The sequence below is a fragment of the Arenibacter flavimaris genome (assembly GCF_030291335.1).
In the GTDB taxonomy this organism is placed as follows: domain Bacteria; phylum Bacteroidota; class Bacteroidia; order Flavobacteriales; family Flavobacteriaceae; genus Arenibacter.
In genome coordinates this window covers 57,672-115,342 of record NZ_JASWIM010000014.1, presented here as the reverse complement: position 1 = coordinate 115,342, position 57,671 = coordinate 57,672, and the positions used below count along the sequence as shown (strand labels likewise).

General features: G+C 40.4%; 52 protein-coding genes and 1 tRNA gene (2 of these 53 cut by a window edge). 24 read left to right on the top strand and 29 right to left on the bottom strand.

Translation table 11 applies throughout. The features are described 5' to 3' along the window. On the bottom strand, positions 1-266 hold the beginning of the coding sequence (locus QSE00_RS12460) for a hypothetical protein (RefSeq protein ID WP_286106217.1). It extends 1,237 nt beyond the left edge of the window; the window shows 266 of its 1,503 coding nt (coding positions 1-266); the start codon lies at positions 264-266; its stop codon lies off the left edge, out of view. Positions 267-570: 304 nt separating this feature from the next. Further along, a tRNA-Leu gene (locus QSE00_RS12455) sits at positions 571-652 on the bottom strand. A gap of 185 nt (positions 653-837) precedes the next feature. Here QSE00_RS12455 and QSE00_RS12450 point away from each other — a divergent pair. The 4 genes from QSE00_RS12450 (at position 838) to QSE00_RS12435 (ending at position 7,454) form a co-directional block, all read left to right on the top strand. Beyond that, positions 838-2,226: a dipeptidase gene (locus tag QSE00_RS12450; protein WP_110356970.1), complete on the top strand. Its 1,389-nt coding sequence runs from the start codon at positions 838-840 to the stop codon at positions 2,224-2,226. 685 nt (positions 2,227-2,911) lie between these two features. Next, positions 2,912-3,277 (top strand): BlaI/MecI/CopY family transcriptional regulator, encoded by a 366-nt coding sequence (locus tag QSE00_RS12445; RefSeq protein ID WP_110356972.1) that lies wholly within the window; start codon positions 2,912-2,914, stop codon positions 3,275-3,277. A 2-nt stretch (positions 3,278-3,279) separates the two neighbouring features. Beyond that, positions 3,280-5,007: a M56 family metallopeptidase gene (locus tag QSE00_RS12440; RefSeq protein WP_286106216.1), complete on the top strand. Its 1,728-nt coding sequence runs from the start codon at positions 3,280-3,282 to the stop codon at positions 5,005-5,007. A 1,346-nt stretch (positions 5,008-6,353) separates the two neighbouring features. Further along, positions 6,354-7,454 (top strand): DUF4407 domain-containing protein, encoded by a 1,101-nt coding sequence (locus QSE00_RS12435; RefSeq protein WP_286106215.1) that lies wholly within the window; start codon positions 6,354-6,356, stop codon positions 7,452-7,454. 105 nt (positions 7,455-7,559) lie between these two features. Here QSE00_RS12435 and QSE00_RS12430 read toward each other — a convergent pair whose 3' ends face one another. The 15 genes from QSE00_RS12430 to QSE00_RS12360 form a co-directional block, all read right to left on the bottom strand. Next, positions 7,560-8,561 carry a metal-dependent hydrolase gene (locus QSE00_RS12430; protein ID WP_286106214.1) on the bottom strand — a complete coding sequence of 334 codons (1,002 nt, stop codon included), beginning with the start codon at positions 8,559-8,561 and terminating at the stop codon, positions 7,560-7,562. 49 nt (positions 8,562-8,610) lie between these two features. Next, positions 8,611-10,383, bottom strand: a complete 1,773-nt coding sequence (locus QSE00_RS12425) for a MutS-related protein (protein ID WP_286106213.1) — start codon at positions 10,381-10,383, stop codon at positions 8,611-8,613. Positions 10,384-10,417: 34 nt separating this feature from the next. After that, the gene (locus QSE00_RS12420; protein WP_110356979.1) at positions 10,418-10,777 is read right to left on the bottom strand and encodes an MmcQ/YjbR family DNA-binding protein; all 360 of its coding nucleotides are present in this window, start codon (positions 10,775-10,777) and stop codon (positions 10,418-10,420) included. An 18-nt stretch (positions 10,778-10,795) separates the two neighbouring features. Then, the gene (locus QSE00_RS12415) at positions 10,796-11,323 is read right to left on the bottom strand and encodes a GNAT family N-acetyltransferase (RefSeq protein WP_286106212.1); all 528 of its coding nucleotides are present in this window, start codon (positions 11,321-11,323) and stop codon (positions 10,796-10,798) included. 9 nt (positions 11,324-11,332) lie between these two features. Continuing rightward, complete coding sequence (locus QSE00_RS12410) at positions 11,333-11,656, bottom strand: Dabb family protein (RefSeq protein ID WP_286106211.1); 324 nt, start codon at positions 11,654-11,656, stop codon at positions 11,333-11,335. Between the two features lie 181 nt (positions 11,657-11,837). Beyond that, positions 11,838-12,461: a DUF4230 domain-containing protein gene (locus tag QSE00_RS12405; protein WP_286106210.1), complete on the bottom strand. Its 624-nt coding sequence runs from the start codon at positions 12,459-12,461 to the stop codon at positions 11,838-11,840. Next, positions 12,454-12,813 carry a DUF4260 domain-containing protein gene (locus QSE00_RS12400; protein WP_286106209.1) on the bottom strand — a complete coding sequence of 120 codons (360 nt, stop codon included), beginning with the start codon at positions 12,811-12,813 and terminating at the stop codon, positions 12,454-12,456. The genes QSE00_RS12405 and QSE00_RS12400 overlap by 8 nt, the downstream gene beginning before the upstream one ends. A gap of 11 nt (positions 12,814-12,824) precedes the next feature. Beyond that, positions 12,825-13,574 (bottom strand): cyclase family protein, encoded by a 750-nt coding sequence (locus QSE00_RS12395; RefSeq protein WP_286106208.1) that lies wholly within the window; start codon positions 13,572-13,574, stop codon positions 12,825-12,827. Positions 13,575-13,611: 37 nt separating this feature from the next. Beyond that, complete coding sequence (gene hemW, locus QSE00_RS12390) at positions 13,612-14,751, bottom strand: radical SAM family heme chaperone HemW (RefSeq protein WP_286106207.1); 1,140 nt, start codon at positions 14,749-14,751, stop codon at positions 13,612-13,614. 53 nt (positions 14,752-14,804) lie between these two features. Further along, a complete protein-coding gene (locus QSE00_RS12385; protein WP_110356986.1) occupies positions 14,805-15,170 on the bottom strand; it encodes a four helix bundle protein in 366 nt (121 codons plus the stop codon). A gap of 184 nt (positions 15,171-15,354) precedes the next feature. Then, entirely contained in the window at positions 15,355-15,912 is a 558-nt protein-coding gene (ruvC, locus tag QSE00_RS12380) for a crossover junction endodeoxyribonuclease RuvC (RefSeq protein ID WP_286106206.1), read from the bottom strand. A 26-nt stretch (positions 15,913-15,938) separates the two neighbouring features. Then, positions 15,939-16,415, bottom strand: a complete 477-nt coding sequence (locus QSE00_RS12375) for a hypothetical protein (protein ID WP_110356988.1) — start codon at positions 16,413-16,415, stop codon at positions 15,939-15,941. Positions 16,416-16,457: 42 nt separating this feature from the next. Beyond that, complete coding sequence (locus tag QSE00_RS12370) at positions 16,458-17,597, bottom strand: tetratricopeptide repeat protein (RefSeq protein WP_110356989.1); 1,140 nt, start codon at positions 17,595-17,597, stop codon at positions 16,458-16,460. Positions 17,598-17,601: 4 nt separating this feature from the next. Continuing rightward, complete coding sequence (locus tag QSE00_RS12365; RefSeq protein ID WP_286106205.1) at positions 17,602-19,245, bottom strand: M56 family metallopeptidase; 1,644 nt, start codon at positions 19,243-19,245, stop codon at positions 17,602-17,604. Continuing rightward, the gene (locus QSE00_RS12360) at positions 19,242-19,604 is read right to left on the bottom strand and encodes a BlaI/MecI/CopY family transcriptional regulator (RefSeq protein WP_110356990.1); all 363 of its coding nucleotides are present in this window, start codon (positions 19,602-19,604) and stop codon (positions 19,242-19,244) included. The genes QSE00_RS12365 and QSE00_RS12360 overlap by 4 nt, the downstream gene beginning before the upstream one ends. Before the next feature lie 773 nt (positions 19,605-20,377). Between QSE00_RS12360 and QSE00_RS12355 the strand changes: the two genes are divergently transcribed. Continuing rightward, entirely contained in the window at positions 20,378-20,893 is a 516-nt protein-coding gene (locus tag QSE00_RS12355) for a DUF456 domain-containing protein (RefSeq protein WP_286106204.1), read from the top strand. Between the two features lie 6 nt (positions 20,894-20,899). Here the strand turns inward: QSE00_RS12355 and QSE00_RS12350 are convergent, their stop codons facing one another. Further along, on the bottom strand, positions 20,900-21,454 hold the full coding sequence (locus QSE00_RS12350) for a nitroreductase family protein (protein WP_110356992.1): 555 nt from the start codon (positions 21,452-21,454) through the stop codon (positions 20,900-20,902). Between the two features lie 42 nt (positions 21,455-21,496). After that, entirely contained in the window at positions 21,497-22,390 is an 894-nt protein-coding gene (locus tag QSE00_RS12345) for a LysR family transcriptional regulator (protein ID WP_286106203.1), read from the bottom strand. A gap of 78 nt (positions 22,391-22,468) precedes the next feature. Between QSE00_RS12345 and hutH the strand changes: the two genes are divergently transcribed. The 7 genes from hutH (at position 22,469) to hutG (ending at position 33,052) form a co-directional block, all read left to right on the top strand. Further along, a complete protein-coding gene (hutH, locus tag QSE00_RS12340) occupies positions 22,469-24,049 on the top strand; it encodes a histidine ammonia-lyase (RefSeq protein ID WP_286106202.1) in 1,581 nt (526 codons plus the stop codon). A gap of 42 nt (positions 24,050-24,091) precedes the next feature. Then, a complete protein-coding gene (gene hutI / locus QSE00_RS12335) occupies positions 24,092-25,390 on the top strand; it encodes an imidazolonepropionase (RefSeq protein ID WP_286106201.1) in 1,299 nt (432 codons plus the stop codon). After that, positions 25,371-27,383, top strand: a complete 2,013-nt coding sequence (locus tag QSE00_RS12330) for a urocanate hydratase (RefSeq protein WP_286106200.1) — start codon at positions 25,371-25,373, stop codon at positions 27,381-27,383. The genes hutI and QSE00_RS12330 overlap by 20 nt, the downstream gene beginning before the upstream one ends. A 231-nt stretch (positions 27,384-27,614) precedes the next feature. Next, entirely contained in the window at positions 27,615-28,469 is an 855-nt protein-coding gene (locus tag QSE00_RS12325) for a class I SAM-dependent methyltransferase (RefSeq protein WP_286106199.1), read from the top strand. Between the two features lie 54 nt (positions 28,470-28,523). Further along, complete coding sequence (locus tag QSE00_RS12320) at positions 28,524-30,926, top strand: tetratricopeptide repeat protein (RefSeq protein WP_286106198.1); 2,403 nt, start codon at positions 28,524-28,526, stop codon at positions 30,924-30,926. A gap of 50 nt (positions 30,927-30,976) precedes the next feature. Further along, the gene (locus QSE00_RS12315; RefSeq protein WP_286106197.1) at positions 30,977-31,939 is read left to right on the top strand and encodes a glycosyltransferase family 2 protein; all 963 of its coding nucleotides are present in this window, start codon (positions 30,977-30,979) and stop codon (positions 31,937-31,939) included. Between the two features lie 141 nt (positions 31,940-32,080). Then, positions 32,081-33,052 carry a formimidoylglutamase gene (gene hutG / locus QSE00_RS12310; protein WP_286106196.1) on the top strand — a complete coding sequence of 324 codons (972 nt, stop codon included), beginning with the start codon at positions 32,081-32,083 and terminating at the stop codon, positions 33,050-33,052. Between the two features lie 48 nt (positions 33,053-33,100). Here hutG and QSE00_RS12305 read toward each other — a convergent pair whose 3' ends face one another. Together QSE00_RS12305 and QSE00_RS12300 are read right to left on the bottom strand one after the other, a co-directional pair. Continuing rightward, positions 33,101-34,258: a homogentisate 1,2-dioxygenase gene (locus QSE00_RS12305; RefSeq protein ID WP_286106195.1), complete on the bottom strand. Its 1,158-nt coding sequence runs from the start codon at positions 34,256-34,258 to the stop codon at positions 33,101-33,103. A gap of 547 nt (positions 34,259-34,805) precedes the next feature. Next, positions 34,806-35,501 (bottom strand): NUDIX hydrolase, encoded by a 696-nt coding sequence (locus QSE00_RS12300; RefSeq protein ID WP_110357003.1) that lies wholly within the window; start codon positions 35,499-35,501, stop codon positions 34,806-34,808. 228 nt (positions 35,502-35,729) lie between these two features. On the opposite strand from QSE00_RS12300, the gene QSE00_RS12295 reads away from it, so the two are divergent. Next, entirely contained in the window at positions 35,730-35,957 is a 228-nt protein-coding gene (locus QSE00_RS12295) for a hypothetical protein (RefSeq protein WP_110357004.1), read from the top strand. Here the strand turns inward: QSE00_RS12295 and QSE00_RS12290 are convergent. Next, positions 35,950-36,852 carry a universal stress protein gene (locus QSE00_RS12290; protein ID WP_110357005.1) on the bottom strand — a complete coding sequence of 301 codons (903 nt, stop codon included), beginning with the start codon at positions 36,850-36,852 and terminating at the stop codon, positions 35,950-35,952. The genes QSE00_RS12295 and QSE00_RS12290 overlap by 8 nt on opposite strands. Positions 36,853-37,119: 267 nt before the next feature. Further along, entirely contained in the window at positions 37,120-37,755 is a 636-nt protein-coding gene (locus QSE00_RS12285) for a Crp/Fnr family transcriptional regulator (RefSeq protein WP_110357006.1), read from the bottom strand. A gap of 173 nt (positions 37,756-37,928) precedes the next feature. On the opposite strand from QSE00_RS12285, the gene QSE00_RS12280 reads away from it, so the two are divergent. After that, on the top strand, positions 37,929-40,310 hold the full coding sequence (locus QSE00_RS12280; protein ID WP_286106194.1) for a heavy metal translocating P-type ATPase: 2,382 nt from the start codon (positions 37,929-37,931) through the stop codon (positions 40,308-40,310). A gap of 114 nt (positions 40,311-40,424) precedes the next feature. On the opposite strand, the gene QSE00_RS12275 is transcribed toward QSE00_RS12280, so the two are convergent. Beyond that, positions 40,425-43,034 (bottom strand): DUF7133 domain-containing protein, encoded by a 2,610-nt coding sequence (locus tag QSE00_RS12275; protein ID WP_286106193.1) that lies wholly within the window; start codon positions 43,032-43,034, stop codon positions 40,425-40,427. Positions 43,035-43,458: 424 nt separating this feature from the next. Between QSE00_RS12275 and ccoS the strand changes: the two genes are divergently transcribed. The 8 genes from ccoS (at position 43,459) to QSE00_RS12235 (ending at position 50,721) form a co-directional block, all read left to right on the top strand. Then, positions 43,459-43,665, top strand: coding sequence for a cbb3-type cytochrome oxidase assembly protein CcoS (gene ccoS / locus QSE00_RS12270; protein ID WP_110357008.1), 207 nt, complete (start codon positions 43,459-43,461; stop codon positions 43,663-43,665). A gap of 2 nt (positions 43,666-43,667) precedes the next feature. Then, positions 43,668-45,869: a cytochrome-c oxidase, cbb3-type subunit I gene (gene ccoN, locus QSE00_RS12265; RefSeq protein ID WP_286106192.1), complete on the top strand. Its 2,202-nt coding sequence runs from the start codon at positions 43,668-43,670 to the stop codon at positions 45,867-45,869. Positions 45,870-45,872: 3 nt separating this feature from the next. After that, positions 45,873-46,067 carry a CcoQ/FixQ family Cbb3-type cytochrome c oxidase assembly chaperone gene (locus QSE00_RS12260; protein ID WP_110357010.1) on the top strand — a complete coding sequence of 65 codons (195 nt, stop codon included), beginning with the start codon at positions 45,873-45,875 and terminating at the stop codon, positions 46,065-46,067. Continuing rightward, positions 46,064-46,942 carry a cbb3-type cytochrome c oxidase N-terminal domain-containing protein gene (locus QSE00_RS12255; RefSeq protein ID WP_110357011.1) on the top strand — a complete coding sequence of 293 codons (879 nt, stop codon included), beginning with the start codon at positions 46,064-46,066 and terminating at the stop codon, positions 46,940-46,942. Before QSE00_RS12260 ends, QSE00_RS12255 begins: the two co-directional genes overlap by 4 nt. Before the next feature lie 69 nt (positions 46,943-47,011). Next, positions 47,012-48,430, top strand: coding sequence for a cytochrome c oxidase accessory protein CcoG (gene ccoG, locus QSE00_RS12250; protein WP_110357012.1), 1,419 nt, complete (start codon positions 47,012-47,014; stop codon positions 48,428-48,430). A 79-nt stretch (positions 48,431-48,509) separates the two neighbouring features. Continuing rightward, positions 48,510-48,968 (top strand): FixH family protein, encoded by a 459-nt coding sequence (locus QSE00_RS12245; protein WP_286106191.1) that lies wholly within the window; start codon positions 48,510-48,512, stop codon positions 48,966-48,968. Positions 48,969-49,005: 37 nt separating this feature from the next. Further along, complete coding sequence (locus QSE00_RS12240; RefSeq protein WP_286106190.1) at positions 49,006-49,707, top strand: sulfite exporter TauE/SafE family protein; 702 nt, start codon at positions 49,006-49,008, stop codon at positions 49,705-49,707. 144 nt (positions 49,708-49,851) lie between these two features. Further along, a complete protein-coding gene (locus tag QSE00_RS12235) occupies positions 49,852-50,721 on the top strand; it encodes a PIG-L deacetylase family protein (protein WP_286106189.1) in 870 nt (289 codons plus the stop codon). A gap of 28 nt (positions 50,722-50,749) precedes the next feature. Here the strand turns inward: QSE00_RS12235 and QSE00_RS12230 are convergent, their stop codons facing one another. From QSE00_RS12230 to hemN, 3 genes are all read right to left on the bottom strand, one after another. Beyond that, on the bottom strand, positions 50,750-51,817 hold the full coding sequence (locus tag QSE00_RS12230) for an amidohydrolase family protein (RefSeq protein ID WP_110357015.1): 1,068 nt from the start codon (positions 51,815-51,817) through the stop codon (positions 50,750-50,752). Positions 51,818-51,962: 145 nt separating this feature from the next. After that, positions 51,963-52,784, bottom strand: coding sequence for a universal stress protein (locus tag QSE00_RS12225; protein ID WP_110357016.1), 822 nt, complete (start codon positions 52,782-52,784; stop codon positions 51,963-51,965). Between the two features lie 53 nt (positions 52,785-52,837). Then, the gene (gene hemN / locus QSE00_RS12220) at positions 52,838-54,199 is read right to left on the bottom strand and encodes an oxygen-independent coproporphyrinogen III oxidase (RefSeq protein ID WP_286106188.1); all 1,362 of its coding nucleotides are present in this window, start codon (positions 54,197-54,199) and stop codon (positions 52,838-52,840) included. A 258-nt stretch (positions 54,200-54,457) separates the two neighbouring features. On the opposite strand from hemN, the gene QSE00_RS12215 reads away from it, so the two are divergent. Together QSE00_RS12215 and QSE00_RS12210 are read left to right on the top strand one after the other, a co-directional pair. Then, positions 54,458-55,348: a nucleotidyltransferase family protein gene (locus QSE00_RS12215; protein ID WP_258364874.1), complete on the top strand. Its 891-nt coding sequence runs from the start codon at positions 54,458-54,460 to the stop codon at positions 55,346-55,348. A 12-nt stretch (positions 55,349-55,360) separates the two neighbouring features. Beyond that, positions 55,361-56,434 carry a phosphotransferase enzyme family protein gene (locus QSE00_RS12210; RefSeq protein ID WP_286106187.1) on the top strand — a complete coding sequence of 358 codons (1,074 nt, stop codon included), beginning with the start codon at positions 55,361-55,363 and terminating at the stop codon, positions 56,432-56,434. 23 nt (positions 56,435-56,457) lie between these two features. On the opposite strand, the gene QSE00_RS12205 is transcribed toward QSE00_RS12210, so the two are convergent. Continuing rightward, on the bottom strand, positions 56,458-57,474 hold the full coding sequence (locus QSE00_RS12205) for a LacI family DNA-binding transcriptional regulator (protein ID WP_110357020.1): 1,017 nt from the start codon (positions 57,472-57,474) through the stop codon (positions 56,458-56,460). A gap of 124 nt (positions 57,475-57,598) precedes the next feature. Further along, positions 57,599-57,671, bottom strand: the 3' portion of a protein-coding gene (gene xylA / locus QSE00_RS12200) for a xylose isomerase (protein WP_110357021.1). It continues 1,253 nt past the right edge of the window; the window shows 73 of its 1,326 coding nt (coding positions 1,254-1,326); the start codon falls outside the window, past its right edge; its stop codon occupies positions 57,599-57,601.

The following is a 57,671-nucleotide window of genomic DNA, read 5'->3' as shown; positions in this document are numbered from 1 at the left end:
TTACTGCCCTTTAGATACAGCGTGTGGTGCTCATTTACCAAATTGAAGGAATAAGAACGTTCAAACTGAATTTCTTTGTGCGTCTGCAAACCTTTGGGAATTATGGAAGTGGTTTCAAACTCATATTCGCCATCACCTTTGGTAATCGCAAGAGCTCTTCCATGTAAATGGTGCCCAGGTGCTTCAAAGACATAAGTGTGGTCTTCCGTAAGATTTTCGACTAAGTCTAAAGTCTGTTTGAAATATTTTGTTTTTAGGTTTTCCATCTTTATAACCCGTATCAATCCTTAAGAGTTGTTAAAACTATTTAATATAGTCTTTTTGTATAAGTATTTGACAAGTTTAATTTTGATGGCATTGCAACATAAGAATCTTAATTGAGGTTATGTATTCATTAACAATTATGAAAGAACTGAATAAATAATAGAACTTGATACCAAACGAAATCAAAAAGTTGGATTTATTATTCTCCCTCCAGAAAACCAAAAATGTTGTACCTATGTTGTACCCAAACAAAAAAACCTCTCAAAATTGAGAGGTTTTATGACTGCAAATTTGCAGTTGAAAAAGTGCGGGCGGGGAGACTCGAACTCCCACACCTCGCGGCACCAGATCCTAAGTCTGGCGTGTCTACCAATTCCACCACGCCCGCTTTTTCAATATTTTAAGAACTTTTATTTGGTTTAATCCTAAGTCTAGCGTGTCTACCAATTCCACCACGCCTGCATTTATCCCGATTATTATCGGGATGCAAATATAAAGTAATTTTTCAATTTTAAAATACTTAGCCAATAAAAAGTTCTTTTTTGTAAATTTAGCCTTCAATTAAACCAAAACATGCAAGATATTTCGGAGTACCTAGTTAAAAACAAAGAACGTTTTATCAATGAGTTGATCCACCTTTTAAAGATACCCTCAGTAAGCGCCGACCCAGCATATTCCCAGGATGTTATCAATGCTTCCGAAGCCGTTAAGGCTTCACTTTTGGAAGCTGGTTGCGACACAGCAGAAATATGTGAAACCAATGGTTATCCCATTGTCTACGGGGAAAAAATAATAAATCCGGAATTGCCCACCGTTTTGGTTTATGGCCATTATGACGTTCAACCAGCAGACCCCATAGACCTTTGGAACTCTCCTCCATTTGAGCCGGTTATCAAACCCACCGACGTACACCCTGAAGGAGCCATCTTTGCCAGAGGCGCCTGCGATGACAAGGGACAAATGTATATGCACGTAAAGGCTCTGGAATTTATGGTACAAACCAACCAATTGCCCTGTAACGTGAAATTTATGATAGAAGGGGAAGAGGAAGTGGGAAGTGAGAATTTGGGCACCTTTGTAGCGGAAAACAAAGAAAAACTAGCCAATGATATCATCTTAATTTCAGATACCGGCATGATAGCCAATAATGTACCTTCCATAACCACCGGCCTACGTGGACTCAGTTATGTGGAAGTTGAAGTTACCGGACCCAATAGGGATCTTCACTCAGGTCTATACGGTGGCGCAGTGGCTAATCCCATCAATGTTTTGACCAAAATGATTGCCTCACTCCACGACGAAAACAACCACATTACCATCCCCGGATTCTATGATAAGGTAGAAGAACTCTCCATGGAAGAACGTGCAGAAATGGCCAAGGCCCCTTTTAGCTTGGAAAACTACAAAAGAGCCCTGGACATAAAGGCTGTCTATGGAGAAAAAGGTTATACCACCAACGAACGTAACTCCATTAGACCTACCTTGGACGTTAACGGAATTTGGGGTGGCTATACCGGTGCGGGAGCCAAAACCGTTATCCCCAGTAAGGCGTACGCCAAAATTTCAATGCGCCTGGTGCCACACCAGGATTGGAAGGAAATAACCGAGTTGTTCAAAACCCATTTTGAAAGTCTGGCCCCGGACGGAGTCACCATTAAGGTTACTCCCCATCACGGTGGCCAAGGGTATGTAACACCTATAGACAACAATGCCTATAAAGCCGCTTCAAAAGCCTATGAAACCACTTTTGGCAAAACCCCCATACCCCAGCGTAGTGGTGGTAGCATCCCAATTGTATCCCTTTTCGAGAAGGAATTGAAAAGCAAGACCATTCTCATGGGCTTCGGTCTGGACAGCGACGCTATACATTCGCCCAACGAGCATTTTGGCGTTTGGAACTACCTAAAAGGTATAGAGACCATTCCATATTTCTATCAATATTTTGCGGAATTATCAGAATAAACTGGATTTTTCTTTGCTCGGCGTTCCCCTACGGGTCGCTCTTTCCGCTATATCTTTTTTGGCCACATCCGGACATGGCAAACGGATACCTACAAGGTTTTGGAAACCTTGCAGGATTCAAGCCAAAAAAGGATGCCGCTGCAATAGCTAACGCAAAAATCAATTAACGATAACGCCCTGTTTCTCCAACACTTAAATAGAGTAGGTTGTTTCTCGAATATTAGGGGCACCAATTCTATTTAATGTACTATTAAAAATGGCTCCCCACCCTGGACAGGGAGGGGTGGATTCTTTACCGACAACGAGGCGGGAAAGAAGACGGGGCGGGTAGAGAGCGATTAATACTAATGGGAGACTAAATAGCCACATCACAATAGCGTCTGGATACACACTACCCCTTCCACCACCCCCTACATGGGGAAGGAGCTTCCCTGCCCAACACATCATTAGGCAGTCCTACAAGGTTTTCCCAACTTTGTAGGACTAAATCCATCACCCAACGGAGATACCTACAAGGTTAAAAAAAACCTTGCAGGATCTGGGACAGGCGGATAAAAGCAAAGAAATGCCGCTGCAATAGCTAACGCAAATTCAATTTTCACCTCTACTAGCACAAAAATATCTCTACACTTGTAGAATTAATTTTTTTGTTCTATGTTTGTAGAACAATACCGATTATATAGACATGAAACTCTCAAAAACAGAAGAAGAATTAATGAACCACCTTTGGAGGCTGAACAAAGCTTTTATGAAGGATCTATTGGAAGCCTACCCTGAACCCAAACCCGCCACCACTACCGTAGCTACACTGCTAAAAAGGATGACGGACAAAGGTTTTGTTGGGTATACCTTATTGGGCAACACAAGGGAATACTATCCCTTGGTCAAAAAAAAGGATTATTTCTCCAAGCATTTAAACGGACTCATTAAAAACTTTTTCAATGATAGCGCCACACAATTCGCCTCCTTTTTCGCAAAAGAAACCAATTTGAGCAAGAAAGAGCTGGAAGAATTAAGAAACTTAATAGATACCCAAATTAAAAACAAATAGCCATGTGGATCTATCTTCTCAAATTTAGTGCCTGCCTTGCCATACTCCTGCTATTTTACAAGTTGGTGCTAGAAAAGGTCCATATTCATCATTTTAAAAGGTATTACCTCTTAATTTCATTTATAATCTCGCTGGGTATCCCGTTGATTACATTCACCCAGTACGTTAATGTTACTGTAGAACCTGTCCTATTTGCCCAAAACCCAACGTACAACGGCATCTATACAGAAGCACTTCCTCAAGATGGGTCCAACATCCTCCCACTTTTGTTATGGAGCCTTTATATGTTGGGTGTAATCCTATTCGGCCTTAAGTTTTTGGCCAACTTAAAATCATTGGTTAAAAGTATCAAGAACAACCCTGTACAAAAATCGGGACGAATTCAACATGTGCTGCTGCAAGAACTTATTGCTCCACACACGTTTTTTAGCTATATCTTTTTCAACCGAAAAGATTATGAAAGCCAAAAAATTTCGCAAGAAGTTTTTTGGCACGAGGAAACCCATGCCAACCAAAAGCATAGCCTGGATATCTTATTATTGGAACTGATTCAGATTGTCTTATGGTTTCATCCACTAATTTATTGGGCAAAGCATATGGTAAAACTGAACCATGAATTTTTAGCGGACCAGGCCGTTTTAAACAAAGGGGCTAGTATTCCCAACTATCAGAACTTAATATTGGCATTCTCATCAAATGCCGAAACACCACAATTGGCAAATGCCATTCATTATTCATCAATCAAAAAACGAATCGTCATCATGAAAACAAAAACATCAAAAAAAGCCATTGTGCTTAAGGGTTTGGTGCTTATCCCCTTAATAGCACTGTTGCTTTACAGTTTTAGTACTAAAGAAATTCTGGAAATTCAAAAAACCGAGAAAGCTACGGTCGTGGAGCACTACCCACAAGGAGTAATAGAACAGGAAAAAATTTATGACCCAAGAAATCAAAATATTCCAACACAAGAAATTTCCATAGCCATAAATAAAAAGGGACAGCTGTTGGTCAATACTGATTTGGTTTCACTCGAAGAATTAAATTCCCACTTACTTAAATACAACCAAGGCCTTACAAAAGAACAAAGAAGCCAAAGTGTTAGGGCTATAATTAAGGTAGAGAAAAAGACTCCTGACAATATCATAAAAAAAGTGGACGCCATTTTAATGGACTATGGTGTAGCCACTATTGATATTCAAGGACCTACGAAATCCTCAGATCAGCTTGGGGCCACCAAAACAGAAATACGGGAATTCAACACCCTCGCCAAAAAATACAACACCCAACCACAAGCAATGCGGGTCGTTCCGTTAAAAGACCTAAAGACTTTAGAAACAATTTACGGTCGTATGAGCGATGAGCAGAAACAGCAGGCCCTACCCTTTCCTGAATGTGCGCCTCCGCCTCCACCCAGTCCTGCACCTCCTACAGAACACGTTAAAGAAGACAATTCCCCGTCGCCCAATTTAAAGAGTAGCGACAATCAAAAAATAGATGCAACAAATAAGCCTTCTGTATATTATGGAAAATTGTACACTGTACCTCTGCCCCCTCCTGAAAAAAATCCAGATCCTGTGAAATACATAAAGGAATTGGCCGAAAAAGGAGCAACATTTTATATAGGCCCACATCAATACAAAACTGATGAAGCAATCGAATTGGTTAAAAAGAGTAAAGATCCCAACATTGATGTAAGTGATTACCCTATAGTAAGACTGGGTGGTTGTTGATGTTCTCATTCGCAATAAAACTAACGGTAGCCCCCACAAGGTTTTCCAAACCTTGTGGGACTAAATCCATCACCCAACACCATACCTACAAGGTTAAAAAAAACTTGCGGGATCAGAAACTAGCCCAAACAGGAAATCCGGAAAACAATCATGTCCCAACACCATACCTACAAGGTTAAAAAAACCTTGCAGGATCAGAAACTAGCCCAAACGGGAAATCCAGAAAACAATCATGTCCCAACACCATACCTACAAGGTTAAAAAAACCTTGCGGGATCAGAAACTAGCCCAAACGGGAAATCCAGAAAAACAATCATGTCCCAACACCATACCTACAAGGTTAAAAAAACCTTGCAGGATCAGGAACTAGCCCAAACGGGAAATCCAGAAAAACAATCATGTCCCAACACCATACCTACAAGGTTAAAAAAACCTTGCAGGATCAGGAACTAGCCCAACGGGAAATCCAGAAAAACAATCATGTCCCAACAGCATACCTACAAGGTTAAAAAAACCTTGCAGGATCAGAAACTAGCCCAAACGGGAAATCCAGAAAAACAATCATGTCCCAACAGCATACCTACAAGGTTAAAAAAACCTTGCAGGATTAGAACTAGCCCAAACGGGAAATCCAGAAAAACAATCATGTCCCAACAGCATACCTACAAGGTTAAAAAAAACCTTGCAGGATCAGAAACTAGCCCAAACAGGAAATCCGAAAAACAATCATGTCCCAACACCATACCTACAAGGTTAAAAAAACCTTGCAGGATCAGAAACTAGCCCAAACAGGAAATCCGGAAAACAATCATGTCCCAACACTATACCTACAAGGTTAAAAAAACCTTGCAGGATCAGAAACTAGCCCAAACAGGAAATCCAGAAAAACAATCATGTCCCAACACCATACCTACAAGGTTAAAAAAAAACTTGCGGGATCAGAAACTAGCCCAAACGGGAAATCCAGAAAAACAATCATGTCCCAACACCATACCTACAAGGTTAAAAAAACCTTGCAGGATCAGAAACTAGCCCAAACGGGAAATCCAGAAAAATAATCATGCCCCACCACTATACATATCGTCAACATTCCTTACTAAAAAAATGATATGAGTCCGCCTAAACAAAGACTATCCATTGTCCCTATAATTACACCCAATGAAGTGGTTTCATCAAAACACAATTAGGAATTGTTCTATTTTTTATGATAAATAATGTAACAATTCCCAGCCCTCTGCGTTCTAACTGGTATCGGATGTTTCCAAAAAACAGCTTTTTAAAAACATTGCCAAAAGCCAATTATGTGATTACATCGGATATTGAACATCAATCAAAATCAGAACACTATGTTACAGCAATTTTTTATTCTCTGCTCCGGAGCAGATTCCGATATTCTAAAAACCTGTTCTAAGGGAGAGCAAAACAAATATGCCGGAATCGGTGCCACGGTATTCTTTACTGCCCTCATGGCATTTATAGCTAGTGCCTATGCCCTTTTTACCGTCTTCGACAATGTCTACACGGCTATTTTCTTTGGCCTTATTTGGGGTCTGCTAATTTTTAATTTGGACCGATTTATAGTTTCTACCATAAAAAAGAACGATAGTTTTAAGAGCGAATTTTTACAAGCTACGCCACGGATACTATTAGCCATCATAATCGCCATTGTTATTTCCAAACCCTTGGAAATGAAAATTTTTGAAAAGGAGATCAATCAAGTGTTACTTGAAGAAAAAAATACGATGACTCTAGCCAATAAAGAGCAAATCGCAACCCAATATACCCCACAAATTGAAAAGCTAACATCCGATATTTTGGGCTTAAAAAATGAAATAGCGACAAAAGAAGCCGAAACCAATGCCCTTTACGACACCTATATTTCTGAAGCCGAGGGTACCGCAGGCACCAAATTATTGGGCAAAGGCCCGGTGTACAAGGAAAAACGGGATAAACACGACGCTGCACTAACAGAACTTCAATCCCTAAAACAAACCAACGCCGACAAAATTTCAGCCTTGGAAGCGCAGATTGAAGCCTTAAATCTTGAATATGCCGATCAAATAACAACCACACAACCCATCATTGATGGTTTCGACGGACTTATGGCGCGCATAAATGCCTTGGAAAGACTACCTTGGATGCCTTCCTTTTTTATATTTCTATTGTTCTTGGCCATAGAAACATCGCCCATAATAGCTAAATTACTATCCCCAAAAGGGTCTTATGATTACAAATTGGAAGATGAAGAAAGTGCCGTTAGGACCTGGGCCACCCAAAAAGTTGGTCAACGCGAAAAAGTATTGGAAACAGATACACAATTAAACAATAAAATTTACAGTGAAATAGCCAAGGAAGAAGAAATATACAAATACAAAAAACAAAAGGCCGAGGAATTACTAAGGCTTCAGGCCAATGCCTTTCATGAAGCACAAATAAAGAGTTTATAGAGCATCGATCCAATATTCCACGGCGCTTCTTAACTTAAAAAAACAAAAAGCCATCAACCTATCGATTACATTCTTTAGGACAATGAGACTAGGGACAGTCCCCTGTTAATTCCCCCACATCCTAGCCCAAAGGGCCAAAAGGAGCTTTTTGGCATCCCTTTTTAATTTTGGACTTTCTTGAACCAAGATCGCCCCATCCTTCTGGATCAATTTATAATTAAAGGCAAATTGGGATTCATTGGAATCCAAGCTCATCAACCCGAATCGCAGGTCATTAAAAAACAGCTGTCCGTTTACCTCATTAATGGTATACCAACCTTGCGTAATTTTTTTAAGCCGTTGTATCTTATCGCTTTCGGGCAGGCCTTCCAATAGGTCGTGGTTTTTTGGATAGCGACTAAAATGAACGGGCTTATTATCAAAAAAAGAGTAGTTCCCTATTAGATAGGCATCCCCAGTATCCACATTGGCTGACCATAGAACAGTATTAAAGGGTGACGGTCTCACATCCATTTCATCATATGCTATCCCTTGTGCGTTCAGACTATCTGTAATCTTTTTAAATGCAATTCCCTTCAGTACCAAAGTCAGTCCCAAATAGGCACTACTAACCATCAACCCCATAGCATTATAACGACCACGCCTTGGCGAATCGCGCTTTTGTCGCAGGGCCATTATGAGAAATGCCAAAAAGGGCAACGTATATAGAGGGTCAATCACAAATATATTCTGAAAAGCTATCCTAAGATCAAAAGGCCAAAAAAGTTGGGTCCCCCATGTGGTAAAGGCATCCAAAACGGGATGGGTAAAAAGTCCCCAAAAGAACAACCATGACCAATCTTTCCAAGTGGCAGGCCCCTTGCTTTCCAATTTAAAAACCAACCAACCGAAGATAGGAGCGAAAATTATGGAAAAGAAGATGGAGTGGGTAAGCCCTCTATGCCATTCTATTGCGGTAACCGTATCAGTAACATAGTTGGCCAAAACATCCAAATCCGGTATGGTCCCGGCAATAGCTCCATAAAGCATGGCCTTATTGCCTACTTTCCTGCCTAAAACCGCTTCTCCAACTGCGGCACCCAATACTATCTGCGTTAGCGAATCCATCCTTATTATTTATACAAAAAGACCAAGCCCCCAATCCAAACCATAGTGATTATTCCACTATCTCCATTTTCTTCAAAAGAAAGGAAGCATTCATATTCTTACATATGCCTGTTTTAAAGGTATAGTCAAAATTAAGTTCATTATTGATGATTTCAGCATCAAAATAGTAGTTTTTAACCTGTGGCAACACCTCTGAAACTTCACATAAACTTAAATCATGGGTCGCTATAATCCCTGTAGATTTTGAGGCTACCAACTTTTCAACAAACTTCCGAGAACCAATAGCCTTATCCATGCTGTTGGTTCCTTTTAATATTTCATCCAAAACAATAAAATATTTGTCGTTCTGAATTTCATCCACAATAAACTTCAAGCGTTTCAATTCAGAAAAGAAATAAGATTCATCATCCGTTAGGGAATCGGTAGTCCGCATACTGGTAATTAATTTGATCGGTGAATACTCGGCTTCAGTTGCGCAAACAGGCAGCCCTACATTGGCCATGACAATTTGCAGGGAAACCGTTCTTAAAAAGGTACTTTTCCCGGCCATATTGGCTCCGGTAACAATAAAAAACTGCTCCCTAAGGATTGTTATATCATTGGGAACCGCTTTTTGGGGATCCAACAAAGGATGCGACGCCTCAATCGATTTTAATATAACCTCATTATCCACCAACTTGGGATAGCTATAATTGGGGTGATTATGGGCGAAATTTCCCAAACTATTAAAAGCATCAAAAAAAGCTATGGCGTTAAACCACTGTTCCACCTTTGGCCCGTGTTTATCTATCCACCGTTCTATCCTATATGCCTGTAGCAGGTCCCAAAGAAAAAATCCGTTCCCTAACAAGGCAAAAAACATATTATTCCTTTGATCCAAAGCGCCGAGAATTTCTGAGAATTCCTTTAACACTTTTGAGGCCAACTCTTTCTGGGAGACCACAGAATTCCTCTTTTCCCTTAAAAGATCGGAGGTAAATTCCTGTTCCTCTATCTCTAGAATCAATTTTTGATATTGCTGAAAGGTGCTTTGTACCCTATTGGCATCCGAAGCCAGTTTAGAAGTGCTTTTTAGGTAAAAACCACTCAATAACAAACCCGCCAATAGTATTATGAAAATTGGGTAACCGGGTAATAGCCCCAATAAGTATCCTCCAATTAAAATCAGGGAAACCAAAGAAAAAGCATAGGATACAAAACGCATCACCTTGGGAACGTATGCCTTATACCCAGAAAGCCAAGAAACTATGGTCTTGGTACTGATATCAGTTTTTACCAGGCTAGCTATTGCAGAAAATTCCTGTCTCCAGTCGGGTAATTTGGATAATTCTTCCACAGCCTTCTGCTTGTCGGCAATATTGGCCAAATTATTGGACAATAGCATCTCCGCCAACATATCGCTACCTTGGAGCAAGGCGGTACGATTACTATACTGATAGAAAGACCCTTTTCCGAACAGGTCAATGTCCTGGGCAAAAAAATGGGTGGGATCCTTATATTCCGAACCATCGGGAAGGTGATGAAAATTGCGTTCCAACACCTTAATTTCCGTTTCATTAATTTTTACAAGGGCCAACAATTTGTCCCGTTTGTATTGTAGATCCGTATGTTTGGAAACCAGATATAAAAATAGGCCGATAGCGACTATAACAATCCCTATAACCAATTTGGTCTCCCCAAAAAAAAGGTAGGTAAGGCTGGCAGCCACAAGAAAAACGATCAATCTGATGGTACTGGATAAGGCCAATTGTCCTTTCACCTGCCCCAACAATCCGGTATGCAGTTCAACTCTGTGTCTATAAAATGTTTTTAGGTTATCCATTTAGGAATTTGAAATGTAAATTATGCAAATGTAGTTAATCCAAAGTCTTAAGTTGGGCCTGTAGCTTTTTTGTCAGACCGGCAACGACCAGATCATAGGAATGGTCTATCAAATCCCGGACCAAAGTAGGATCCAAGGACTCTAGATAAAGGGTATTCCAATGTACTTTGCTCATATGGTACCCAGCAGTGATTTTTCCTTCATATGTCTCCCGTAATTCAATGGCCCTTTCCGGATCGCATTTTAAATTAGCCTGGGACGGAATCCTTTCCAAGGGCACAAGGGCAAACATTTTCCCCATTACCTTAAACACCAAGGTACTGGCGTCAAAAGGAAATTCTTCCGTAACCCCCTTTTTATGAATGCAATGCTCTCTAAATTCCTCTATATTCATAGTATCAATTCCATTGAATCACACATGGACCAGCTCTTTTAAACTATTCCATGTTATTCTGCATTTTACTACTTCCTGGTCTCCGATATCGTTTCCTACCACGGTTTCACAATTAACTCCCCCTAAACGCTCATAGAACCCTAGAGCACTTATATTGTTCTTCAGCACCCATAAGTACATTTTGGCAGTGGGATTATCCCTTAGAACTTCTTGTGCCACCAAACTGATTAAGTGTTTGCCAATTCCTTGGCCTTTTGCTGATCCTGAAACATGCAAGTTGTCCAAAAGGGCGCCGAATTGGTCATTATCGTCCTTAAAAGTACAAGCAAAACCACAGATTTCCCCGTTCTGTTCGGCAACCAAGACAAATTGATTGATAGAAGGGTTGGTTAGTCTAACCTTCCAAACCTTTTCTCTTTCGGATGCTGCTTCCACATCCAAAAAATGATCACTAAAATCGCCCCTGTAATGCTGTTGCCAACTTTTTACATGCAATTCCGCGATCTTTTTAAAATCACTGGGATTCGCCTCCCTATAAGTAATCATAAAACAACCCTAGATCCCCATGGAATCGTATACAATAACCTTAGTCCATAAATTGCTCGATTCCGCAACAAATAGGTTGTGGGCTTCCTCTGTCTGATATTTTGTCTGTGCGTCTGCCGACTCAAAGGAAACTACCAAAGAATAGGTAAAGGACCCGTCCACAACATCGCGGGTGGCCTTGGGTGGAACCCCCACAAACTTGGTCTTGGCATATTTGGAATCCCGCATAAACTTCATGATGGAGGTTTCAAAAGCCTTTCTATCCTCAACATTATCAGGGTTCTTTAACCAAAAATAAACGGTGTGTACAAAATTGGAATCAAAGTTCTTCATATCTTCCTTGTTTTAACCATAATTACATACGGCCATTGTTAAAAATATTACGGTAAATTATAGTGTCAATAATTTTGAATATTGTTTGAATCTGTCCCAAATTTCCCAGTATTTGGATAGATTTTTCATCTGCTAAAATAAAAAACAATTATCCAATTTGTGCCTTTTGGATAAAAGGAAATTAATCCTCCAAGAATTGCTTCTTTCTATTGCTTAATTCCAAGGCGGAATAATCCAGTTTCCAACCTATGGTCTCTACAATCTTTTCAATTAAAAGCACCGCCTCCAAAGCCTCCTTATTTGCAGTATCCATCAAACCGCTTTGGGGAATCTTATCCCTTATATGTTGCTTTGCCTCCATATTCAGTGAGGTAAGATCCGTTGGAGTAAAGGAATTGAAAAGTCCGTTTTGAATGTCATAAAACTGTAGTTCCGGGGAAATGGACAAAATTTCAGGTTGTGGAAAATTGGTAAGGATAATTCTTCTCTTATCGTTATCCGCGTACATTTGCAACTTCTTAAGGTCAAAACCAATATGTGCCTTGGCGTTGATGATGATCAAGGCTTTCTTTTTGCTGCTTACCAAGCTAAGAAAACGCTCCTTGGTGTTTTCGTACCGATAAATTTCGGCAAAATCACCTTCCACCGTTATTAACTTGCATACGCTTTTTATCTTATCCAACAGAATGGTCGACTGATGTTCCGTAAGTTCCTTGCTCCTCTTTTTGCGAAAAAAGGAAAACACCCAGTACATGGTAATGGCCCCGAGAATAAGGCCTAAAAAAAGTTCCAATATATCACTCATCTCCCTTACCTATTTGTTCTAAGTGGGTATATTTAAACCCCTTGTTATATTTAAGTCCATAGCCAAATATCCTGTCCATGGAAGCATGCGAAAATAGGATGATTCCCATTAACTGACACAAAGGTAATGAAAGATAAATCCCCAAAAAATAAATAGCGATGGCCAAACCCTTATGATGAAATACATTATACCCAATGGCACCAACCCTATTTCCCATAAGATATCCCAGCATCCCAATATCGGGAGCCAAAATCAGAAATATAAACCACCACCAACTATAATCCAACAAACTAAAAAGATATAATCCTAGACAGAACATCAATAGTTCCTCTATTTTTAAAAGTAACCGCATACCGCAAATTATTATTCTTCTATTAAATACAAAACAGGCCTACTGGGGCTGGCATCATTTTCAAATGATGCCAACTGAAGGTTCAAGAAATATTTTCCATCCTTAATGGAGTTTGCCACAAATATAAACTCGGTTATTGTAGCTTCCAAACGATGTTTTCCATCATAATTCCAAAAAGTTTTATGCGCCAATAAAGTACCCCCATCCTTTTCCTTATCCACGGAAGGAAGATCTATCAACAAATGCTCCACTCCCTTATCCACCAATAACTGTGCTGCCGATTCCAATAAATATGGGGGGTTTGTATTGGCATATTGCCTAGTCATTTTATCCCTTAGGTTTGGTATGGTCCGGATGATTACTGCCTCCCTATTTTTATTGCCCAAGGCATACTGCAATTGCTTTTTGGAGATTACAAAATCGCCGTTTATTTTTTCCGGAGCTATGGTAATCACCTCGGCCATAAAAAAGAATTTGGAAAGACTTGTATTTACCGAGTTAAACTCTTCGGTAATATGTCCGATACATTCAGTATGGGTGCCATGGGCATGGGGATTAAAACAAATATCATTGAAATTTACCGAAGCCCCTTCGGACACCTTTCCAACAAAATCGCCCTCGCTATGAGGCTGAATTTTTGGAGCATCAACATACCATGCATTGACATTGGTACTTCTACCGGTGATAGGAATGGAGATATCCAAAGGTTTGGACAGGTCTATGGTGTAATTTTTTGTGTTGTGTTTTATAATTGTTTTCATGTTCAATTGGCACTATACCCGCCTTGGAAACAGGTGTCTATTTGCTATCAAATCTAACCATAAATAAATCTGCGGCAATCCCATCACTCAAAAATTTGCCTTTTTTTGAGACCAGTAAATTCCCATTCTCCATATAAAGCAGTCCATCTGCAATTCTTTTGTCGGCCCCTTGCACCAAATACGAAAGATATTCCGTTCCGAAGTCGGACTCTATCCTATCCAAGGAAACTCCCCATATGGTCCGCAATCCGGTCATGATATATTCGTTGTAACGATCCGTTATGGACAACGTTTCCACTTCCATAGGCAGTTGGTTTAGAGCCAATGCTTTTATATATTTTGCATTGTTACTAATATTCCACCCTCTTCTAATCCCGTCATAGGAATGGGCAGAGGGACCAATGCCAAGATATTTTTTTCCTTGCCAATAAGCCGTGTTGTTCCTAGAAAAGTAAGCAGGTTTTCCAAAATTGGAAATTTCATAGTTTACGAAACCCTCTTCTTCCAATTTCCGGACCAAAATATGGAAATGGGCTTCTGCCAATTCATCATCAACGGGCGGGATTAGTCCTTTCTCTATAAAAGTCTTTAAGGCTGTTTTGGGTTCTACGGTAAGGGCATAACTGGAAATGTGGGGTACGCCAAAGTCCAAGGCCTTTTCTATGTTGGAAATCCATCTTTCATTGGTCATTCCGGGAATGCCATAAATTAGATCGATGGATATGTTATCAAAATATTTTATTGCAAGCCCAATACAATCCTCCGCTTCTTTAGCATTGTGTGCCCTATTCATCATTTTCAAATCCTCCCCAAAAAAAGATTGAATACCAATACTCAGTCTATTGATTGGAGATCGGGCCAATTCCATTATTTTATCCAAGGACAAATCATCCGGATTGGCCTCCAAGGTTATTTCAGGATCAGCTACTACGGTATAATTACTATAAACTGCCCCGATTATCAGGTCTATTTCGGCCGTATCCAATACCGATGGCGTTCCGCCCCCAAAGTAAATGGTCTGTACCACCTCATCCTTAAATTCTTCCTTTCTAAGAACCAGTTCCTTAATCAGCGCCGATATCATTGCCTCCTTCTTCCCCATATTGGTGGAAAAATGAAAATCGCAATAATGGCACGCCTGCTTGCAAAAAGGAATATGTATGTAAATGCCGCTCATTTTTTCAGTGGTCAGTGGTCAGTGGTCAGTGGTCAGTGGTCAGTAAAATTAACCTATTTGGAACCAAACTTATCGGGGTTATTGATCATAAAATAAATTAGCTTCCCAATTTCCTGACTTTCACTTACCATCTCATCGAATATTTCCTTTTTTATATATTGGCATTCCATGGCATATTCCATCCATACTAGGGTTTCTAAATTCTCAGCATCGCTAGCGGTTAATTTATTGATGAAATATTTAGGATAAAGTCGCTTAGCATAAGATTCGGCAATATTAGCTGAAACACTTCTGGAAGATCTTCTTATTTGATCGGTCAAGGAATACCTTTCTTCTTTTGGAAAGGATTTGGAAATTTCATAAATCCTCATTGCCAAGGCAAAAGATTTTTTATAGGCCAATAAATCTTGAAATCTCATAACTACTGATTATTGTTCAATACATCAAAAATAAGTCTTCGAATTAATTGGCAAATAGGTCTGATCAGAATTTTAACTGTTGGCTCTTACCATACTGTTTACTCATTACTGATTACTGTTCACTATATATCGGCTAAAGGATTACTATCTGTTCCCATACAAAGTATTGGTAATTGGTAATTGATTATTGTTTCTTGATTTTGTCACCGTTCTGTTTCACAAAAGCATCCCAACCACTATAGCTTTTGCCAACTTCTATTCGGCCTTCGTTATAAAAGTGGCATACAGCAGCTGCCAAGCCATCGGTACTGTCCAGGTTTTTGGGGAGCGACTTTAGTCCCAACACACTTTGAAGCATTTTGGCCACCTGTTCCTTACTGGCGTTACCGTTTCCGGTAATGGCCATTTTAATCTTTTTAGGCAGGTACTCGGTGATGGGGATCTGGCGCGATAAGCCAGCGGCCATGGCTACGCCCTGGGCCCTACCCAACTTGAGCATGGATTGAACATTCTTTCCAAAAAAAGGGGCCTCAATGGCGATTTCATCCGGGTGGTAGGTATCGATCAGTTCTATGGTGCGCTCAAATATGAGTTTTAGCTTGGTATAAGGGTCGTCATATTTCTTGAGCAAGAGCTCGTTCATCTGAAGAAACTCCATCTTTTTGTTCACCACCTTGATTAGGCCAAAGCCCATAATGGTAGTCCCAGGATCAATACCCAATATTATCTTTTCGTTTGCCAATGATGGAATTATTTTAGGTTTTACCGTTATTTAGAATTCACAATAATAGGAATCCTGAATTTTGAGGATACGGGCACCCCTCTTTTTAGGGCTGGCGATAACGGGGGCAGGCCTTTTAGACTTTGGGTGATGATAGTGCGAAATTCTGGGATCTGATTTTCAATATCCTCGTTACGCTGCACTTCCAAGACGGATATTTCCCCTTGATAATCCACTAAAAAATCTACGTATATGTTGGTATTGACATCGGACACGAACTGAAATTCAAAATCCTCCAAAGTCTCCGTGTATTGGTCCAAAAGGGTATTCTGAAAACAATCCAATTGTTCCGCCTTATCCATCATTTCATCACAATTGTCAAATAGTGGATAACGATCTACCTCGTTGAAATTTATATTGCGCATTTCCTCATTTACCAATTCTTGGGTTCTTTCTTCCTTAGAAGTAAACCAGTCGCAAGAGGTAAAAAGACAAAAACAAGCCAAAACCGCAACTTTCCTCATGTATGCCAGATTCTGGGCGGAAATTACAATTTTTTGATCAATTTAAGGGGTTTCCATATGAATTTCCTCCTTTAGTTTCATTATCCTTTTTGAGGTGAATTCCGAAAAGTAATCTCCTTTACCACCAAATTGCTCCTGATATTCCTGATAGCATTTTAAGGACATTTTGGGATTTTTGTAGTATTGATCGGTTAATAGGCAAACTTCATATTTATATAAATACCCTGTTGGATCTTCCATAAAAGCCTTTTTATAATATTCGATCGCCAATTTTAAATTGTTTTGCTCCACTGCAAGTCTTGCCAAGGCATTATACTCCTTGTCCAACACCACCTTCTGAACTTCAATAGATTTTTTAATATAAATATTGGCACTATCCAGTTGCTGCAATTTTGCAAATGCACTTCCCATGCCGTAAAGTGCAATTGGGTTCTCTTCATCAAAAGTTAAAAGATTTTCATAGGCTTTTTTTGCCTTCTCGAACTTACCCAAGGCAAAATAAGAATACCCCATTTTTTCAAAAATGTATTCCTTATACTCTCCCAAGTCAACCAGACGTTCAAATAAAGGTAAAGCAAGCCATAGCAAATTATCATTGTAGTTGGCTAGGGCCTTTAGATTGATCAAGCTCACATCGTTTTCGTAAAAATGCAATCCTTTATCCACATATTTCAGAACTGAGTCCCGTTCCCTTTGTAATAAATAATATTTCCCTAATTGAAACAAACTGCGCAAATGGGTGTTATCAACCTTTACCGAGTGCTTGTAGGCAGCAATACTCTCGGGAAAAAGATTTAATTCCTTTAAGGACTCCCCTAGATAGTAGAAGTATTCAGGGTTAGGATTCTTTCCATGTACTAATTGAGAAAAGACCTCCTTGGCAAGAGCATGTTTCTTAAGTTTTAGATACAGCCTTCCAAGTTCATATGTTGCCAATTCTTGGAATTCGTTTTTCTGGACTATGTTTTCATACTGTGCCAGTGCCTTTTCGTAATTCCCTATAGCATTGTAGGCTCGGGCAATCTGTAATTGGGCATTTGGGCTTGCCACCTTGGCATATTCATTTATAGCCAAAGTGTAATTGCCAATAGCATAAAGGCTGTCGGCAACTGCCAAGACGGAGGATTGAGCTCCGGTCTTGACGAATAATAGCAGAAAAATAATCCTGAGAATTGTGGTCACTAATTTATTGTAATTTAAAGGTAATAGGAATGGAAAAGGGAATTTTCACCTCTTTTCCCTTATGCTTTCCACCTTTCATTTGAGGCAATAATGAAACAATTCGGGCCGCTTCATCCTCCAATAATTTGTCTGGACCGCGTAACCTTACATTGCCAATCCTTCCATCTTCGCCAATGGTGAACATTACATTTACTCGACCCTGAATACCCTTTTCCTGAGCTTCCTCAGGATAACTAAAATTCTTTCCTATATGTTTTTGCATCATGGTATTAAAACAGTCCCTTTTATTATCTGAATCCTCACATCCTGGAAATACAGGCACCTTGTCAACAAAGGCAAACGGAACCAGTCCGTTACCGTCATATTCATAGGTTTGAGGTGAAGTTTCTTCTTCCGAGCTGCGTTCCAGCCTAAAAGTAATCGGAATAGAAAAAGGTACCCGTACTTTTTCACCACGGTGTTCCCCAGGGGTCATTTGTGGCAACAAAGAGATAATACGGGCCGCTTCATCCTCCAATAATTTGTCTGGACCGCGCAACCTAACATTCCCAATGCTTCCATCTTCTTGGATAATGAACAGCACATTTACCCGTCCCTGAATGCCAATTTCCTGGGCTTGTTCGGGATATCTAAAATTCTTTCCAATGTGTTTTTGAATCATAGCATTAAAACAATCCCTTTTATTTTCAGCGTCTTCGCATCCAGGAAATATTGGCGCCTCATCTATTACTGTAAAGGGGATATCTATAGATGATTGCAATTTCATATCCCCTTTCTCTTCAATTTTACCTTCCTTCTCACAAGAGGTATAAACCAGCATCCCTAATATCATGGGAATTATTAGTAGATACTTTAGCCTCCAAACTCTTTTAGATTTTGATTTTTGTAACATGACGATTCGTTTTTTGATTAATGATGATTTAAAAAATTGATTGATGAAAGAAATATGTTGGGTCTGAAAGACCTGTGACAACAACATTTGATACTGCTCCGCTTTATGGGTCTTGGCCACTTTTGCATCGGCGATGAACTCGTGCAATTCAGAAACCCTATTTTGATATACGTAGACCAGGGGATTGAACCAGCCCAAAATGCGCATCAGTTCAAAGAACAACAGGTCCCAGCTATGCCTTTGTTCTATATGTACCAGCTCGTGCTGAATTATGCTTTGATGTTCCTTTTCCAACACCTGGTCCCCCAAGAAAATAGACCTGAAAAAAGAAAAGGCCATATTGCTGTTTCTTACCACTACCCTAGTGAAGTCTTTGAAATAACGGATTTCACCCTGACGTTTTAGTCGGTCTATTTGGAACAATTTGTAGGCAAACAGCAAGGCTGCAATTAACATTCCGCCGTAAAATATTATTTCGGTTGCAGAAAGATCAAAAGAAGTAGAATTTTCAGGAGCAACTACCACCCCTTCGGACATATCTATTCCCCATAAATACTCGGGATATACAAAATATTCAGAAGATACTGTAGTCTTAAAAGCCTCGATCTTTATCCATGGCAGCAAAAGGGATAATACAAAAGTCCCGATCAAGTACACCCTGTTCCACTGAAAAAAGGTCTCCCGTTTTAGGAACAGATCGTAAATGATCAAAAATAATAACTGGAAGGCCATGCATTCTAAAATGTACCGTATCATTCCTTCTCTTCCTTAATGTCCTTGAGTATCGATTCCAATTCAGAAAGGCTCATATCGTTCTTTTTCATAAAGAAGGACACCATACTTTTGAAGGAGCCCTGAAAATAGCCATCCACCAATTTGTTAATGGACTGGTTGCCGTAATCCGATTTCTTGATCAGCGGAAAATAAAGATAGCCCCTGCCCTCTTGCTCGTGGTCTACAAAACCTTTGCTCTCCAAGATGCGTACTATGGTGGAAACTGTATTGTACGCCGGTTTGGGCTCCGGGAGTTCGTCTATGATGGCGGCCACATTACATTTCTGCAACTGCCATAATACCTGCATTACTTCCTCTTCTGCCTTGGTTAATTGTTTCATTTAACTAACTTTTTAGTTGATCTACACAACAAATATAACTAAATATTTAGTTTAAACTAATTTTTTAGTTATAAAATTAAGTTGCATGTCAAATAGATGTTTAATTCCTATATTAAAAAAGCTACAAGTGCGACTTCTCATTCGGTGCAAAATGGCACCTCATTTCGAAGTGACTATCCCCAGTCATTTCGAACGAAGGTGAGAAATCACACAAGTAACTAAACCAAAACATCAATTGTGTGCACAAATTTTCAGCATTCAACTATAAAAAATGTGCTTTGATCAAAACCATTGTATGTGCGACTTCTCGGCGTCCCGAAAAGGGACTCTATCGAAGTGACTATCTCCAGTCATTTCGAACGAAGGTAAGAAATCACACAAGCAACCAACCTCATGTTTCCAAGCCAAGGTTTGTGTTTCTCTCCCCTTCCGGCTTCTCCTTCGTCGAACCCACCTTCCCCTGATTAGGGGAAGGAACATTATTTTTACATTTCATTGTGTGACATAAAACCATAAGTATAATCATCGTAAGCTCCTTCCCTTGGCTAAGGGAAGGTGGATTCTCGGCTAGCAGCCGAGGAGACGGAAGGGATTGTAAGCCTAAGTCCTTGGAAAAGCACATAATTTCCAATTGACAACTTAGGTTTGGATCGTCACTGAAATTGCCTGATGTTCAAGTGACTTGTACCTGTCCTTTCCCATCCATGTAACAATTCCTCCCTATCTTCGTCAAACAGAGAACGTATTCCGTCACCGGAATTCAAAAGATTAGTATGGATATTGCGCTATTGATTATCGGGTTTATTTTAATGTTTGTTGGAGTGCTGGGTAGTTTTCTACCGGTATTACCAGGAACGCCTATAAGTTGGGTAGGCCTGCTCCTACTTTACCTTACCAATGCCATTCCTGATGATTGGGTCTTCTTGGGAATTACCCTGGGCATTGCCTTAATGGTTTTTGCCTTGGATTATATTATTCCGGTTTGGGGAACCAAAAAATTTGGGGGAAGCAAATGGGGTATGATAGGCACCACCATTGGACTTTTAATAGCCTTAATATTTCCTGTTCTAGGGTTTTTTGGAATAATAATCTGGCCTTTTTTGGGAGCTTTGGCCGGGGAACTTATCAACAAGGCCGACCAAAAAACGGCCCTAAAGGCCGCTTTTGGTTCTTTTTTGGGTTTTTTAACCGGAACCTTCCTAAAATTTATGGTCACTATAATTTATTTGGGCCTCTTTATTTATAAGGCCTGGGAATATAAATCGGAATTATTTCCCTTTTTTAATTAACCACCATTACTTCATCCAGGTAACTTTTTCCTGCCATGGCCCCTTAACAACTTCAGGAATTTCTTCGTCATAATAGCCCATATAGAAAAAACCTAGGCACACCTCCCCGGAGTTCAACTCAAAAAAATCGTCCATATGTTTAATGAGGCCAGGGGAGCTCCAATAACTGCCAATCCCCATTTCGGTACAGCAAAGCCACATATTTTGAACCGCCATGGCCGTTGCAGCCACCTCTTCCCATTCGGGCAAACTTTCCAAGGGATCACGTTGCATACAAATAGCTATTACAGCCCCAGCCTTTTTAGGGTTTTGTATCAACTTTTCAACCTTAAACTGCTTTGGCTTGGGGTCGGTTTCCATGTATTTCAAAGAAAGGAACAACCCCAATTTTTCCTTGGATTCCCCTTGTAATACTTTAAAGCGCCAAGGTTCCGTTTTTTTGTGGGTAGGCGCAAAATTGGCCGCCTCCAGGACCTTCTCTATGATTTCCCTTTCAATAGGCCTGTCATTATATTGGGCTGGAAAAATAGACCGACGCCTCTTAATTATATCAAAAATCATAATCTCTCAATTTAAATTGTACAAACTAAGGCTTTTAAAGCCCTACTGCGATTGATTTAACAACAAATTAATACAATGGCGTAAAGCAGGGTTTCTATTGTCTTCCTTCCAACAAACGGATAGCACTGCCCTTTGCGGAATATTCTTAAGTTCTATAAACTTCACCTTCATCTGAAAGCCGTATTGCAAAGAAGTAGGTATTATAGCAATGCCCAAATTATTCTCCACCAACTTAAAAATGGTCTGGGCATGCACCGATTTATGGGAAACCTTGGGAGTAAAACCCGCATCCTCACAAATACTCATAACCGTGTCAAAGTACAAAGGACTATAATCTTGGGCGAACAAAATAAAATTCTCTGCCGCCAATTGCCCTACATCCCTAAATTCCCTGGTCAACATGGGATATAATTCCGGTAAAACCACGGAAAAGGTGTCCGTATAGACCGGCTGAATGTTTAGGCCCTGAGGGACACGGGACATACGTACAAAGCCCATATCCAATTTATCCTTTAAAATGGCATTTACTTGGGCATTGTTGGACAACTCCTCCAAAGTAGTCTGGATTCCTGGAAATTTGTCTTTTAACTTAATCAGAAGATTGGGTATCACTTCCTGCATGGCCGAACCCAAAAAACCTATCCGGACTTCACCAAAATTACCATCCCTAATATGCCCCAACTGCTTTTTGGTAACTTCCAAATGGTTTAGGATAAACTCAATTTCACTTTTGAGATATTCCCCCGCAGCCGTAAGACTTACCTTCTTCTTAGTTCGAACAAAAAGTTTTACGTCCAATATCTCCTCCATTTGTTTAATCTGTCTACTTAAGCCAGGCTGCGAGATAAAAAGCTTTTCCGCCGCTTTTCTATAGTGCAATTCTTCGGCCACTGCCAAAAAATAATTGAAATGTCGGATTTCTAATTGATAACCCATAGTTATTAAGTATGTATATTAATGGTATTGGTGATTATCAAACTTAATGAATAATTTTATATTGATAAAAATAATCCCATGTCTACTTCAAAAAAAACATTTTTTTTCGGGGAAGATTATCTTTCTGCAGGCCTCGCTCTAGGCCTTACTAGAGGAACGATCCACGGACAGATCTCAGAGAAAGCAAGAAAAAGGATTCGTGCCAGTAATAATGCCGTGGCATGTATTGTGGAAAGGGGAAAAGCTGTTTACGGAATCAATACCGGTTTTGGCCCCTTATGCACCACTAAAATCTCCAAAACCGAAACCAACATATTACAAAACAATATTCTGCAAAGCCATAGCGTAGGAGTTGGAGAGCCCATCGAAAACGAGATTGCCAAGTTGATGCTCGTTTTAAAGGTCCATTCCCTTGCCAAAGGTTGTTCAGGTATTGCTGAAGCCACCCTGGACCGTATATTATGGCATATAGATAACGATGCTATTCCAATAGTGCCCTCCCAAGGCTCTGTAGGGGCATCGGGTGACCTTGCCCCTTTATCCCATTTGTTTTTACCGCTAATTGGTATGGGAAAAGTTAGGTATATCAAAAAGGTGATTTCCACAGAGCAACTACATAAAATTTACGGCCTTCAACCTCTTGAATTGGGGCCCAAGGAGGGATTGGCGTTAATAAACGGTACGCAATTTATTGCTGCCCACGCCGTAATGGTCATTGACAAAATGTACGCTTGCCTTACCCATGCCGACATCATTGGTGCCATGATGATCGAAGGGTTACAGGCCAGTGTAAAACCATTTTATAAAGAGTTGCATGATCTACGTCCCTTTAAAGGCAATAGCCACGTGGCCGCAAAAATCCGTTTCCTATTGAAGGATTCGGAAATTATGCAAGATCATATAGATTGTGAAAAGGTACAGGATCCCTATTCGCTCAGATGCATTCCACAAGTCCACGGTGCTTCCAGAAATGCGTGGTTACATTTAAAGGAACTATTGGAGATAGAGTTAAATTCAGTTACGGACAACCCCATTATTATAGACGAGGACTTAACGATAAGTGGGGGCAATTTTCACGGACAGCCATTGGCCATGGCGCTGGACTATGTATGTTTGGCCACCTCTGAGCTTGGAAACATCTCGGACCGCCGTATTTATCTGGCCTTGGAAGGCAATAGCCCCGGGGTACCAAAATTATTGATGAAAGATACAGGAATCAATTCGGGCTATATGATCCTCCAATACACCACGGCGGCTTTGGCCAGTGAAAATAAGGGTTTGTGTTTTCCTGCCAGTGCGGATAGCATCCCAACTTCCCTAGGACAGGAAGACCATGTAAGTATGGGGTCCATCAGCGGTAGAAAGGCGATGCAGGTCTTAGAGAACGTTGAAAAAATATTGGCCATTGAACTCCTTACGACAGCACAGGCTTTCGAATTTAGAAAACCTATGAAATCAGGAGTCTTGTTGGATGAAGTCCATAAAACGATTCGTAAAAAAGTGGCCTTTGCCCATAAGGACAGGGTATTCTCGGATGACATTGAAAAGGGAATTGTAATAATTAAAAACCGTACGATAATACAGTCAATACGAAAAACAATGCAGCACCACAATCTAAAAATGGAAAGTCCATTCGAAGATGAATTTGAAAAATATTGAACAATAGTCATGCCCTCAGCTATAGTTAGTCTAATATAACCCATGGACAAAATAAAAAAATACACCCTAATAGGCCCCTTTAAGCAAATCTTGACGATGGTAGGTTTACCGTTAAAAGGAGCCCTATCCGATGAGCAATTGCCCATATTGGAAAATGGGGGCATTATTATGGCAGATGAAAAAATCCATGCCATAGGACCATATCCTGAAATTCAGGCGGAAGCAAACTACCTAAATGCTGAAATTATCCATATCCAATCCACAATGGTATGCCTTCCCGGGTTAATTGATGCCCACACCCATATCTGCTTCGGCGGTAGCAGGGCCAAAGACTATGCCCTCCGAAATTCCGGTAAAACCTATCTCGAAATTGCCATGGCCGGGGGTGGAATCTGGGATACGGTAACCGAGACAAGAATAGCCCTAACACCCTCACTAATTGAGGGTGTCAAGATAAGAGCGGATAGACATTTGGCACATGGAGTGACCACCATAGAAGTAAAAAGTGGCTATGGCCTTACGGTACAGGAAGAACTAAAAATGCTAAGGGCTATTGCTTCAACCAATAAACTATGCCAGCCCGACCTAATACCTACTTGCTTGGCTGCCCATATGGTCCCTAAAGACTACCAGGGAAGTCCATCCAATTATCTATTGGAAATAAGCAATACACTATTTCCGATAATAAAAAAGGAAAAATTGACGAATAGGATCGATGCCTTTCTGGAAGAAGGGGCATTTTCCCCTACTTTGATTGCCCCCTATTTTGACAAAGCAAAAGCCATGGGGTTCGATATCACTGTGCACGCAGACCAATTTTCTATTGGAGGTAGTGCCGTAGCGGTAAAATACAATGCCATCAGTGCCGATCATTTGGAAGCCAGTACAGAAACAGAAATTCAGCTTCTGGCCAAAAGCAATGTAGTGGCCACTGCCTTGCCGGGCGCCTCTTTGGGCTTGGGCTGCAACTATGCACCAGCCCGCCGACTATTGGATGCCGGGTCGGCCCTTGCCATCGCCAGTGATTGGAATCCAGGTTCCGCCCCAATGGGCAATTTAGCGATTCAGGCCGCGGTTCTGGGAGCCTTTGAAAAACTCTCCAATACTGAGGTACTGGCCGGAATAACCTTTAGGGCCGCAGCTGCTTTAAACCTAAAGGACCGCGGTACCCTAAAAAGTGGGTTATTGGCAGATCTCATTGCATTCCCAACCAAGGATTACCAAGAAATTCTTTACCAACAGGGAATGATGCCGCCTTCGCTTGTCTGCAAAAGAGGAAAATTGGTAGTACATAAACAATACCCTAAAAGAGACCTAAACCATGACGGAAGAGAACTTTAAAGCACAAATACTCCAGGGGATACCGAAAGAATTACCAGAAAAAAACGTCTTTCCCAAGAATACCAATAGAGCACCCAAACGCAGGGATATCCTTTCCTTGGAGGAGAAGAAATTGGCCATACGCAATGCCTTGCGTTATTTTCCTAAGGATTGGCACGAGATCCTTGGAAAAGAATTTGCCCAAGAATTGAATACTCTGGGCAGAATCTATATGCATCGCTTCAAACCCGATTACCCTCTTTATGCAAGACCAATAGATCATTATCCTGCAAAAACGGTTGAAGCTGCCTGTATAATGCTAATGATCCAAAACAATTTAGATCCCCAACTTGCACAACATCCAGAAGAACTCATAACCTATGGGGGCAATGGTGCCGTTTTTCAGAACTGGGCACAGTATCTCATTACCATGCAGTATTTGGCTACCATGACCAATGAGCAAACTTTGCATATTTATTCCGGGCATCCTATGGGACTATTTCCCTCTTCCAAAGAAGCACCAAGAGTAGTGGTTACCAACGGGATGATGGTCCCCAACTATTCCAAACAGGACGACTGGGAGAAGTATAATGCCCTTGGGGTTACACAATATGGACAAATGACGGCAGGATCCTATATGTACATAGGACCCCAAGGAATAGTCCACGGCACCACCATAACCGTACTGAACGCCTTTAGAAAAGTCTTGAAAAATAACGAATCGGCCAAAGGAAAAATATTTCTTACCTCGGGTTTAGGGGGGATGAGCGGGGCCCAGCCCAAGGCGGGTAATATTGCCGGCTGCATTACCATTTGTGCCGAGGTAAACAAAGTTGCCGCAGAAAAAAGATTCCAGCAAGCTTGGGTAGATCAGCTTTTGGAAGACTTGGACCAATTGGTTATACGAACTAGACAGGCCATACAACATCAAGAAGTTGTTTCCTTGGCATACATTGGCAACATTGTTGAAGTATGGGAAAGGTTTGACCAGGAAAAGATATTCGTTCATTTAGGATCCGATCAGACCTCCCTTCACAACCCCTGGTCAGGGGGCTATTATCCGGCTGGGCTGAGCTTTGAAGAATCCAATATTCTGATGCATAGGGAACCCAAAGTTTTTAAACAAAAAGTACAGGCCTCCTTAAGAAGACATGTTGACGCTATTAACAAACATACCGCCAAAGGGACTTACTTCTTTGATTATGGCAATGCTTTTTTATTAGAGGCATCTCGAGCGGGCGCAGATATAATGGCGGGCCATGGCAAAGATTTTAGATACCCATCTTATGTTCAAGACATCCTAGGCCCCTTGTGTTTCGATTACGGCTTTGGCCCCTTTAGATGGGTATGCACCTCAGGAGACCCCGTAGATTTACAAACGACCGATAAACTTGCACTGCAAACTTTGGAAAAAATTAGGCCTAACGCACCCTTCGAAATCCAACAGCAAATACAGGACAATATAAAATGGATCCGGGAAGCATCATCCAATAACTTGGTCGTAGGATCACAGGCCCGTATATTATATGCCGATGCAGAAGGTAGGTCTAAAATTGCCATGGCCTTTAACACCGCTATAAACACAGGAGAAATCAGTGCGCCTATTGTTTTGGGAAGGGACCACCATGACGTTGGGGGTACGGATTCCCCCTTTCGGGAAACGAGCAATATTTATGACGGTAGTAAGTTTACCGCAGACATGGCTGTCCACAATGTAGTTGGGGATAGTTTTAGGGGCGCTACCTGGGTTTCCCTTCACAACGGTGGCGGTGTAGGTTGGGGCGAAACCATCAACGGTGGTTTCGGTTTGGTGCTGGACGGTTCGAACGATGCTGCCAGACGCTTAAAAAGCATGCTTTTTTATGACGTAAACAATGGAATATCCCGAAGAAGTTGGGCAAGAAACAAGGAAGCATTATTTACAATAAAACGGGAAATGGCCCGTAGCCCGGAATTAAAGGTTACCTTGCCAAATATGGTTGAGGATGGATTGCTGGATTATTTATTTCAATAAAAATATTTTAAGCCTTTATTGCTTGCCGCATATGTCAGACAAGACAATACCGTAATTAAAATCCTACAAGCTACTAAATTGAGGCAAAAATAGATATCCATAATTTTAAATTTTACTTGGAATCATCTATTTTTATTCATTGAACAGCTCTTCATCCAGATATAAAAATGGCCCTAAAGACTGTTCCTCAATTTTGGAACAAACATTCGATAAATAAGTATATTTAAAACAATGATTCCCTGTCCAATCTGTAACCATCCCAAAACCAAATTAAAATACCAGCTTAAATTTAATGTACATGAATGTCCCAATTGCGGTTTTCAATTTTGTCCCGAGGCCACCTTTAATAAAAGTTTGGTTTCGGATTTAAATGAAGAAACCCGTGAAAAAGCACTTATCAATTTAAGGAAAGGGAATTTTCAACATATCATCGCTTCCATTAAAAAAAACAAGGACATTAAATCCAAAGGGCTGGAGGTAGGCCCGGGATATGGTTGGTTTTTGGAGGTCTGCCGGGATCATGGCATTGATTGCCTGGGCATTGAACCTGAAACCCGCTTCAATGAACAATATCTTAAAAAAGGCTTGGAAGTACAGAATGGCTTTTTTCTACAAGATCTACAAAAGGAATCACATTTTGATTTTATTGCCTATAATGATGTGATGGAACACCTACCCGATCTAAAAGGAATTATGGCGGCCAATTATGCTTTACTAAATCCGCAAGGCCTCTTGATCGTTAATTTACCGCAACAAGATGGTTTAATTTATTTCATTTCCAAAATAGCCTATCTATTTGGGGTAAAATCGTTGTTGGACAGAATGTGGCAATTTAATTTCCATAGCCCACATTTAAGCTATTTTACCCGAAAGACCTTGCTAAAATTGGCCCAGGACAACAATTTTGATGCTGTAGAATCATTTCCTTTAAAAACTATTAATCTATCCGAAATATCGGATAGGATAGAACAGGATGACCAACAAGGAACTTTTGCGAAGATGGCAACTAAAATAGGGGTGTTCCTAATGTTTCCATTATTACAAATTTTTCCGGACACCCGTTGTTTTATATTTAGAAAAAAATAATTGGGCATAAAAAATGAAGTTTCTTCCAAGCAACATATAAAATCAACAAGTCCGATGATTGAAGTATTGCTAAAAATTAAAAAATGGACAACCAAGTTTACCGGGTTTACCGAGGAGCACAATTCCTTTAGAGATCCGATATTTATACTACTAGGCCTTCTTTTTGTATTAACCCTCTTTGCTGCCTATTCCAATCATTTCCAAAATGGTTTTCATTTTGACGACAACCATACCATAGAGGAGAACAAGGCCATTAAAGAAGTAGATCCATTGGCATTTTTTACGGACGCAACAACCTTTAGCACCCTCCCCAGCAACAGGTCTTACCGACCCTATACCACACTTGAAAATGCCATTGATTACAAACTTGGAGGTGGCCTGGACCCTTTTGTATTTCATATCCACATTTTCGTTTTTTTTGTTTTGACCTGTGGCGTCCTTTGCCTTTTTGTTAAAAAACTTCTGGATAAGTTGGAATTCTCCAGATACAACCAGTTTTGGGGACTTCTGATAGCTGCCACTTTTGGCTTGTTGTGTGCCAATGCGGAAACTGTCAACTACATTATACAACGATCGGAAATTGTAGCTGGCTTCTATGTGCTATTGGGATTTGTAGCTTTCTTAAGTGGTGGGAAATGGCGAAAATGGCACCTTTACCTCATTTTTCCCTTTATAGGTTTCTTTTCCAAGGAAATGGCACTGGTTTTTTCACCGCTGCTTTTCCTATATCTTTTAATTTTTGAAGAGGAGGTAGATCTTTTACACTTCTACAGGACAAGGGAACTTAAAAAATGTATCCGCTCCTTTACAAAGGTGCTTCCGTCCTTTGTCCTAACACTGGCCTTTTTAATTTTCTATTTCAGCATGCTCCCGGAAACTTTTGCTCCCGGTGGTCCTAATCGTTACAATTATTTAATTACCCAGCCCTTGGTAATGTGCCACTATATTTTAACCTATTTTATACCTTACAACCTCTCTGCAGATACGGATTGGGTGGCATTTGAATCCATTACGGATTACAGGGCAATATTGGGCATTATAGGAATAGGCATATTAATTTTCTTTGCGCTGAAAACATCCAGTAAAAAGGAAACAAAATTATTTTCCTTTGGCCTTCTTTGGTTCTTCATCTCGCTCCTGCCCTCTTCCTCCGTACTTCCCTTTGCCGAGGTGCTTAACGACCACCGAAGCTTTATCCCATATATGGGACTTACAATAGCCTTTGTTTTTGGCTCCAAATATGTCCTTGAAACCTATTATCCTAAAATTGTGAGCTCAAAAAAAGGGCAATCCATATTAACGCTGTTTATTATCCTTTTCCTCTTCGCCAACGCCTATGGGGTGCACCAGCGAAACAAAGTATGGAAAGACGAACTCAGTCTTTGGCAGGATGTCACCGTAAAAAGTCCAAAAAATGGACGAGGCCATATGAATTATGGCCTCGCACTAATGGCCAAGGGAGATTATACCAACGCCGAAATATCGTTCAAAAAGGCCTTGGAATATGTCCCAAATTATTCCAGTATCTACACTAATATGGGTATATTAAAAAATGCTATTGGCGATAAGGAAAGTGCCGAAAAGTACTTCCAAAAATCCTTATCCCTTAGTGATGCCAACCATAGAACCAAGTACTTTTATGGTAGGTATTTGTTTCAAAATGATAAATTTAAGGAGGCTATTGACCAATTTAAAGAAATAAATCTTATTGTTCCCAATTACCTTGATACCAACGACTATATCTTTAAATCCTATCACAAACTTAAGGATTGGGAAAATATGAAAAGCTACAGTCAAGAGGTTTTGGCGAATTGGCCAAACGATGATACTACAAAAAAATATTTGGATATTGCGATGAACAAAAAATCCATACTTACAGTTTTGGAAGAAGAGGTCAACACTGCACCCAGCCCAGAGAAATACTTGAATTTGAGTTTACAGTACTTCAACGAAGGTAATTTCGACGATTGTATCCGGGTAGCAGGAAAGGCCGTAAAATTAAATCCCGAATACGCTGACGCCTATAACAATATAGGGATTGGGCACTATTATCTTTTAAATTATGACAAGGCCATTGAAGCATACCAAAAAGCACTGGAATTAAACCCTTCCTTTCAATTGGCGAAAAACAATTTGAAAAATGCTAAAGACAAAAAGGTGGAAATGGCACGTGTCATTTCAAATTTATCCGATAAGGAAATATCGTCCTATTACATAAACCTTAGTCTTGAATTTTACAATAAGGAAAAATATCGAACCTGCATCGCGGCCGCAAGGAAGTCGATCGCAATAGAACCCAATGCCATAGCTTATAACAATATTTGTTCTGCCTACAACCAGCTAAAGGAATACCAAAAGGCAATAGCCGCATGTAATGAGGCGTTAAAATTAGACGCTAGTTCCAAATTGGCCAAAGGCAATTTAAATTACGCCCTGCAACAGGAAGAGAAGCATTAGAACAAAAGTCAACCCAATAAAAACAATGATCACCCATTAACTCGGCTACCATGGAAACACAGAAATATAGCTCACATAAAATTGCTGTTGTAATCCCATTTTACAATGCCTCCAATGAAATATTGCTCGTCATTTCCAAATTACCGAATTATATCCAAGATATTATTATTGTAGACGACCATAGTTCCACCCCCCTTCCCAAATCGGATATAGAAAATCTTTCCCCTCCCAAGGCTACAATATATTTTTTAGAGAATCCGACAAATTTAGGGGTAGGCGGCGCTACCAAAAGAGGGTTTGAGGAAGCTATTAAAATAGGGGCTGAAATCATTATCAAGATCGATGCCGATGACCAGATGGACCTGAGCTACCTTCCCGATTTACTGGACCCATTAATTGCAAACAACTGCGATGTTGCCAAAGGAAATAGATTCAGGGATTTAAAGGCCCTAAGGGCTATGCCCCTTGTACGAAGAATAGGTAATCTAGGCTTATCCTTCCTTATAAAATCGGCCACAGGGTATTGGCACAATTTTGATCCCACCAATGGATTTTTGGCACTTAAAACCGATGTTTTAAAAAAGTTGGACTTCAACAAACTTGCCAACCGCTATTATTTTGAAACCTCCCTTTTATCCCAGCTATACTTCGAAAAAGCAACTGTTAAGGATATTGCCATGCCAGCCATATATGGGGATGAAAAATCGCACATGAAAATATGGAAAATGCCCTTTGTCTTTGGAGCTAGACTAACCAACACTTTTGTAAAGCGTATTGTAAAGGAATACTTTTTGTACGATTTCAGTATTGGTTCAATGTATCTCTTATTCGGTTTTCCACTTTTTATGTTCGGTCTCCTTTTTGGTGCTACGGAATGGATATATTATGCTTCCATAAATACCTTTGCTCCAACAGGTACCATTATGATCGTTACCCTATCCATCATATTGGGCTTTCAGCTTATCCTTCAGGCCATACAATACGACATAATAAATGCTCCGAAAGCACCGTAAAGACATTAAAAAAAATCACTAAAATATTTTGGAACGGTTGGTCTTGTCCGAGGAAAAACACTAATATTGATAGAGGCATATTGCCCACTGGGTATCAATAAATTGGTCAACAGGGTCAACAACCTATAAAATTCAATTAAAATGCACACCTATTCCAAAACGGACCCTTTTCTTTGGACAGGACGCAAGTCTGGCCAACAGCTTTATCTTCATGAAAAGGTGCTTTGCATAGATCTTAATTCCGAGCAAGTCCCACGCGTAAATGTAGGTTCTTGGGCCATATTGGGATGTGCCTGCGATGAGGGTGTAAAAAGAAATGAAGGTAGAATTGGTGCCGTATTGGGCCCCGACGCCATCCGTAAGCAACTAGCCAAACTCCCTAACCACCTATCGGAAAACACCTTATTTATAGATGCCGGAACAATAGATTGTAAGGATGGGGATTTAAGAAAAACACAAACCGTTTTATCGCGTACCGTTGCCCAACTTCTTCAGCAAAACTCCTTCCCCATACTCTTGGGAGGAGGGCATGACATGGCGTATGGCCATTATAACGGAATAAAGAAGTATCTGGATACGAAAGACAACAAAAGATCCATTGGCATCATTAATTTTGATGCGCATTTTGATTTAAGAAGCAACCAAAACAGTAATAATTCTGGAACGCCCTTTTTTCAAATTGCAGAGGAATGCAAACAGGACCTATCCAAATTCCAATACCTCTGCCTAGGAATACGCGAGGATGCCAACAACAGTGCCCTTTATAACACTGCAAGAAACCTAGGTGTTTGCTATATTGAAAAATCAAACTTCAACCTCCTACATTATGATAAAATTAAAGATAGGATAGAGCAGTTTACCAAGGAGGTGGATTATATCTACACTACAATAGATTTGGACGGCTTTTCCTCGGCCTACGCCCCTGGAGTTAGTGCCGCTTCCCCTATGGGTTTCTCCCCGGAAATTGTTCTGGAATGCCTGAAAATTATAATGGCATCAAAAAAAATGATCAGCCTCGATATTGCCGAAATGAATCCTACGTATGATATTGACCAACAAACAGCCAAATTGGCTGCTTCCCTGATTCATTTTGTGATCCACCAAAGTTACTAACGTCGCTTTCCAAGAAAATCCATTTTTAATCCCATCATTTAGGAAGCCCTATTCCAACCATGAGCGGTAATATTTACCATCATCAATCGTCATAGCCGCCTTGGTTATTTGCAATGGTCTAAAAGTATCTATCATTACCGCCAACTCCTCGGTTTTGGATTTTCCTATACTTGCCTCATAGGTCCCGGGATGTGGCCCGTGTGGAATGCCCGCAGGATGCAGTGAAATATATCCTTTTTCTATATTCTTTCTGCTCATAAAGTCGCCATCCACATAATACAACACCTCGTCTGAATCTATGTTGGAATGATTATAAGGGGCAGGAATGGACTGGGGGTGATAGTCGTACAAACGCGGCACAAAGGAACAGACGACAAAAGCAGAGGTCTCAAAAGTCTGATGCACCGGAGGTGGTTGGTGTACACGTCCTGTTATGGGTTCAAAATTATGTATGGAAAAGCCATAGGGATAATTGTACCCGTCCCAACCAACCACGTCAAATGGGTGCGAGGCATACACCAAATGGTGCAATTGCCCTTGCTTTTTTACCTTGATCACGAAATCGCCCAACTCATCATGGGTCTGTAAATTCTGTGGCAATTTGAAATCCCGCTCACAAAACGGGGAATGTTCCAAATGCTGTCCAAACCAGTTCCTATATCTTTTTGGGGTATAAATGGGATGATAGGATTCCGCGACCAAGAGCCTGTTATCTTCACTGTCAAAATGAATCTGATAAATCATTCCACGGGGAATAATAAGGTAATCCCCATATTCGAACCTCAATTCCCCCAACATGGTTTTCAAGACACCTGTGCCTTCATGGACAAACAACAGTTCATCGGCATCCGCATTTTTATAAAAATATTCCATCATGGACTTTTTGGGTGCTGCCAGTGAGATATGAACATCGGAATTGAACAACATTACACTTCTACTTTCCAGATAATCGTTCATGGGCTCTACTTCAAAACCCTTGAGCAACCTGGACTTTATATTATGGGATACCATAGCCTTTGGGGAAACATCAAAAGACTTCCCTACTTCCTTTACCATAGTAGGCCTATGCAAGTGGTACATAAGCGACGACATTCCGTCAAAACCTATGGTCCCGAACAATTGCTCGTAATGGAGGCCATCGTCCTGTTTCTTAAAAACAGTATGTCTTTTGGAGGGTATTTTACCTAATCTGTGATACAAGGGCATAACTATATCCTTATTAATGATTCCTATTTAAAAATACAATAAAATAAGGAGTAACTACAATATTGAAGTTCAATTATTAATGATACAATGGTTGGAATTTCATAGTTTTTTAATCCATATCCATTTCTGGAATTTACATGGAACAGAATTAGCGTAAAATGATGAATCAATCCCAAAAGTTGTGTGTAAATTACCAAAAGATATAATTTACTATCTCAAGTTTGTGTCCTGTTCATTTTATGCAATAAGGTATTCATGAACCTCCTGCGTAGGTTTTTTTGGGCAAGCAAAGAAATGTATGATTCACAAAATCCAAGAAAAACAATGATATTAAGGCAGTACAAACAAAAAAAGCCTCCCAAAATGGAAAGCCTTTCATCGGTGCTTGTCGGTCCAAATATACATCCGGACAAAATCGACAAATACAACCTTGCCTCAATTTGCATTGAGACACAACACAACTGGACAAAGATAGTAAAGGTTTTTAGATTTTCATTATTTGGGCAAGCTTATTTGGACAATCCCTTATTGTCATATTTCAGATTGGTTAAAGTATAAAATTAAAACCTGATTCTTCCAACCTTTTGTACTTGTCATAATCGAACCTGTACAAAAAGGCACCTTTTTTAGAGGTGGATTTATCCTTCTCTTCCAATTTAATAAGCAAATTGAAGGATAATAATTTCTTTCTAAAATTACGATCATCCAATTTGGTCTGATGAATGGCCTCATATAAAGATTGAAGCTGTGGTATGGTAAATTTTTCTGGGAGTAGTTCAAATCCAATGGGCCTATGGGCTGTTTTCTGTCTTAATCGCTCCAAGGCATCGGCAATCATAACGTTATGATCAAGTACCAATTGGGGAACATCATCCAGGGCGAACCATTTTGCGCCATGCAATTTAACTTGTTCCCTATCATAGTCCTTAATTCTGATCAGTGCATATTGGGCAATGGAAATACATCTTGCACCTGAATCCCTCTCTACATCGCTGTACACCTTTAGTTCCTCTAAAAAAATATTCTCCAAGCCGGTAAACTCCGAAAGCACACGGCGAGCAGCCTCTGGGACACTCTCTTCTTCATCCACAAAACTGCCGATTAAGGACCACTCTCCCTTCAAAGGGTCTATTCTTCTCCTAAAAACCAAAAGTTTTAATATGCCATCATCAAAACCAAAAACAATACAGTCTGTTGCCACGAGTATTTTAGGCTGGGCAATATAAGTTCGTTTATTCTCCAAAAGCCTTTATTTCATCTATAATGCACTAAAATATCAAAAAAACAATTCAAATCCTCAAAAGCCCCAATTTTAAAAGCCCTAAGCAAGATCGCAAAAGCTAAGAATTGGATATCCACGACCAAATCCAAGATATTATTTTTCATCCAAATACCACCCATTGCCCCAAACACAATTAGCAGTCATTTAACATGAAACCTCCTTAATTTTAAATAACTTTTAATAAAAAAAATGAAAAATACCGCTATGTTTTGGGTGGCAGTTACAACCCTGATTTTAATTACCACTGGTATAATGGCCACTATGAACCTCCCCTTTAATTGGGTCTTTTACATTTGTGTCCTAGGGCAAATTTTACTTGTATATATGGTATTTAGGGTTCTTACGGACAACTACGTCACCAACAGGACCTTTAGGGACCTGTATGAGGATCATCCTATGAAGAGTGAAATTAATTAGAAGTTGTTACTTCCTTATCCTGTTTGCTGCTTGGTGGAGTGCCCATACCCAATTCGGGTATTACCAATAAAGGTATTTGGGTGTGAAAGGCCAAACGTTTAATTACGGGTTCGCGCGTCATTTTTTCCATATAACTGTGCTGATAATTGAGCATGGCCAACAAGTGAATGTCCAATTCGTTTGCAAATACCTCCAGGGTTTGGGAAACCGAATTCAATTCTGAAACCGTATGCACATAATGCTCAACCTCACCAATGTACTTCCTTAACATATTGAGGTTGAATTGCTGGACTTCCGTAAGCGATTTAATCTCGTATTGTACATGTACTATCCTAATAGCTGCTTTAAAGGATTTTGCCATTTCCAACAACGGTCTCAGTTCGGAAGTTGTGTAAAACCTATTAAAATCTGTTGCAAAGGCTATTTCCGAGGGAGTTTTAAACTTAAAATGTTGGGGAATGGCCAGTACCGGACAGTTCTTTATGGATTTTATTATTCTGACGGTATTGCTCCCCATAAATACTTCCTCCAAACCGGATGCACCTTTTGTCCCCGTAATCACCAAACTAATTTTATGGGTTTCTATGATATTCTTTATTTCATCTACCAATAGACTAAAGGAAGAAATAGTAATAAACCTATGTTTTGGATTATGGTACTTTTCCTGGATCTTCGCCAAAAGTTGATCCAAACCTTTTTCGGAATTATTTTTAACCACATCCTCACACGCCCTGCCACTGCCACCTGTAGCCATAAACCGGCTATGGGCAATGGTAGGAGTATACGTATTTAAAATATAAAACTCGCACTCTTCATGCCTATAAAGCGAAATTGCATATTTGGTTGCATTCCAGGCATTGGGAGAAAAATCTGTAGGTAATAATATCTTTTTCAAACTATTTTATATTTTATAAAAACCCTCTTAGAGGTTAAGACCACTGCGTAAAATTATAGGAAGTGAAAAACCTGAACTATGACATTTATCAGCTTTTTGCATGGATCCACCACCACAAAAAAACTTGTGGGTTGTCCATGTAGCAAGGTTAGATGTAACTGTTTATACGCTATAAAATGAAGAAATAAGACTCATAAGTCCAAGTGAAATTTTGGGAACCCAACAATGCCAACTACAATAGGGTAAAAGGAAAGACAAACCTTGGCGTCAACATCCCTTTGCCACCTGCCCCAGGGCCTTTCTGTCCGCTATGGCAACTTTCTTTCCATTGGCATTTATCAGCCCCAGTTTTTTGAATTCTGAAATAATTCGGATGGCAGATTCTGTGGCCGTACCAACTACATTGGCTATATCTTCCCTGGACAATGTTAAGGCCAAATAGCCGTTCTTATCATTGCCGAAATTTTCCTCCAAATAAATAAAGGCCTCTGCTATCCTCTGCTTTACAGTTTTTTGGGACATATTAACTATAACATCATCTGCCTCCTTTAAGTCGTGTGCAATATGCCTCAAAACTTCCACGGCAAAATTGGGATTACTGTTTAATGTATCTACTATAGCATCCTTAGGAATAAAACAGACCTCCATATCATTAACTGCAATTGCACTTAAGTTGGCCACTTCTTCGGTAATCACGGAACGCTGACCCAAAACCGCACCTTTGGTTGCCAGTTTTACTATTTGATCTTTGCCGTTGGGACTTAATTTGGACAACTTGGAAACCCCATCCCTCACACAGTATACACCATTGAGCTTATCTCCTTCCCCAAAAATAATTTCCCCTTTTTTTAAAAATTTGGTAGTTTTAGTATCTGAAACCCTCTTCAATTCTTCCTTGTTCATTGCGCGCAAGGAATTGAATTGGCGAATAATACAATTTTCACATCTGCCCATATATTCACAATTACCTGATGTGACAAATTTAAAGGTTATATCTTGGGAAAAAACTGACAATTGTCATGTTTTGGGATGGCAATCGGGGCCATCTTTGCAACCAGGTATTAAGCAAATAATCTATGGATAAAGTAACTTGCTATCACTGTGGTGACGATTGCGGGAAAACTCCCATAAATCACGATGATAAAAACTTTTGTTGTGTTGGCTGCAAAACTGTCTATGAGATTTTTGCCAATAACGACCTATCCTACTATTACGACCTTCAGTCGGCAGCAGGTGCCTCTCCCTCGGAAATTGAAGGTAAGTACGACTTTCTGGAATCCACGGACATTATAGAAAAACTTATAGAGTTCAACGACCATGGTATCCAAATCATAAATTTATACATCCCTCATATACACTGTAGTTCCTGTATCTGGATATTGGAAAATCTAAATAAGCTAAACGCTGGTATCAATAGTTCGCAGGTAGACTTCCCTAAAAAGACCGTTAGGGTCACTTATAATTCTGACAGGATTTCCCTTAAGGAATTGGTGCTCCTAATATCTAGAATTGGATATGAACCCTACATTTCCTTGGATGACTATGACAAAAAGAAAAAAGGCATAAACCGTAGTTTATCCTATAAATTGGGCATTGCCGGTTTTGCTTTTGGAAATGTAATGTTTCTTTCCTTTCCAGAATATTTTGAGGTGGGGGAATTTTGGCTGGATCAATTTAAAGGAGTCTTTAGATGGCTAATGTTTGCCTTTTCCCTGCCAGTAGTTTTCTATGCTGCCCAAGATTATTTTATTTCGGCATACAAGGGATTGAGATCTGGGTTCCTAAATATAGATATCCCAATTGCATTGGGCATTTTGGTGCTGTTCCTTCGGAGTACCGCTGAAATTATTTTCGATTGGGGGTCGGGTTTTTTCGACAGCCTTACGGGCTTGGTCTTCTTTTTGCTTTTAGGTAAATTCTTTCAACAAAAAACGTATTCCTATCTATCTTTTGAACGGGATTACAAATCCTACTTTCCTATAGCCGTTACCAGAATAACAACTAACAATACCGAGGAGAACATACAGGTTTACGACATAACAAGTGGGGATAGACTCCTAATAAGAAGTGGGGAATTAATTCCGGTGGATGGTATTCTTATCAATGGGAATGCAAGAATAGATTACAGTTTTGTAACTGGCGAATCGGAACCAGTAGACAAAAAATCCGGCGATAAAGTTTATGCCGGCGGACGACAGTTGAGCAGCGCTATTGAAATTGAGACCTTAAAATCTGTTTCCCAGAGTTACCTAACTCAACTTTGGAGCAACGCTGTTTTCCAACAGGATAAATCGGGGAGCTTTCAAACCTTGACAGATAGTATAGGCAAAAGATTTACCATAGCCGTACTGACCATTGCTTTCGTCTCAGCTATCATATGGTTAATAATAGATCCTAGTAAAACAATAAATGTATTTACCGCTGTACTCATTATTGCCTGCCCTTGTGCCATTGCCTTGGCCGCTCCTTTTACCTTGGGCAATATGTTACGAATTTTTGGCCGCCACGGCTTTTACCTTAGGGACACCCAGACCATAGAACAACTGGCACAGATAGATACCGCCATTTTTGATAAAACAGGCACTATTACGACCGCCGAAAAGGGACATGTGTACTATGAGGGATTGGAATTGACCAGTGCGGAAGAGTCTCTTTTAAAAAACACCCTACGTTCTTCCAATCACCCATTAAGCAGAAAGCTTTACGATATGTTGGCAGAACAAAACATTGTGCCACTGGAAGAATATGAAGAATATCTGGGCCAGGGGATTAAAGGATCAACAGTTACGGATAGCATTAAAATTGGTTCGGCGGCCTTTGTCGGCAATACCGAAACAGACAATGCGGAAAACACCTCGGTACACTTTAGTACCAACGATCAATACAAGGGCTGTTTTGTTTTTCAGAACCAATATCGGGATGGGGTGGGGGAAACTTTCCATACAATGTCCAAAGATTTGGAATTGGCAATTCTTTCGGGCGACAACGCTGGCGAAAAATCCAATCTGACCAAATTATTGCCAAAAGGGACCCCTTTATATTTTAATCAAAAACCGGATAGCAAACTCCAATTTATAAAGTCGCTCCAAGATCAAAATAAAAAAGTGATGATGGTGGGTGACGGACTAAATGACGCCGGAGCCTTGGCACAAAGTAATGTAGGCATAGCCATTTCCGAAAATGTAAATGTTTTTTCCCCCGCCTGTGATGGTATTCTGGATGCCAAAAATTTCAAATCCCTTTACCAATATATTCTGGCTTCAAGAAAAGCCATTAAGATCATAAAACTAAGTTTCATGCTTTCCCTGATGTACAACCTAGTGGGATTGTACTTTGCGGTTACCGGACAATTGGAACCCGTAATTGCGGCCATTCTAATGCCATTAAGCTCTATCAGCATCGTTGTATTCACCACCGTGGCAACAAACCTTCTAGGTAGAAAACTAGTGCGGAAATAGCCATCCGGACCACAACTTTTGGGGTAGATCATAATTAATAATTACGCAAAAAGGGCAACTGATGCAAGACAGTTGCCCTTTTCCGATATAAGAACTAAGTTATTTTAACTTTCCTTATTTCTGTTGCTCCAAATACGCTACCAAAGAAGCCATTTCCTCATAACTAAGGGCATTCACCAAACCGGAAGGCATCATTGAGGTCTCCAACTCCTTTCTTTCGGCTATATCGGATTTTTTTAATTGGGTAGCTATACCTGCAATATTTCTTATGGTCAGGTCAGTGGCCGATTCCTGGGTTACAAAGCCCACATAATTATCGCCTCCCTTGGTCTGTATCTGTACCGTTGAAAATCCTTGGGAAATGGAGGCATTAGGTTTCAAAATAGACTCAGCAATCTGCTCCCGGTTCATAATGGAACCTATTTGCCCCATAAATGGACCTTTCATTACTTCTCCAGAAGATACACTGTGACAGGTAAAACAAGCCTGATTCTTAAAAATCTCCTTGCCTTTTTCCGGATTTCCCTTAATCTTTTTCAAGGCGATCATAATATCTTCAATGGAAGCTTCCCCAATCTGCCCTTTTTTGTTTTTAATCTTTTCCAGATCCACGGCCGGCATATCTTCCTTGGGAGCTGTTAATTCCACTGTACCAAAATCATCTATCGACAACCTATACTTACTGTTCAGCGCTGCATATAATTCCTTTCCTTCTTCTGGAGCTTTTTCCCATTCTCCCTTTAAAAACGAACGTATCACCGGAGTGTATTCCCATTCTACCGTTTTATAATAAGGGCCATGGGTGTCCGGACGGGTACTCCACCACCAGGAAGTATCATAAGGCGCCTCTTTGTGGTAAATACGCGCCAAGGTATTAATGATTTTATTCTTAAAATCTACATCGTCCGTATTTTCATAGGCCTTTATCAGTCCATCAACAGCCTTGGGGTTATGCATATATCGCATTGCCCAAAGGGCCATATCCCTTTGATCGGTATCCAAGGCACTTACACAGGCGTCCACAGCATCTAATTTAACCAATGCCTTGACCGCTAAATGTGGAACAACAATTTCCTCATTTGGCCTGGCATGAGGACCTTCCTTCCCTATTTCTGGAGCAATAAATGAATTTGGCACTGGAATCTCCAATAAATCATTGGCAACTTCCTTTTTCCCCAATCTGCCCAAACCAACAATGGCAGCTGCCTTTACCCGGTCAGAATCGGACTTCAGGGCATTTACAAATGGCTCCGTAGGCACTTTTTCTATGGTCCCCAAACGGTCCGATAAGGCCCTTAGTGCAAACTCCTGAACTTGTGGATCTTCTGTCAGCGACACCAAGCGATCTACTCCCTTGTCCCCCGACAATTGGGCGAAAGTGAATATAGCTGCGGCGCGTACTTCCAAAGACAATGTATTGTCTTCTGCCAATTGCCATACCTTATCGGCCCCTTTTCCTCTTTTGATCAATTCATATTGGGCACTTAGACGTGTCTTGGCATTACCTGCCTTTAATAAATCTACCAAACTACCGGTCCAGTAAAAATCCTCTAAATTAGGGAATGGTTCATAGTTATAATCTTCGGGCACCACCCTCACCACATAGCCTTTATCCGGACTTCCTGAATATCCTGCACCATCCCAAGCCGAAAGATACATGGCTCCTGCAGCATCTACATCCACGTCGGTTATTTGTGGCAGTTGGATAAACTCTTCTTCATCCTGAATAAAACTGGCCTTATTTTCGGTAAGCCTATGAAAGTACAGGTAGCTTCTACCCCAATCGGCCATCATGGGAACATTGTTGTATTTTTCTGGCCAACGGCTGTCGTTCATATAAAGTGATCCTGTTCCGGATCCACCACCAACATCCACCAGGGCAGGAAGGATCTCTTCGGTAAAATGTTTGAACAACACAGGATAACCATATTCCCCTGTTTGTATCTGATGTATAAATCTAATATTCCATCCCCCTCCATCATTGGTATTCCCTCTGGTGTAAATATTCATGAAAGGGTCAATGGCCACGTCGTAAATATTTCTCAGTCCATGGGTGTACACTTCCATTTCGGTTCCATCCGGCCTTACTCGCAAAACACCTCCGCCCAACATGGTCAATTGTGTTCCATCACGATCTGTGGCGTTGTGAAAACCAAAGTCGCCCACAGCAATATATATCCATCCATCTATACCCATCTGAATCCCGTTGGTTGCATGATCGGTTCCTCTCTCTGCTAGGTATTTGGAATTGCTCAAATTCTTTATTAAAACCTTGGCGGGACCATCGGCCACTCCATCCTTGTCCACATCTTCAAATACCACCAAGTCCATATTAAAAGCCTTTCCTGTTTCGGGGGAAAAAGTGGTATGCAGTACAAATACCTCATCCCCTATGGCCAAAATACCCCGAGGATTATCCACTTGGGCAAATTCGGTGTACGAATCCATAATGCCATCATGATTGCAATCAACCAAACGCTTTATAAACCCTTTGTTCATTTCCTTCCCCAGGGAGCCCATCATATCTACCCCCACATAGACCTCCCCTGTAGCTGCAACGGCCATACAGGCAGGGCTTGGGGTTAGTTCAGGGCCGGAGAAGCCAGTTATTTTTAAATCCTTTGGCCAATTTAAAACCTGTGCCAAAGAATCCGACGAGGGATAAGTAATCACCTCGGTACTTGGATTACATGGGGCCTCCCCGTGTTTACAACTTAAAACCATCAAACTTAAAATTAAAATAAAGCCTGCCTTTTTAAACATATTGTATTTAGTTAAAATTTATAATTAATACCCTAGATTGAAAATATCGGGTATGGGTTGCAAAATTTTCAATGGAGCTGGGCAAAACTAAAAATCTTTCACATAATTCCTTGAATTAAATGAATTATTTGGATTAAAAACACCATAATTATGATTACCCCCATTCCAGACCACATACCCAACCCCTATACAATCACTATAACAACCTTTAAAATTTTATAGATTACAATTAAGGTATCACAATAAAATATTGCATATTTGAAAAAAGGGAGTGAGATAAATAAGCGCCAGGGGAGAAGAACATTCAATATTTTATTAAAAGCTGACAAATGTCATATTATACCACACTCCCCATGTTTAGTTTTACGCCCAAATTCAGGTAGGTATGAGTGTAATTTATTTATTGCTGTCATTGAGTATTATTGTTGCCGTCATTTTTTTTGCGGCTTTTATTATTGCCACCAAGAATGGTCAATATGATGATTCCTATACCCCATCCGTTCGCATGCTTTTTGAAGATGAACTCGTAAAAAGCACTACTGCGGACACCAAAAAAATATCTAACCAAAAAAGTGAAAGTCAAAAATTGTGATTATGGAAGTACAACAGTTTTATTACGATAATAAAATCGTAAAAAAATTCCTTTATGCTACTATGTTTTGGGGAATTGTAGGAATGTCGGTAGGCTTACTGCTTGCCTTTATGTTTCTTTTTCCAAATTTAACCGATGGAATATCCTGGTTGAGTTTTGGCCGATTAAGGCCCTTGCACACCAACGCGGTTATATTTGCCTTTGTGGGAAATGCCATTTTTGCGGGTGTTTATTATTCTACCCAACGGTTGTTAAAAGCGAGGATGTTCAGCGATGCCCTAAGTAATTTTAATTTTTGGGGGTGGCAGGCCATCATAGTGGCGGCTGCAATCACCTTACCCTTGGGATACACCTCTTCCAAAGAATATGCCGAATTGGAATGGCCTATAGATTTGGCCATTGCAGTGGTATGGGTAGCCTTTGGCTGGAACCTTATCGGGACCATGCTAAAAAGAAGACAACGCCATTTATACGTGGCCATTTGGTTTTATCTGGCAACATTTGTAACCGTAGCAGTACTACATATCTTCAATAGTCTTGCCCTTCCCGTTAGTGCCTTAAAAAGTTATTCGGTTTATGCAGGAGTGCAGGATGCCTTGGTTCAATGGTGGTATGGGCACAATGCCGTTGCCTTCTTCCTTACCACACCTTTCCTAGGTTTAATGTACTACTTTGTGCCGAAAGCGGCCAATAGGCCTATATACTCCTATCGATTATCCATTGTACACTTCTGGTCCTTGATATTCATCTATATCTGGGCCGGACCGCACCATTTATTATATTCTACTTTACCGGAATGGGCCCAAAATTTAGGGGTAGCCTTCTCCATAATGTTGATTGCCCCATCCTGGGGAGGTATGATCAATGGACTTTTAACTTTGCGTGGAGCATGGGACAAGGTAAGGACAGACCCGGTTTTGAAATTTATGGTAGTAGCTATAACCGGTTACGGTATGGCCACTTTTGAAGGCCCTATGCTTTCCCTGAAAAATGTAAATGCCATAGCACATTTTAGCGATTGGATTATTGCACACGTACACGTTGGAGCCTTGGCATGGAACGGATTCCTGACTTTCGGGATGATCTACTGGTTGGTTCCAAAAATGTTCAAAACAAGGTTGCACTCACTTCCCATGGCCAATTTCCATTTCTGGATAGGGACCTTAGGAATCATACTCTATGCACTTCCCATGTATGTTGCCGGTTTTACCCAAGCATTAATGTGGAAAGAATTTAACCCTGATGGAACCTTGGCTTATGGTAACTTTTTGGAGACTGTAAATGAAATTATTCCCATGTACTGGATGAGGGCCATTGGTGGCACCATGTATATTATTGGGGCAATTGTCATGATATACAACGTAGTTGTAACCATTAAACACGGTACAAAGGTAGAGGATGAATTGGCAGAAGCGGCCGCATTGACCAACGTATCCAAGAAAAGAACCGCTGGAGAAACTTTCCACACTTGGTTGGAGCGTAAACCCATTCAATTGACAATTTTGGCCACCATTGCCATTCTAATAGGGGGAATAATCCAAATTGTCCCCACTATTCTGGTAAAATCGAATATTCCAACCATTAGCAGTGTTAAACCCTATACACCTTTGGAATTGGAAGGTAGGGATTTATATATCAGGGAAGGCTGTGTTGGCTGTCATTCCCAAATGGTAAGGCCATTCCGAAGTGAGGTAGAGCGTTATGGCGAATACTCCAAGGCAGGGGAATATGTATATGACCATCCTTTCCTTTGGGGAAGTAAGCGTACCGGGCCCGATCTTTTAAGGGTAGGCGGCAAATATTCGGACAACTGGCATTTAAACCATATGTACGACCCTCAAAGTACTTCTTCCGGATCTATCATGCCATCTTATTCATGGTTGGTGCGCAATAGGCACGACAGAAGTAATATCCAAACAAAAATGGAGACCATGGTTACCCTAGGGGTTCCATATACCGAGGAGGAGATTGCCAATGCCGAACAAGCTATGGATGAGCAAGCAAGCAAAATAGAAAAAAACCTATACTCCGATCCGGATTTCGCCAAAGGATATGAAGAGGACAAAAAATATGCTGCCGAAAATGGAGAGGAATTCATAGAAATGAAGGATAGGGAAATTGTAGCTATGATAGCCTATCTGCAACGTCTGGGAACAGATATAAAAATAAAGGAAACGGACGAAATAATTTCACAAAACAAATAAGTTATGCTAAAATTTGTAAAAGGTTATATGGAGAGTATAGATGGCGTTGCCACCTATCCCATGATATCACTGCTAATCTTCTTTTTGTTTTTCACCATTCTTTTCTGGTGGGTATTTTCTGCCTCTAAGGAACATATCAAGGAAGTTAGCGAAATACCATTAGAAACAGAAAACCAACCTAAAGAAGAATCGTTATGAGAAATATGTCACCTTGGTGGATAAGAGTCCCCCTAATCTTTTTCCTAATCTTCGGATTGATGGAGTATTTTATTGACTCCGGGGACAAACCAGCATTTATTGAATATCCTATCACCCTGTTTTTTATGTTGATGGTGTTGTTCCTATTGATCGGAATTGAACTGATTCTAAAATCCGTGGAGAACGTAATGTTCCAAACCCTATCCCCCGATGCACAAAAGCGATATTTGGAAGCTAAATCGGAGCAATGGGAGTGGAAATGGGGCAAAGCCTTTTGGAAAAAAATTACTGGAAACAAAGCTGTTGAAGAAGAAAAGGAGATTATCCTGGACCACAATTACGACGGAATCCGTGAATTGGACAACAATCTTCCGCCCTGGTGGGTGTACATGTTCTATGGCACCATTATTTTTGCCGTGGTTTATCTAGCGCGTTTTCACGTTTTTAATGACTACACCCAGGACATGGAATACGAACAGGAAGTAGCCGAAGCCCAAATAGCCATTGAAGCGTATAAAAAAACAGCAAAAGGTTTAGTTGATGCCAACACAGTGGAACTATTGACCGAAGCCTCCGATATTAAGGCAGGCGGGGCAATATACAGTGCCAATTGTGTAGCTTGCCATATGCCGGACGGCGGTGGCGGTATTGGGCCAAATCTTACCGACGAATACTGGATTTTGGGAGGTGGCATAAAAAACGTTTTCCATACCATTTCAGAAGGTGGAAGGGACGGAAAGGGAATGATAGCTTGGAAGCAGACCCTAAAGCCAGTCGAAATAGCTCAGGTAGCCAGCTATATTCTCAGCGAAATAAATGGCAAGGCCCCTGCCAACCCAAAGGCAGCGGAGGGAGAAATTTGGACAGGGGAGTAAATTCCTAAAATTCAATATGGAGCACAAATTAAGGCATACACATAATTCCAAAAAAAGCATTACATAGAAATGGCACAGGACCAGGACAATTTTAGGGATTCCATAGGAACTATAAATGAAGATGGGAAAAGGGCTTGGATATTTCCGAAAAAGCCTAGTGGCAAGTTTTATGAATATCGCAAATATGTGAGTTATGTACTTTTGGCCTTTCTCTTTCTAGCTCCCTTTGTAAAAGTAAACGGCAACCAGTTCCTAATGTTCAATGTGCTGGAAAGGCGTTTTAATATTTTTGGATTCCCTTTTTGGCCGCAGGATTTTCATCTTTTTGTAATTTCAATGATTATCGGGGTAATATTCATAGCCCTATTTACAGTTGCTTTTGGACGAATTTTTTGTGGCTGGATGTGTCCCCAAACCATCTTTATGGAAATGGTATTCAGAAGGATCGAATTTTGGATCGATGGTGATCGTGGTGCCCAAATACGTCTTAGCAAACAGCCTTGGAACGCGGAGAAGATTAGGAAACGTGGCCTGAAACTAATTGTCTTTTTCTTTATTTCCTTTTTGATAGCCAATGTTTTCCTAGCTTATCTAATAGGAAGTGACCGATTGATAGAATATATCACCGATGGCCCTTTACAACATGTAAGTACCTTGGTATCGCTTCTAATTTTTACAGCGGTATTCTATTTTGTATTTGCCTGGTTTAGGGAACAAGTATGTATAATAGCCTGCCCCTATGGAAGGATGCAAGGCGTACTTCTGGACAATAAATCCATTGTGGTGGCCTATGACCATAAGCGGGGGGAAGCTGAAAACGGCAGGAAAAAGTTTAGAAAAGGAGAGGACAGGCAAGCCCTGGGACATGGCGACTGCATTGATTGTTTCCAATGTGTAAATGTCTGCCCTACCGGTATAGACATAAGAAATGGGACCCAACTGGAATGCGTCAATTGTACCGCTTGTATTGATGAATGCGACACCATAATGGAAAAGGTAAACCTTCCCAAAGGACTTATCCGCTATGCCAGTGAAGACAATATTGAGAAAAAGTCCAAGTTCAAATTTACGCCCAGATTAAAAGGGTACACTGCGGTACTAGTGATACTTACTGGAATTTTGATCGGAATGCTGTTTTTGCGAAATGAAGTGGAGGCAAATATATTAAGACTACCAGGACAACTTTACGAGCACAAGGAAAACAATATCATTAGCAACGTTTATACTTATAAATTGGTCAACAAAACCACCAAGGACATACCTAACGTAAGCTTTAAGTTAATCTCCCACAAAGGGACCATCAATCTGGTTAGGCATGAACTATTTACAGTACCGGCTCAAGGATTGGCGGAAGGCACCCTTTTTGTGGAAATAAATAATTCGGCTTTGGAGGGCGACAAGAACAAATTAAGTATTGGTGTCTATAGCGGGGATAAATTAATTGAAACGGCTACGGCCAGATTTTTAGCTCCAAGAAGCTATAAATAAAATAAAAAGGATAGGTTAAATACCTGAAAAGCGAATAGATTTTCCATTCCAATGGAAAGTGAAACTAAAGGAAGAAGCTATGAAAATTAATTGGGGAACCGGTATTGTACTAGCCTTTATAGGGTTTATAAGTTTTATATTATTTTTTGTAGTTCGAATGAGCATGGACAATAAGGCCAATCACGATTTGGTGACTGAGAATTACTACAAGGCGGAATTGGGCTATCAAAATGAAATTGATGCAGAAAACAATGCCCATATCAAAGAAGTAGACCTTAGTTTGGAATCTACCGATAAGGGTATAAAACTCATCTTCCCAAACAACTTGAATATAGAGAACATCAAAGGCACAGTGTCCCTGTACAGGCCATCTAACAAGCACTTGGATTTTGACTTACCTTTAAGTTTATCCGAAGACTATTTGCTCATACCTGACAACCGTTTGTTGGATGGTCGCTGGGACATTAAAGTATTTTGGGAATATAAGGGGGAAGCTTTTTTATTCAAGGAAAAAATAACCTATCGCCAAAGCAAATAAAAAGTATTAACACCACAAAGGTCAATACCTTTAAACTATGTTGCTATCTGCCGTAATTTTGGGACTAATGGGAAGCTTTCACTGCGTGGGAATGTGCGGTCCCATAGCCTTTATGTTACCGGTAGACCACCATAAACCCACCAAAAAATTAATGCAGGTTTTTCTCTACCACATGGGGAGACTTACATCCTATGGCATTCTTGGGCTGATTTTTGGGTTTTTGGGCAAAGGGCTATATGTCTTTGGCCTACAGCAAAAGCTTTCCATAATCATTGGAATCCTAATGATCGTCATCATCCTCATTCCTCACAAGACATTTGGCAAATACAATTTCTCCCAACCCATTTATTCCTTTTTGACCAAAATAAAAAGCCGGCTTGGAAAGGAACTACAAAAAAAGAGTCCGGACACCTTTATCACCATTGGCTTCTTGAACGGATTACTGCCCTGTGGATTGGTTTATATGGCTCTATTTGGCAGCATTGCCACTGCCAACCCCTGGCTTGGCGCATTGTTCATGGTTTTATTTGGTGTGGGGACCATACCCTTAATGACCACTGCCGTTTACTTTGGCAGTTTGTTAAAAGGCCCAGCTAAAAAATCGGTTCAACGACTAATCCCTGTATTCGTAATCCTAGTAGGGCTGCTATTCATAATAAGGGGATTGGGACTCGGAATTCCCTATATTTCTCCAGAACCCATTACGGAGGTAGTTAGCAGTAATTTGGAATGCCAATAAAAGCCCCATCCACCAACCTCACTTCCGATTTGTAGTACTTGTAAAAATAACGTATTTTTCTAGTGCACAGGAATCCCTGTTCATGTACATTAGGGATTAAAGTGAACAATGGCCAACTAGCAACCAGACCTTAAACAACTACCAATGAAAAAAGTTATACTTCTCTGTTATCTTATTTTAAATGCAACCTTATTATTTTCCCAAGGGGAAAAGGTCAACATAATAGTCTTTGGAGCCCATCCCGACGATTGTGACATTGACACGGGTGGCACCGCCATTTTACTCGCAAAAATGGGCCACAATGTAAAGTTTGTATCCTTGACCAACGGTGATGCCGGACATTATGCCATGGGAGGCGGTGAGCTTGCCAAGGTTAGGATTGCGGAGGCCGAGGAAGCGGGCAAAAGATTTGGGGTTACCTATACTGTCCTGGACAACCACGATGGGGAGTTGATGCCAACTTTGGAAAATCGGCTTAAGGTGATACGTGAAATTAGAAAATGGAAGGCCGACGTGGTCATTGCCCCCAGACCCAATGATTATCATCCAGACCACAGGTATACGGGAGTTTTGGTGCAGGATGCCGCCTATATGGTTATAGTTCCCAATGTAGCCCCTGAAGTACCCCCGCTCCTAAAAAACCCGGTTTTTCTTTATTCGGAAGATAGTTTTCAAAAACCCAGCCCATTCGAACCCGACATTGCAGTAATCATCGATTCTGTTTTTGATCAAAAAGTGTATGCCATGTCCGCACATAAATCCCAATTCTTTGAATGGCTTCCATGGACTTCAGGCAATTTGGAGAAAGTGCCAAAGGACGATCAGGGCAGATTGGAAATGTTGGCCAATTGGAGGTCTCAGCCTCCCAAGGAAGCCCTATTGAAATGTGCTGCAAAATGGTACGGAACCAAAGCTTCCAGTGCCAATCATATAGAGGGTTTTGAAATATGCGAGTATGGCAAACAACCCACCGATGATGAGATTAGGACCCTTTTCCCAATGCTTAAAAAATAGGACGGAATGTTATTATACCGGTGTTTGACTACTCCAGTATCTTTTTGGCGTTATCGCTGTATATTTTCTTCAACACCTCATCACTAAGGCCCAGCCCGTTAAACGACCAATGATAGGAGGAAATATTCCTGTCATAAAAATGCTCATCCTCACTTTCCAGAATGCGAAATGTTAATTGATACATATTGGGATCGGTACCCATATCGGTACCATAGACCAATTTATCCTGATACTTTTCATAAAAACGTTTTGTATAACGGGGAACGGCCGCCGTTTCCGCATATCTGGCAGAAATGTCCGCGTACATATTATCATAGGTCCCCAAAAGCCTCCCTATGATATCCAAATCATAACTACAGTTGGCAAAGTGACAGGCTATAAAAGTGGTTTTTGGATTTTCCCTAACTGCATTTTCCAAAGCAGTAATTAGTTCCCCATGGGTCAACATCCCCTCCTTTTTGGTATCTATTCGCCATTTGTAGGCGTTCATCAACCCATCATTATGGACATCCATGGGCTCATACATCCACATGGGGTCCGCAACATGGATACTCACTGGCATGCCCAGTTCCCCACATTTCTCCCAGAGGGGCCTCATCCTTAGATCATCCGCATGCATTCCTTTTGCCGGTGTAGGCTTGGAGTAAAAAAAACCAACACCCTTATCTCCCAATTCACCAACCCCTCTTGCTCCTTTCTCAAAACATCTTTCCAACTCCTTTACGGCACGCTTGCTCCAGCCTTTTTCTTCATAACCTGTAAAATCAAAGCCGCACCAAAGTTCAAAACGATCCCCATATTTGGAATAAAGATCAACAATACTGTCAAAAGACTTCCCCGTCCGATAGGTAAGAACAATAGATTTCACAATTCCTGCCCGGTCCATTGTCTTTACCCATTCACCTATTTCTTGTTCCGATTTGGGATAAGGATGTGAATGAAAATCCACCACGGGAAATTTAGCTTTGGAGATGGTGGTCTTAGGGGTGTTATAAATGGATATTGGTTCGTAATCCTTTAAAAGCATATCTTCTTGTGCTTTAACCAAAGTAGTACTAAAAGCAGCGAATAAAAAAATGATGTGGTAAATTTTCATATCGAGGTTTAAGGCAATTGGGCCGTGATGGTTATCCCAAGTGTGTCAAATATAATAATTTATGCTTTAGTTATTACCGGCAGGTCAACCAATCCTTGACACTTGGAATAATCGCCTTGGTCGTGTTCCTTGCCCTCATGATTCCCTAAATTTTAAAGGTGATAACGGGAATTTTTGAATGGTTGGTCACATCTTCCCCGATACTTCCCATCAAAAAGTGCGTCAATCCTTTTCTACCATGTGTGGGCAATCCTATTAAGTCGGCGTTCCTACTTTCGCCAAATGCCAATATTCCCCTCTCTACGCTATAGTCATTATAAATCTCTACTTCCAAACTGGCTTTGGCCAAATACAGGAATTTATTGATTTTTTTAAAGGCATCCTTGGTGCTCAGGAAATTATCGCCTGGTGTATTGACATATACCAAAATCAATTCAGCAGCAAGCTTATCCGCCAATTTCTTGGCCCGTTGAAAGGCCTCCAGGTTTTCCTTCTCAAAGTCACAGGCAAAAACAAATCTCTTTACCTCAAAGCCCTCTATATAATCCTTGATGACCAAAACAGGAATATTGGAATTTCTTACCATTTTCTCAGCGTTGGAACCTACAAAAATCTCTTTGATTCCGTCAGTCCCTTGAGATCCCATTATAATTAGATCTGCCTGATGTTTTTCTGCTACGGCATTCACTTCGCTGTACACTTTATGATGTTTTACTATAGGCGTAATCTTGATTCCCTGCAGATATGGCTTTTCCAAAAATGTTTCAAATCTTTTTTCCGCCAACCTTATTAAAAATAAGGCTTGCTCATAGTGCGCTTGCTCATTGGCAGAAATAAGGGCCTCCGACAATTCCAGCATATGCAGGACAAAAATTTCAGATCCATATTTTGTAGCAATGGAAGCGGCCGTTTTAAGGGCATTTTCAGATTGTTCTGAAAAATCGACGGGTACAATAATTTTTTTCATAGGTTTATTTTTACTGATTTTATTATCAAAGGGTTAAAAAATAGCCCGCACAACTAAATGGTCATCGAAAACAATCTAGTTTCCGGTGCTTTGCGATGCAGGAACAAATCAAATGCCATACAGACATTGCGTACAAAAGGCCTTCCTTTTTCGGTAACATAAATACCATTTGAAACCATTTCGACCAAGCCATCATGGGCCATTTCCTTGAGCTTATCCATGGCCTCATCCAATTCGTTAAACCTTTCCTTTTGGTTCTCCCAGCTAGTATTAAATTTACACATTAAATTTAAGATATGCTTACGAATAACCCTGTCTTCTTCGGTTAAAATGTGTCCTCTATAAACAGGTATTATATTACTTTCCACCAGATGGTGATACTCTTCCAGACTTTTTACATTTTGCGCAAAACTATCCCAACTATCGCTTATACTGGAAATCCCCAAACCTACCATAACCCTGGTCTTGGAGGCTGTATACCCCATAAAGTTCCTGTGCAAGGTACCATTCTCCATTGCCTTGAAAAGCGAATCCGATTTTAGTGAAAAATGATCCATTCCTATTTCCGAATAACCTACTTCGGCCAATAATTTCTTGCCCATCTCATACTGCTCACGCTTCTCCTCCGCAGATGGTAAATCGGAATCCTTATACCCTCTCTGTCCATTTCCCTTTAACCAAGGAACATGGGCATAACTATAGAATGCCAAACGGTCTGGCATTAATTGTTTGGTCTTTAAAATAGTTTCGGCAACATCTTCCTTTGTTTGAAAGGGCAAGCCAAAAATAATATCATGGCCCACGGAAGTATATCCTATTTCCCTGGCCCATTGGGTAACATTTTGTACATTTTCAAAAGGTTGCCACCTATGAATGGCAAGCTGTACCTTTTTGTTATAATCCTGAACCCCATAACTCACCCTTCTAAATCCAACATCATAAAGCGCTTTTAAATGTTCTTTGGTGGTGTTATTGGGATGTCCTTCAAAACTAAACTCGTAATTCTCCGCACGGCTGGCAGTGGTAAAAATACCATTGATAAGACGCGTTAAATTTTCCGGGGAGAAAAAAGTGGGCGTACCCCCCCCGAGATGAAGCTCTTTTATCCTTGGTTTCGTTTCGAATAAATCACAATAAAGCTTCCACTCCTTCAAGACATCGCTTATATATGGGTTTTCAACTTCATGCCGTTTGGTAATTCTTTTATGACATCCGCAAAAAGTACAGAGACTCTCACAAAAAGGCAAATGTATATATAGGCTTATGCCTTCCTCTCCGTTACTTTCATTAAAATTTTTAATTAACGTATTCCGCCATTGATGGCCAGAGAAAGTGTCCAAATCCCAATACGGAACAGTAGGGTAACTGGTGTATCTGGGACCAGGGATATTGTATTTTTGTACTAGGTTGGTCATAAGCTATGTTCTTTACAATAGCTACAAAAATACTATTACACCGCCTGTAAAAATATGACACTTATCAGGTTTCACTTTCATCCCTAAAACAAGTACCAAGATTCCCCAAATAATTATTCTTCTAAAGAATTTGAAGTCGGCCGTAATTTAAATAATCGTTAAAAACTGCAAATTGGAAACTAATTTTTTAAATAATCCGTTCTAGAAGCCCCTTTATGATAAAAACTATATTTTTGTAAACTTAAAAAATAACCAATTATGACATTACTTTTAATGGCGGCCGGTAGTGGCAGCCGATATGGCAAACTAAAACAATTTGATGATTTGGGACCAAAAGACGAATTCCTAATGGAATTTAGTATTTATGATGCCTTAAAAAATGGTTTTGACCACATCGTTGCCATTACAAAAAAGGAAAATGTAGATTTTTTAAAGGAGCATTTATCCAGTAGATTGCCAAAGAATATTAAACTGGATGTTTTGGCCCAAGAAGTAAACGATCTTCCCGAAGGAGTAACCTTTACCGGTGAAAGGGCTAAGCCATGGGGAACTGCACATGCCGTATGGACTGCAAGAAATGTTATTGACAGGCCGTTCGCCATAATTAATGCGGATGACTATTATGGTAAAAATGCATTTGAAAGCGCTGCCGACTTTATCAAAAACAATGGCAACAAAGAGACATTTGGTCTTATAGCCTATATATTAAAAAATACCTTATCCGAACACGGTTCCGTATCCAGGGGTGTATGCAAATCCGAGGGAGGAAAACTAACTTCCATACAAGAACATACTAAAATAGAAGCTCAGGAAAATGGAATTATCGATACGGATTCTGGCACCAAATTTACCGGGGAAGAATTGGTCAGTATGAATTTTTGGGTTTGTCAACCTTCCATATTTCCATTTATTACGGATTACCTCAAGGACTTTATCGGAAATAAGGAGAACCATGCCAAAGGGGAAATATATCTTCCGTTCGCGATCAAGGAAATGATTGCAAAGAATTTGATAGATGTAGATGTAATTCCTTCCGCAAGTCAATGGTTCGGGGTTACCTACGCCAGCGACAAGGATGTTGCCGTTTCCGAATTACAGCGCATGACAGACGAAAATGGGTATACTTCTCCGCTTTGGGACAACGTTTAGAAAAGCTTATCCATGATTGCAACTAAAAATGCGGAGCTCAACGAGCTATTGAAAAACTTTTCTGTAGATAGGAAGGCCTATGGATTCCAAGGAATAAACCAGGGGTATATCAATGACACCTATTTGGTCCTGGACAACGATTACCCCTTGTATATTCTACAAAGGGTAAACCACAATGTCTTTAAGGACGTACATGGCCTCATGGGCAATATTGCCAATGCTTTTCAACATTTAAAGGACCAAAATTACACGCCCATTGAACTTTTAAAAACGCAATCGGGCAATTCCTATTTTAAGGATGAAGAAACAGGATACTGGAGGTTGATGACCTACCTCAACAACACTACCGCCTATGACAATGCCACGGATACAGGCATTGCTTTCGAGGCCGGTAGGGTGGTCGGGAAATTCCATCAACTTCTGGCAGAGGCCCCCTTGGGAAATTTTGTGGATACCATCCCACAGTTCCATAATCTTACCTTAAGGGAAAGTCAGTTTGAAGAAGCCGTTCTGTCCGCGAAAACAGAAAAATTGGAAACTGCCAAAGCGGCCATAGCCTTCGCCAAGCAAACATTGGAAAAGCTGACAATCTTGGACAATTCCAAGTTGCCGTTAAGGGTTTGCCACAATGACACCAAATTAAACAATATCCTTTTCTCGAAGGAAAATAACAAGGCCCTTTGCCTTATAGACCTGGACACCATTATGAAGGGGTATTTTTATTTTGATTTTGGAGATGCCATAAGGACCGTTGCAAATACCGCTGCCGAAGACGAACAGGATCACAGCAAGATTACTTTTGAAAGGCCTTTCTTTGAAGCTTTCATAAAAGGTCTGGAAAGTAACGGCCCCTTTTTACATAAGGAAGAAATAGACCTACTGCCTTGGGGAGCTGTATTTATGCCCTTCATTCACGGCTTAAGGGCCCTCACAGACTATTTGAACAACAATATCTATTACAAGGTATCTTACGAGAACCAAAATTTGGACCGCTGTCTTAGCCTGTTTTATTTCACGAATAAGGCAATTGAAGAAATTGGGTATATGACCCAAATAGTAAAGAATGGGCTAACACCCCAAGTTTAGTTTTATTGGGTATCTCCCATAGATTAAACCCTCTTGGTGGAATCCCTAACAATTAGGCTGGTTTTAATTACCTTGGTGGTACAATCCAAATATTCCTTGCTCTCCATCCTTTCGATCAGGACCTTGGCTGCCGTTTCCCCAATATAAGTACCGTGCTGACTTACAGCTGTAAGAGCCGGACTTACGTAGCGTGATAGTTTCCCATTGGTAAACCCTATAACGGAAATGTCTTCCGGCACCCTATACCCCCTTGCCTTGATCAATTTCAAGACCTCTACCGCTGTAATTTCATCCAAAGCCATTATACTATCAATAGACTTGTAATTCAACAAAAAAGTCAAGAGAACTTCCATATCATCCTCCTTGCCCACCCTTAATATTAATTTGTCATCAAAGGGGATACCTGCCTCTGCCAATGCCTTCTTATAGCCTTCCACCCGCAATCTACCTACGCTTGAATGATCAATAGCGGTAACCAGGGCAACTGTTGTACAACCTAAATTTAAAAAATATTTAGTGGTTTTATAGCCCGCCTCAAAATCATCGACTATCACCTTATCACATGAAATTTCATCCGAAACCCTATCGAACATTACCAAAGGAATTTGCTCGTCCAGGATATTTTGAAAATGTTCAAGTTTGTTCCTAAACTGTGTCTCTTCAGCCATGGACACTATTAATCCATCAACCGTACCCCCTCCTAGAAATTCAAGAGTCGCCACCTCCTTTTCATATGATTCATCGCTTATACAGCTAAGTAAAATATAGCCGTGTTCGTTGGCTACTTTTTCAATTCCTGAAAATACCTGGGTAAAAAAATAATTGAGGATATTGGGCACAACGACCCCGATGGTCTTGGTCTTCCGCTGTAATAAACTCAGGGCCACTTTGTTTGGCCTGTATTTATTATCCTTGGCAAACTGCTGTATTTTAGCTTTCAGTCCATCACTGATCTCATGACTATCATTGATAGCCTTGGAAACCGTTGAAATAGAAACACCAAAATATTGGGCAATCTCCTTTAGGGTTATTTTTTTCATAGAATCATCTTATCCCGAATTTCGGTAAAATAACTCCCTTTACAATATTTTTAAAAGATTTTTTGCAAAAATCTTTGGATTAGCCCAAGTTGATTACCCAATTTCTTTGTTCTATTTATATTTGTTAAATGTATTGATTTATGATGTTCTCGAACAGCTCCTGCTTCCCGCTCTGCAACTTCAACTCCCCATTTTCC

Excerpts from the sequence above, each read along its gene's own strand:
- QSE00_RS12225 (WP_110357016.1), bottom strand. The coding sequence starts at position 52,784 with ATGAAAAAAATTATTGTACCCGTCGATTTTTCAGAACAATCTGAAAAT.
- QSE00_RS12235 (WP_286106189.1), top strand. The coding sequence starts at position 49,852 with ATGAAAAAAGTTATACTTCTCTGTTATCTTATTTTAAATGCAACCTTA.
- QSE00_RS12430 (WP_286106214.1), bottom strand. The coding sequence starts at position 8,561 with ATGGATTCGCTAACGCAGATAGTATTGGGTGCCGCAGTTGGAGAAGCG.
- QSE00_RS12315 (WP_286106197.1), top strand. The coding sequence starts at position 30,977 with ATGGAAACACAGAAATATAGCTCACATAAAATTGCTGTTGTAATCCCA.
- QSE00_RS12360 (WP_110356990.1), bottom strand. The coding sequence starts at position 19,604 with ATGAAACAATTAACCAAGGCAGAAGAGGAAGTAATGCAGGTATTATGG.
- QSE00_RS12350 (WP_110356992.1), bottom strand. The coding sequence starts at position 21,454 with ATGATTTTTGATATAATTAAGAGGCGTCGGTCTATTTTTCCAGCCCAA.
- QSE00_RS12245 (WP_286106191.1), top strand. The coding sequence starts at position 48,510 with ATGAAAATTAATTGGGGAACCGGTATTGTACTAGCCTTTATAGGGTTT.
- QSE00_RS12260 (WP_110357010.1), top strand. The coding sequence starts at position 45,873 with ATGCTAAAATTTGTAAAAGGTTATATGGAGAGTATAGATGGCGTTGCC.
- QSE00_RS12330 (WP_286106200.1), top strand. The coding sequence starts at position 25,371 with ATGACGGAAGAGAACTTTAAAGCACAAATACTCCAGGGGATACCGAAA.
- QSE00_RS12285 (WP_110357006.1), bottom strand. The coding sequence starts at position 37,755 with ATGAACAAGGAAGAATTGAAGAGGGTTTCAGATACTAAAACTACCAAA.
- QSE00_RS12365 (WP_286106205.1), bottom strand. The coding sequence starts at position 19,245 with ATGATACGGTACATTTTAGAATGCATGGCCTTCCAGTTATTATTTTTG.
- hutG (WP_286106196.1), top strand. The coding sequence starts at position 32,081 with ATGCACACCTATTCCAAAACGGACCCTTTTCTTTGGACAGGACGCAAG.
- QSE00_RS12325 (WP_286106199.1), top strand. The coding sequence starts at position 27,615 with ATGATTCCCTGTCCAATCTGTAACCATCCCAAAACCAAATTAAAATAC.
- QSE00_RS12255 (WP_110357011.1), top strand. The coding sequence starts at position 46,064 with ATGAGAAATATGTCACCTTGGTGGATAAGAGTCCCCCTAATCTTTTTC.
- QSE00_RS12440 (WP_286106216.1), top strand. The coding sequence starts at position 3,280 with ATGTGGATCTATCTTCTCAAATTTAGTGCCTGCCTTGCCATACTCCTG.
- hutI (WP_286106201.1), top strand. The coding sequence starts at position 24,092 with ATGGACAAAATAAAAAAATACACCCTAATAGGCCCCTTTAAGCAAATC.
- QSE00_RS12210 (WP_286106187.1), top strand. The coding sequence starts at position 55,361 with ATGATTGCAACTAAAAATGCGGAGCTCAACGAGCTATTGAAAAACTTT.
- QSE00_RS12450 (WP_110356970.1), top strand. The coding sequence starts at position 838 with ATGCAAGATATTTCGGAGTACCTAGTTAAAAACAAAGAACGTTTTATC.
- QSE00_RS12230 (WP_110357015.1), bottom strand. The coding sequence starts at position 51,817 with ATGAAAATTTACCACATCATTTTTTTATTCGCTGCTTTTAGTACTACT.
- QSE00_RS12420 (WP_110356979.1), bottom strand. The coding sequence starts at position 10,777 with ATGAATATAGAGGAATTTAGAGAGCATTGCATTCATAAAAAGGGGGTT.
- QSE00_RS12345 (WP_286106203.1), bottom strand. The coding sequence starts at position 22,390 with ATGGGTTATCAATTAGAAATCCGACATTTCAATTATTTTTTGGCAGTG.
- QSE00_RS12215 (WP_258364874.1), top strand. The coding sequence starts at position 54,458 with ATGACATTACTTTTAATGGCGGCCGGTAGTGGCAGCCGATATGGCAAA.
- QSE00_RS12400 (WP_286106209.1), bottom strand. The coding sequence starts at position 12,813 with ATGCGGTTACTTTTAAAAATAGAGGAACTATTGATGTTCTGTCTAGGA.
- QSE00_RS12205 (WP_110357020.1), bottom strand. The coding sequence starts at position 57,474 with ATGAAAAAAATAACCCTAAAGGAGATTGCCCAATATTTTGGTGTTTCT.
- QSE00_RS12425 (WP_286106213.1), bottom strand. The coding sequence starts at position 10,383 with ATGGATAACCTAAAAACATTTTATAGACACAGAGTTGAACTGCATACC.
- ccoS (WP_110357008.1), top strand. The coding sequence starts at position 43,459 with ATGAGTGTAATTTATTTATTGCTGTCATTGAGTATTATTGTTGCCGTC.
- QSE00_RS12275 (WP_286106193.1), bottom strand. The coding sequence starts at position 43,034 with ATGGTTTTAAGTTGTAAACACGGGGAGGCCCCATGTAATCCAAGTACC.
- ccoG (WP_110357012.1), top strand. The coding sequence starts at position 47,012 with ATGGCACAGGACCAGGACAATTTTAGGGATTCCATAGGAACTATAAAT.
- QSE00_RS12295 (WP_110357004.1), top strand. The coding sequence starts at position 35,730 with ATGAAAAATACCGCTATGTTTTGGGTGGCAGTTACAACCCTGATTTTA.
- hemN (WP_286106188.1), bottom strand. The coding sequence starts at position 54,199 with ATGACCAACCTAGTACAAAAATACAATATCCCTGGTCCCAGATACACC.
- QSE00_RS12415 (WP_286106212.1), bottom strand. The coding sequence starts at position 11,323 with ATGATTACTTATAGGGAGGCGAATCCCAGTGATTTTAAAAAGATCGCG.
- hemW (WP_286106207.1), bottom strand. The coding sequence starts at position 14,751 with ATGAGCGGCATTTACATACATATTCCTTTTTGCAAGCAGGCGTGCCAT.
- QSE00_RS12445 (WP_110356972.1), top strand. The coding sequence starts at position 2,912 with ATGAAACTCTCAAAAACAGAAGAAGAATTAATGAACCACCTTTGGAGG.
- QSE00_RS12375 (WP_110356988.1), bottom strand. The coding sequence starts at position 16,415 with ATGAGGAAAGTTGCGGTTTTGGCTTGTTTTTGTCTTTTTACCTCTTGC.
- hutH (WP_286106202.1), top strand. The coding sequence starts at position 22,469 with ATGTCTACTTCAAAAAAAACATTTTTTTTCGGGGAAGATTATCTTTCT.
- QSE00_RS12305 (WP_286106195.1), bottom strand. The coding sequence starts at position 34,258 with ATGCCCTTGTATCACAGATTAGGTAAAATACCCTCCAAAAGACATACT.
- QSE00_RS12435 (WP_286106215.1), top strand. The coding sequence starts at position 6,354 with ATGTTACAGCAATTTTTTATTCTCTGCTCCGGAGCAGATTCCGATATT.
- QSE00_RS12385 (WP_110356986.1), bottom strand. The coding sequence starts at position 15,170 with ATGAGATTTCAAGATTTATTGGCCTATAAAAAATCTTTTGCCTTGGCA.
- QSE00_RS12240 (WP_286106190.1), top strand. The coding sequence starts at position 49,006 with ATGTTGCTATCTGCCGTAATTTTGGGACTAATGGGAAGCTTTCACTGC.
- QSE00_RS12405 (WP_286106210.1), bottom strand. The coding sequence starts at position 12,461 with ATGAGTGATATATTGGAACTTTTTTTAGGCCTTATTCTCGGGGCCATT.
- ccoN (WP_286106192.1), top strand. The coding sequence starts at position 43,668 with ATGGAAGTACAACAGTTTTATTACGATAATAAAATCGTAAAAAAATTC.
- QSE00_RS12280 (WP_286106194.1), top strand. The coding sequence starts at position 37,929 with ATGGATAAAGTAACTTGCTATCACTGTGGTGACGATTGCGGGAAAACT.
- QSE00_RS12410 (WP_286106211.1), bottom strand. The coding sequence starts at position 11,656 with ATGAAGAACTTTGATTCCAATTTTGTACACACCGTTTATTTTTGGTTA.
- QSE00_RS12395 (WP_286106208.1), bottom strand. The coding sequence starts at position 13,574 with ATGAAAACAATTATAAAACACAACACAAAAAATTACACCATAGACCTG.
- QSE00_RS12355 (WP_286106204.1), top strand. The coding sequence starts at position 20,378 with ATGGATATTGCGCTATTGATTATCGGGTTTATTTTAATGTTTGTTGGA.
- QSE00_RS12320 (WP_286106198.1), top strand. The coding sequence starts at position 28,524 with ATGATTGAAGTATTGCTAAAAATTAAAAAATGGACAACCAAGTTTACC.